The following is a 57671-nucleotide window of genomic DNA, read 5'->3' as shown; positions in this document are numbered from 1 at the left end:
CGTCACGGCGGTGAAGGCTGCGCTCGGCAACGACGCCGAACTCGACAACTGGGGCTTGCTGTTCGACCCCAAAAATCTGGCCAAGCTGAAGCATTGCGGGGTTTCGGTGCTCGACGAACCCACCGACGTGCTTCCCGAGGTGTTGCACTATCTTCACAAAGACCCTAGCAGCACGAATCCCGCAGACTATCAGGCCGCGTTCGAGGTACTCAAACAGATTCGCCCCTACATCACCCAATTCAACTCGTCCGGCTACATAAGCGACCTGGCCAACAACGACGTCTGCCTCGCGTTGGGCTACTCTGGCGATGTAAACATCGCCAAGCATCGCGCGCTCGAAGCACACAAGAGTTACGAGATTGGTTATGTCATTCCTAAGAGCGGGGCACCTGTAGGCTTTGACGTGATGGTCATACCCAAGGATGCGCCCAATCCAGAGGCCGCCCTAGCGTGGATCAATTTCATCGAGAAACCCGAGATCAATGCCGAGATCACCAACAAGGTTTTCTATCCAACCGCAAATCTCGCTGCGAGGAAATATGTGAAGCCGGAGCTTGCGAACGACCCGACCATCTATCCTCCCGAGTCGGTGATGAAAACCTTGTTCCCGCTCAAGCCATTGCCCGTTGAGATCATCCGTCTGGAACATCGTCTCTGGGCCAAGTTGAAGTCGGGCATATAGCCGCGCTCTGCTTCCCGGAAATTCTCCGGCAAAGGGCCTTTGGACCACAACTAGGCTCAGTTTTGAGCCTAGTCGCCGGATACGTTAACAGTCGCACATAAGCTGACCACGGAAGTGGGGAGCATGCGGCGAGCTTCGCGAGGTCCAAGGTTTGGACATGACTCGTCTCCGTACTCGGCCCGCCCCTCGCCGGCTCTGCGAGGGATAGTCGTTCTATCGGCCCTATCACGCCCCAACGGCGCGTCACATGGTCTTCCGAACCCATCGACTCCGCCAATCCGGCGCCTGGAAGGGATCCGAAAAATACTGGGTCTCGTGAACAACTTTGCCGTTGCAGAGCTCCATAATGCTTACCGTGTACGCTGCTCGCCCGTTATAGGTGATGGTGTATTCGGTGATCCAGAGATTACCTTCTCCCTGAATTCGCCTAACATCGAAACCTGATGGCTTATCTGGATGATGACTCCGCAGTGCCTGCAAATTTATTCGCCCGAGGATTCGTTCACCTGATTGGGGATAGTCACAGATGGCATCGTCATCGTAAATGTCGTGTTCTGCGTCGAGATCGCCGGCCGCCGACGCCTGCCAGTGCGCATTCAGAGCTTCAAGTATTTTTTCTTTCTGCATGGAGTGCCTCCGGATACCGTTCACATTTAGCAAAAGAATAACAGGGCGCTAGCGACGGGTCTCGGGAGCGCACAACAGCCCGTTGGTAAGTGGCGGAAGTCTGACTCGTCGTTGGCTGAATCGGCTAAGGCCACCATGCTTCGTTCCTTGGACGTTCGCTTCATGATGGTCATGGTAGAGTCGGGCATCTCTCTTTATAGCGTAGCCCTTATGTCGCCACGCATTGAATGTGGGGCCGTCGATCCGGCAGATCATCAACAGGGCATGGGAAGCGCCGCCGCGGCGCAAAGCGTGAACATGCAGATTCCAGCGATCGTTCCAGCGCAAACCGCTCTGGTGGTCATGCATTATCAGACTGACATACTGGGGTTATTTCCATCGGTCGCGCCCACTTTGCTCGCCAATACGCGCAAGCTGTGTGATGCTGCACGGGCCAAAAGTGTTAACGTCTATTTCGCCAAGATCCACTTTAGTCCGGGCTATCCGGAAGTCAATCCTTTGAACAGGAACGGGCAGGGAATCAAGCAACTTGGTCTCTTCGTCGACGACAAGATCGCGCCGGAGCTCGGCCAGCAGGCCACTGAACCGCTCATCATCGCGCATCGTGCTAGCGTGTTCTTTAGTACCGAGCTGCAGTCGCGGCTTTCCGCACAGGGTATCGATACGCTGCTCATGGTCGGCATAGCGTCGACCGGTGTCGTGCTGTCGTCGGTTGCGTACGCGAGCGATGCGGACTTCCGTTTATTCACGGTCAAGGATTGCTGCTACGACCCGGATCAGATCGTGCACGATCATCTTTTTTCAACCGCGTTCGATTCGCGCACGACGGTGCTCTCGCTCACTGATGCCTTGTTGTTGCTTGCCTAGCATGTGCTGGCATTTTGACAGCTCACACCAAAATCTCTGTCATGCCCACGCTGACCCTGCGCGGCTCGACGGCCCCCTATCGGGGGCGTTTGAGCGCGCATTCATTCAGGCGCCGCAGTGAATTTCATTTGCCCATGGCCAATGTATTGGCGCGGTTGCTATGGCAGTCCGCAAGCGCCTCGTGCGCCCGGACCGCGAAGCCATTTCTGCCAGTACTAACCTCGCTTCGCGGCCCACTTGTCCAGTTCGTCGCGCGCCACTCTTTCTGCGCGCAGGAAGAAATCCTCTGTTTCGGGCGGCGAATAGCACAGCTCCAGATTCATTCCGTTTGGATCACGCACATAGAGGGAATGGAATGCGCCGTGATCGACGAACGTGGACGGGTAGCCTTCCTTCTCGAGCCTCTGGCGGAAGTACTCGATCGATTCGTCGGAATCTACGTTGATGGCGATGTGGTGGTGATAGACGGTCGACACCTCGAATGGCGGCTTGCCGTCGAAGACGTCCGGATAGTCGAAGAACGCGATGCTGCTGCCATCGCCCATTTCGAAGAAAAAGTGGCAATACGGGGCGGCCCTGCCAGTGAACACCTCTTCCGGAATGCGTAGCGCGATGGTCATCGGCATTTCGAGAATGTCTTCGTAGAAATGGCGCGTCGTGGCCGCATCGGCGGAGTAATAGGCATGGTGATTAAGTCCGCGCACGCGGCTTCTGGCGCGGCGCTCGATCGCGCGCTGCTTTTGCTGGAGATCGACTGCGGAATCGCCTACCGCTGCGAAAACATTTTCATCATGATGGGACATACTCGGTCTCCTTCAATAAGGTTAGAAACGACCCTCGGGGTTAACTCAAATCGAACCGGCGGATCACGCGGGCGGTGATGCAGCGCCAATGCAACTTCGACGCTCTGCAACCTCGCGGCAGGAAGCGAACCATACGTCGTCGCGCGCCCTCAGCCTGCGCACGAACGCGGTGAAGATTTCCCACAGACTCTCATTCGCGCCGAAAACATAGGGGTGGAAGATCACGGTGAGATGCAGGCCGTCGCGCAGCGCCTCGTCGACGGCGCCGTTCACTACACTCGACCATTCGACCGCGTTCGCAGGGGCACTGGGGTCACCGTTTGACATTCGAAACGCTGCCAGATCGGGGTCGATCAGGTAAGCGTCGACGTGCCGCCAGGCAAACGGCAGGACGGTCAGGCCGTGCTCCGTGCGGACGCGGCGGTCGTCGGAGACCGGCGAGCAGTAGGTGAAGCCGCTCTCTCGCAGCAGTTCGAACGAGCCAGCATCCATCGCACCACCGGGCGGCCGAAAACCGGTGACCTCCACGCCAATCGACCGGAACGCCGCAACACTCTTCGCGAGATTCGAGCGCCGTTCGTCCATCGAGAGGCGCCCCCAGTTTTCATGACCCCAGCTATGCAGCGCGACTTCGTGATCGGCGTCGCGCAACGCTCGCAGTTGCTCGGGGTATCGGCAGACGTTTACCGCTTCGATGAAGTACGTGAACGGCACGCCATCGAGTTCGGTCAGCACGCGCGGCAACACCCGCGTAGCCGTGTAGTGTTGCCCGATGGGAGCGTTGACCGGCCAGCGGCCCATGTTGATGTCGCACGCCTCACCCAGGTTATCCAGAGTGACACACACCGAGACCCGCTTGCCTCGCGGCAACCACGCTTCACGTTCGGTTTCGTTCATTTGCCCTGCCGGTAACGTCGATTGGTTCTGCGCCAGTCCAGTCAACGACCGGACGGCTACTTTTGACATCTCCAGCTTAGGACATGAGGCACACGTGTGCAATTTAGGGTTTACCTCGTGTTACGCGCACATAGCCAATACAACATGCGATACAGCTGGTCGAAGCCATACAAAATCTGCCCCCAGGTTTACCCCGCGTTGAACACGTGTGCATAACTGACTATGCTGCCCTTGCACCTCGACCCGACGGAGGTGATCGCCCGCCAAGCTTGAAGCAATGCGTGCGGAACTCGATCGGTGGCAAGACCTTTCGCGGACCACCGACGTAACGTCAAGAATCACGTAGTAGCGTTCGCGGCGAAACTACAAGAGCGAAAACCGACAGACCGGTGGTAGTCAACAGCAACGATTTGCAATGAATTCATCACGATAATCAGGAGTCCATTATATTCGCGAGACTTCAATCCAGTTCCCAGACGCTGTGTTGCGGAACCATCACATTGGCGACGTCGCCTGAGGAGATACCAATGTTGCAAAGATCGAGGTGCGCATTGCACCTCGCCGGTTGCGCGGCAGGGCTGCTTATCTGTGGTTCGGCCCACGCGCAAAGCAATGTCACGCTGTTCGGCCTGATTGACGGTGGTCTGCTTTATACAAACAAAACGCTCAACGCCACCACGGGTGGCAACGCCGGAAAGCAGTTTTCGATGATCGACGGCGGTTCGTCGTATTCGCATTTTGGGATCCTGGGGACCGAAGATCTCGGCGGCGGACTGAAGGCGAAATTCAAGCTCGAAAGCGGCTTCAGCATCGCTAACGGGGAACTCGCTCACTGCAACGGCAATCTCTTCGGTTGTGAAGCGTGGGTTTCACTGGATAGTCAATACGGCGAAGTGAAGGCCGGCCTTCAGTTCTCGCCGTTCTTCCTCGCCCTATACGCGTCCGACCCGCGTCACATGTCCTTTTTCGGCAGCGGCGGCGTCAATCTCGTCGACAATTTTCTTGGCACGAGTATTTTTAGCGCGAGTTCGGTGTCTTACACGAGCCCAGAGCTATGGGGTCTGCAGGCCAGCCTTTTGTACTCGTTCGGCGGAAACCCCGGTAATTTTCAGGCGGGTCGCCAGTATTCCGCCAGCGTCAAATACGAATACGCCGGCCTGATGATCAATGCGGCAATCTTCGACGGCAACAGCGGCAGCGCAAACCCGACGCCAACCCCGTCCAACCTCTCAGCCGAAGGCCGCACGATTGGCGCCGCGCTCAAGTTCGGCTCGCTTACGGCAAAGGCATCGTTCGTCAACTACAGGGTCGCCGGCTCTTTCAACAACAACGTCTACGGCGGCGGCCTGGCCTGGTACGTGACGCCGACACTCGATCTCGACGGCGGCGTGTGGGTGACCAGCGACCGCAACAACACCGCCAATCATTCGCTTCTGGCCGCGCTGGGGGCGAGCTATTTCCTTTCGAAGAGGACCACGTTCTATGCGCAGGTCGCCTCCGCTAATAATCACGGCGGGATGAACACGGGCCTTTCCGTCAACGGCGCGCTATTCGGCACGCACGGCACGACGATGGGGGCCACAGTAGGCATCCGGCATTCGTTCTAGCTGTGCGCCTCCCATGGCAGCGCACCCAATATCGAAGGCCACCCGTCTGGCCGCACAATCGCCACTCTCAGGGAGATTCAAGTTGAAACCCGATCGGATGAACCCAGTGGGAAGAAGTAGCGACTCGCCAGGTTCGATATGCCGACGCACATGCTCATCGGACAGCGGTCAAGCCAGGCACCTGGGAAAACCCTGATTTGAATTGAAGTTATCAGTGTTAGCATTACTGCCATGAACTCGCATGGCACCCGCCACGAGCTGCTTTAGCGCAGAGGAGTCGCGGGGTGCGAAATCCAGATCGTTGACGGACGGAAAACCAACGCAGCCAAACGGGCATTCGTCCAACACCCCGATCATTCTCGCTTTTTCCGGGACGATAAGCCGTTTGTATTTCGCATTCCTATGTTTTTTGCTGTCTCGGTAAACAATTCATCCGGCAACTCGCCGGACTAACACGCAGGATAGGACATGAGCATCGTTCTCTTTGAAAAAGACGGCGCCGTCGGCGTCGTCACTTTGGCAAAGCCGCCGCACAACCTGATCGACGATATCTTTATGCAGGAACTGCTCGCCTCGTACGGCAGAGCCGTCGAGGAAGGGTGCCGGTCGATTCTCCTGCGTAGCGGCATGCGCCACTTCTGCGCGGGCGCGGATGTGACGGCTTTCGCATCGGGCGGCCGGCGCCGCGATCAGGCTAACCTCGAGGCGCTGCTTGATTCCCTCGAGAACGTCCGCATCCCTGTTGTAGCGGCCGTGCATGGCGGCGCGCTGGGTGGCGGCTTCGAACTGGCATTGACCTGCGACATGATCGTGGCGGCCGACACGGCTTTCTTCGGCATGGCAGAAGCATCTCTGGGCCTGTTGCCGCTACTCGGTGGTGTCCAGCGAGTCGTGCAGCGGGTGGGTGTGGCGCGCGCCAAGGAAATGGCGATGTTCGGCCGGCGCCACGATCCCGCAGCGCTCGAGCGATGGGGCGTCGTCAACCTCGTCACGGCTGAGGCCGAATTGCCGAACGTATCAATGTCATGGGCCCGCCAGCTTGCGGCCGGCCCCACGGTCGCCCTGGGCGGTATCAAGAAACTGGCGAATCTTTCGGCGCGCCGTGGCATCGAAGGCGCCGATGCACAGCAGACCGAGGTGAACAACACAATGTGGGCAAGCGCCGACCAGAAGCGCGGTCTGCAAGCCTTCGCGAAGACCGGTCCCGGCTCCGCAGTATTCGAGGGGAACTGACCATGAACTCGCCACTCAACGGGCTGAAAGTTATCGACTTCACACGCGTACTCGCGGGCCCGCTTTGTACCAAAACACTGCGCGATCTGGGCGCCGACGTGACAAAGATCGAACCGCCCGGCGGCGACTCGGGTCGCGGAGGCGTGCCTCACATAGACGGGATGTCGGTTTACTATGCGCAGCAGAATGCAGGTAAGCGCAACCTCAGTCTCGATCTGAACTGGCCTGAGGCACGCGAAATCGCGACTGACATGTGCCGCGACGCAGACGTCATCGTTGAGAATTTCCGCCCCGGCACGCTCACCCGCTTCGGCCTTGGCTACGAACAGGTTCGCGAGTTTAATCCGGGCGTCGTCTACGTTTCCATCAGCGGTTACGGACAGACCGGGCCCTGGCGCAACCGGCCCGCGTTTGCCCCGACGGTGCAGGCGGAAACCGGCCTTACCGACATTCTGCAGCAGCACTACGGCGACTCGCTCTCTGAACTCAAGAACGATGCCTGCAGCCATGCGGACGTCTACACCGGCCTGCATGCCGCAATTGCGGTGCTCGCCGCGATCCAGCATCGCAGCCGCACCGGAGAGGGACAGCACGTCGATGTCGCGATGGCCGCGACCATGCTCGCGGTCAATGAGCGCGCTGGCGCGCAGCTTTCGGGAATCGACACGCAGGGCGAGCCGCCGGCGCTGAGCGCACCTGAGTCCCATATCTTCAGGCTTCCTGACGGACGCCAGTTGACCATCGCCGCCAGTCCCATTTACTCGCCGATGTTCGTCCGCTTCTGCTCCATGATGCGTCGAACCGATCTGCTGCTCGACCCGCGCTTTGCGACGGCGCCTCTGCGCCGCCAGAACCTCGCCGCCCTGCTGAGCGAAGTCCGCGCGTGGATACTCACGTTCACCGACCTGGAAGAACTCCAGTGGCAGGTGAGCGAAGCGGGTCTCGCTGTCGGTGTGGTCCGCAGCACGAATGATCTCGCGGAATCTGAATGGGCACAGGACTGGGGAGCCATTGTCCACGTGGACGATCGTTCGGGAGGCACGATGCGCATGCCGGGTGTGCCATGGCGCTTCAGTAGCGCGACCTTGCCGCCGCCGGGCATCCCTGCTTTTCAGGGCGAACACAACGTCGAACTGCTCGCGGAGCGCAACGTCGATCCGGCTTTGATCGAGGAACTGCGCCAACGCCGTGTGCTGCTCAGCCGCCGGAGTCTGCGGGGTGAATTCGATGAACCTTGATCGCACGCACGATGCGGCTGTCAAAAGTTGGCTTGCATCCGCCAATCTGCCCCACGGTGACTTTCCGTTGCAGAACCTTCCCTACGCGATATTTCGCCGCAAGGGATATGCAGAGGAGTTTCGCGCAGGCATCGCGCTGGGAGACCAGGTCATCGACCTCGCCGCCCTGCTTCGCGAACGCTGCCTCAATGGTCTCGCCATGCAGGCGGCCATCGCGTGCACGCAACCTGCGCTCAACGAATTTTTCGCCATGGGCCCGGATGCATGGCGAATCCTGAGGCAAGCCATCTTCGCTCTTTTTGAAGCGCCGACGGGAAACGCTTCGACGATGCCCGATACCGACGTGCTGCGTCGGTGTCTCGTCCCGCAGGCTCTGGTCGAATACAGTTTGCCCGCCCGCATCGGCGATTACACCGATTTCTATACGTCGATCGACCATGCCCGCAACATCGTCAAGCTGCTGCGTCCCGACGCCGCACTGTCGCCAAACTTTCAGTGGATGCCGATCGCCTATCACGGACGTGTCTCGAGCATCGGGACATCGGGTCAGCAGGTCAGGCGGCCGCTTGGACAACGCCTTGCTGCGGGGCGCAGCATGCCCGATGTTTCTGCGTGCGCACGGTTGGACTATGAGCTCGAACTGGGCATCTTCATCGGCGTTGGCAACCCGCAAGGTGAGCCGATTCCCGTGACGCATGCCGAACAGCACGTGTTCGGCCTTTGCCTGCTGAACGACTGGTCCGCGCGCGACATACAGATGTGGGAATCGACGCCATTGGGGCCGTTTCTCGCGAAGAATTTCGCCACCACGATCTCTCCGTGGATCGTCACCATGGACGCTCTCGCGCCGTTCCGTCACGCATGGGAGCGGCCTGCCGACGAGCCTCAACCGTTGGCCTATCTCGACGCGCCTGCCAACCGGAGCGAAGGCAGCATCGACATCCATCTCGAGGTATGGCTGGAGTCCGAGCGGCAACGTACAAATGACGCCCCCGCTACGCGTCTGTCGCGCACGAGCTTCCGCCATCAGTACTGGACCGTTGCGCAGATGGTTGCGCATCACACCGTTGGCGGTTGCAACCTGAATAGCGGTGATTTGCTGGGCAGCGGCACGATCTCCGGACCAACGGCCGCTGAAGCCGGCGCATTGATCGAGCTTACCGCCGCGGGAAAGACACCCGTCGCACTGGGCAACGGCGAAGCGCGCAGCTTTCTGGAGGACGGCGATACGGTTCTCATGAAGGGCTGGTGCGAGCGACCTGGATTTACGCGCATCGGCTTCGGAGAGAACCGCGGAGAAGTCACGCCCGCGCGAGCGGTTTCGTAGATTCTATTGTTGCGCCGTCGCGGGAGCACGGGTGACACCGCCCGTCCCCGCCCTGAAACTGTCATGACACTGGGCGACCAGATCCGGGCATGTCACCAAGGAGACACTTCATGAACTCGCTCTATGACGCTGATACGAACGCCTTGAGCGACGCGTCCGAGATAACACTGCGACGTGCCTATTCGGCTTCGGAATGGAGAATCATTCCGATTCTTTTCCTGCTATGGCTGCTCGCGTGGGTCGATCGCGCCAATGTCGCATTTGCCAAGTTACAGATGCTGTCCGATCTGCACTTCAGCGAAACCGTTTACGGCTTCGGTGCGGGACTGTTCTTCCTCGGTTACGTCGTGTTCGGCATACCCAGCACGATGGTTCAGCAAAGAGTCGGCGCAAGGCGAACCATTTCCGTGATTGCCATCGGCTGGGGGCTCACCAGCGTCGCAATGATGTTCGTCCGTAGCGCACCTCTTTTCTACCTTCTGCGGTTCCTGCTAGGCGCGTTCGAAGCGGGATTCTATCCGGGTGTCATTCTGTATCTGAACCAATGGTTTCCAACGAAGCGGAGAACCCGCAACTTCAGCATTTTCCATTCCGCTGCCATCTGTTCGACCGTAGTCGTCGGCCTGACCGGCGGCTTGGTGCTGCAACATATGAGCGGCTTGTTGTCCCTCCCGGGATGGCGATGGATGTTTCTGGTGCAGGCGCTCCCCACGCTGCTGTTGGGCTGCCTCGTGCTGTTTGTCCTCTCCGATGGACCCGCGACGGCTTCCTGGCTGTCCCCTGAAGAACGGCGGCTCATCCAGGCCGACCTCGCTCGCGACCAGAAGCGCTCTTCTGTGGAAGTGAACCCTCAGCGGCCACTGCTTGCCAATCCCGTCGTCTGGGTGCTTCTCGCCGCCTATTTCTGCATCCTCACCGCCAATACGGCACTGAGCTTCTTCATTCCGACCATTCTGCGGGATGCGGGATTCGGTGGCTACACCGCGATCGGCAACGCTATCGCGGCAATCTGTATTCTTGGTGCTATCGGCAACATCGCATTCTGTACGTACGCAAGCCGTCATGGCGACGTCCGCTACCACTGTTCGATTGCCTCTGTCGTGAGCGTCGCAAGCCTGATTCTGCTAGTACTGGTCTGGCACAGTAGCCGCACCGCCACCTTTACGACACTCGCCTTCGCACTCGCAGGCACAGGTGCCGGCATCTCCCTGTTCTGGCAGATTCCCATGCGGTACCTCAAGGCCAACGCGGCAGCGGTCGGGGTAGCCTTCATCAGCTCAGTGGCGAACCTCGCAGGTTTTCTGACACCATGGCTCACCGGGTACGTGCGGCAAGCTACCGGCACCTATACCAGCGGCTTTGTCACTGCGGCGTGCGTGCAAGCATTGGCGGCGGTCATGCTTATCGTGGTCTTGCCACTTGCTTCCCGCAGAGATCCGCATCCCCTTTCTAGTGAGTACTGATGCCGCCGCCGCGCGGGAACTACCGGGTGGAGAACTGATCCTTGTGCGTGACTTTAGCCAACCTGACGTAGCCGTTTAAATCCAGGAGCCAGTTTCCGTTCCTGGAAGTTGGCGCTAACTACGAAACGCAATTTCGCTCAAATTAATAGTATTACTAAACGATAAAATTTCGACCAGTTATGGGTGCTCTCAATCATATTCGCGTATTGGATCTCACCCGCGTGCTCGCCGGCCCGTGGTGTGCACAGACGCTCGCCGACTTCGGCGCAGACGTCATCAAGATCGAACGCCCGGAGGTCGGCGACGACACGCGTCACTGGGGCCCTCCGTACCTGAAAACGCCGGACGGCGCAGATACGCGCGAGGCCGCCTACTACCTCGCGGCGAACCGCAACAAGCGCTCAGTCACCGTCGACATCGCGACAGCCGAGGGTCAGCAGATCATCCGCGAACTGGCGGCCCAAAGTGACGTGGTGCTGGAAAACTACAAGGTCGGCCAGTTGAAAAGATATGGCCTCGACTACGCGTCGCTAAAGGAAGTCAAGCACGACATTATCTATTGTTCGGTGACCGGCTTTGGCCAGACTGGACCCTATGCGCAGCGTGCGGGCTACGATTTCATTATCCAGGGTATCGGCGGCTTCATGAGCATTACCGGCGAGCACGACGGCTTGCCAGGCGGTGGACCGCAAAAGGCCGGGGTGGCGATTGCCGATCTGATGACCGGTATGTATTCAACCGTCGCCGTGCTGACAGCGCTCGCACATCGCGACCGTACCGGGCAAGGCCAGTACATCGACATGGCCCTGCTCGACGTGCAGGTCGCCATGCTCGCGAACGTGAACTCGAATTACCTGGCGAGCGGCGAACCGCCGGTGCGCTGGGGCAACGCGCACCCGAACATCGTGCCCTATCAGACGTTCCAGACGAGCGATGGCTGGATCATCGTCGCGGTCGGCAATGACGGGCAATTCCGCAAATTCGTGGAAGCCGGCAACCGGCCGGAACTGGCCGACGACGAGCGCTTCGCAACCAATCCGGCCCGCGTGCGCAATCGCGACACGCTGGCGCCGATTCTGGCAGAGATGGTCCGCGTGCGCGGCAAGCATGAATGGATCGCCGCGCTCGAGGCCGCCGGCGTCCCCTGCGGCCCGATCAACGATCTTGGCGAAGTATTCGAGAACGAGCAGGTGGTGGCGCGCGGTCTGCAGCTCGACCTGCCGCACCCGTCCGGCGGCACCGTGAAACTGGTGCGCAATCCGATCATTATGAGCGCGACTCCGCCGCAAGCGCTCACCCACCCGCCCCAGCTTGGCGAGCATACAACTGACGTTCTACGCCTCGTCCTGGGCTATGACTATGAACGAATCGCGGCGCTGCACCAACGCTCGGTGATCTGAAGATCCATTCAGCCACTGCGCCGGTTTGTGCGCGGTGTCAGGCCGTACATGGCTGGCACCGCAGATTGGTGGAATGAACCATTTCGCCGCCGAGGTCTTCACGAGATCGACGGCGCATTGCCTAGCTACTACATAGCTATAACGCTTCACGGGAGACATGCATGAAATTGAGTAAGGCGATCATTCTTGCGACTGGCGGACTGGCTAGCGCGTCAGTCTGCGCGCAAAGCAGCGTGACTCTCTACGGTCTGGTTGATGCCGGTATCAGTTATGTGAACAACCTGGCCAGTCAGCCGGGAGCCATCGGCGCCCGAAAAATACAGGAAACATCCGGCGTCGGTGCGCCGTCCCGATGGGGCATTCGGGGGGTCGAGGATCTGGGCGGCGGCAATTCCGCCATATTTGTGCTCGAGAACGGTTTTAGCGTCGCCACCGGCACGCAATTGCAAGGTTCACGTTTATTCGGCCGCCAGGCATTTGTTGGGCTGGCCAACAAAAATCTTGGGACGGCGACCTTCGGTCGACAGTACGACTCGGTCGTCGACTTCGTCGGCCCCTTTGTCTCGTCCAGACAATGGGCAACACAATATGGCGCGCACGTCGGCGACATTGACAACCTCTACACCACGTTCCGCATCAACAATTCCGTCAAGTACACCAGTCCAACCTATCGCGGGCTTGCCGTCGGAGGGTTGTACGCTTTCAGCAATCAGGCAGCCGGTTCAGCAGGCACTGGCTTCTCAAACAATAGCGCGTGGAGCGTTGGGGCGAGCTACGCCGCAGGAGCTGTAACGCTGGGGGCTGGCCACCTGCACCTCTCAAACCCTTCGGCCGGGAGTACGGGGGGGAGCAATACGGCTGGTGCCATCGTCGGCGACTACACGAGCGCCACGGATATCTTCTACACGCGCCCCGTCAGGACGCAGGACGTCACCGGTGCAGGCATAGCGTACCAATGGCATGCGACAACGCTGGGGTTCGCGTACACATTCGCCAAGTTGCAGTACGTCGATCGTTCGAGCTTTTCTCTTTCCAACTATGAAGCCAATGCGAGCTATCAGATTTCCCCGGCCGTTCTTGCTGGCGTCGCATTCATTTACAGCGACGGAAAGGTAAGCGGAGCCTCACGTATAGCGAACATTACTGATGGAACTCATCCTCGTTGGGCGCAGATAAACGCGGGGGCCGAATACCTGCTTAGCAAACGCAGCACGGCCTATGTAGCCGCTGTCTATCAGAAAGCCCTGGGCGATGCCCTCACGGCGTCGATTGACAACGTCGGCGGACCAACGGGTTCCAATTCGAGATATCAGCTAGCCGTTACCGCCGGCTTGCGCGTCAAGTTCTAGGTCAACCTTGGCGCGCCGCCGGAGCGAACACGAGCAACTTCGAGACCAATCGTTGCACGACCTCACCGGACTCGTTCAGCGTATCCGATGAAACCGTAACGACGCCCTGCCCGGATTTTGATGTAGACGGCTTTACATCGACCACCGTGGTGACGACGCGCAGCTGGTTCCCTGCCCGCACGGGCTTCGTCCACGTGATCTCGCAGCCCATGCCGATCACGCCGTCTGCAAGCGGCAATCCTCCGCCTGTCAACATGCGCATCGTCATAGCGGCCGTGTGCCAGCCGCTCGCTGCAAGCCCCCGAAAGATCGTCGCTTGCGCGGCAGCGTCATCGAGATGGAAGGGTTGAGGATCGAATTCGCTCGCGAAGCGTTTGATATCGGCCTCCGTGACGGCAAATGGCGACGACTCAAACTGCATACCAACCACCAGATCATCCAGATATAAGGCCTGCATGAGTTCCTCCCATCAAATCAGTTCGGGTCAATCGAAGCCGCTCCAACCGCAACACCGTCGCACGTCTTCGCTCAAATTTGCTGCACAGCAAGTGCCGGAATCCCGGTATGAGCAAGTGCTTTGATCAGTGGATTCCAGGCTGCTTGGCTATCAAGGAAGCCATGAACGAAGACCAGTGCGTCTAAGTCGATACTACTCGGTCGGACCTCCGGATTCGAGGTTTTGCTGGCATCAAGGACGCGCTTCACAGTCGGTCTCCTTCATCTCCACTTACGTCCGACGACGTCCGGCTGATCCCGGGAACGTCGATGCCGGCAGGCGCATTGCGTGCGGGGAAATCGCACGTCTATAATTGCTAACCTTCACAGACTGTTTCTGGCGATATCGTGAATTCGAAATCTTCTGCTACGCCGGCCGCGCCGTACCACCATGGAAACCTGCGTAATGCGTTGATCGCAGAGGGGCGCCGGGCGCTGGAAGAGATTGGCGTACGCGAATTGAGCCTTCGGTATCTCGCACGGGCGGTGGGTGTATCGGAGGCTGCTCCGTCCCGACATTTCGCGGGCAAGGAGGGGATGCTCGCTGCCATTGCCGCGGACGGGTTTCACGATCTCGCGACGCTGCGTAGCGAGATTCAGGCGTCCGACGACACGGCAATGGCCAAGGCATACAGCATGATGCGGGTCTACGTCGAATTTGCGCAGCGCCACAAGGGACTCTTCAACTTGATGATCGGGCCGCGCATCGTGACGCGTGACTCATTCCCGGAACTGAACGAGATCGGTGCGAAGTCGTTCCGGCTATTCGCGTCGTCGGTCGAGCAACTGGCGCTGGAACATGGCTGGCCCAAGTCGTCACTCACGCTCGTGACCCATGCTGCATGGAGCATGGAGCACGGTCTTGCCACATTGATCCTCTCGGATCGCGTGCCACGATCTGATCTACCTGTCGATCTGGAGCGCATGATTCACTTCTCGATCAGCATTTTTCTCAGCGCCGTCGCGGCAGGACCGGCGCACCTGGAAGAGGTCGTTCACCTGCTGCCGCGCAGCAACACTGCCGACCCGCAACGAGTGCGGACCAAATCGTCTCAGGGACTCACAGCTTAGATACGCAGCGAGTGTTTCGGTCGGCGCGGACCGGGACCCGTTGCCGACGTTCGAAGTGGTGTCCCGCCAACGGCAGATCACAAAGACAACCGGACATCCAGCCGCTCTGCTTCCCGAAACAGCGCGACATTGGTTAGCATACCTTGCAGTCCTATGCCACCACCCAGTCGTGGCCAGCGATCGGACCACCCGCTTGCTGCATGCGACCGCCCGAAATCAGACCGCCAAGATCCACTGGTGCGTAGCCAAAATCGTTGACGAGTCCGATCACCACCGCCTTTGCGTCCTTGTCGTCACCGGAGACGAAGATGACGCGCTTTCCGTCATGAAACTTCGGGCCCTTGTCGTAGTGCTCCATGCGGATAGCATTGAACGCCTTGACGACGCGAGCCTCTGGCGCGTGTGCCGCGACGATCTCGCTGGCGCCCGTGCCCCCCAAGTCCGCCAGAACGAGCTCAGGCTCGAGTTGCGTAAAAGGGTTGGTGGTATCCACCAAAATGCGACCTGCCCAATTGGGCAGCCCATCCAGCGCCGACGGGACTTGAAGCCATGGAACGGCGAGCATGACCAGCTCAAGCCGGGCCACCTCCTGGACCGTATCTGCCGACGCGTTCGGACCGAGTCCGGCCACGATATCGCCCAAAGCCTGCGGCCCACGACGAGCGCTCAAGACAACCTCATGTCCTGCTTGAATGGCACTCCTGGCGATGGACTGCGCTACAGCACCGGCTCCAATAAAACCAATCTTCATTTCGACACCTCAGCGGCAACGTAAGTCAACGAAGCCATGCTCGCGTAGGAGCAAGGCACTTGGGAGAACTGCCTGGTCAGTTGGATGAGCGCAGGTCGAGCAGCACCTTGCCGCCCTTGATTGCGTGAGCGATGGCCTTTTTGTAATCTGCAAGCGGATAGACGGCAACCACAGGCAGGTCAAGTTCGCCGCGCGCCATCAGTTCGGCAGACTCCTTGATTGCGTCTGCGATGTACGGCAGGTATTCGGGAAGGTCGATGTATATGCCGCGCACGACGATGCCTCGCAGATGCAGGTCCACGACCTTGACCGGCATGACCACCTCGCCGCTCGTGAACGCATAGCTCACCAGCGTACCGTTTTGCGACAGCGCGTCGATCAAGCGCACTGCAGCCGAACCGCTCAGGCCGTCGATGGCCAGACGGACGTTGCCCGGACCGACCGCGGCCTTGGCTTTGTCGATGGCGCCCGGCTCATCGACGAGAACGACGTCCCCACCCGCTTCTTCCAGTTCTTTGACCAGTTCCGGACGACGTACGAAGTTGATGGTCCGCAGGCCACGCTTCTTCGCCAACGCGATCACCGTGCGGCCGATGCCGGAGTTGGCCGCGTTTTGCACGATCCAGTCGCCTTCTTTGAGGTCAACGAAACGCCCGAGCAGAAGTACGGCCGTGGGAGGATTGATTTGCAGCATGGCCAGTTGACGTGGATCGACGTTGGCAGGCAGCGCAATCAGCCCCTTGGCCGGGATCACCAGGCGCTCGCGCCAGGTCAACGCATAAAGCGGGGGCAACACGCGGTCGCCGACCTTCACGTTGGAGACATTCGAGCCTACCTGCAGAACTCGCCCGACGCCTTCGTTGCCCACGATCGAGGGCAGTGGAGTCGAGTAGGCGAAGCGATTGGTGATGACGGCCAGGTCATTGCCGTTGATGGGGGCATACTCCATCGCGATCAGGACTTCATCCGGGCCGGGGTTGGCCGGCTCCGGAAGGTCAACGAGTTTCAGAGTCTCGACGGGGTCGCCGAAAGCGGTGTTCTGGATAGCACGCATGGATTACGTCCTTTCATAAGATGCTTAGCTGGAAAGCCGAGAGGCAATACTCCGGCACTCGGGGCTCATTTCGAAATCGTGCAAAAACCGGGGTGAACGCTACCAAGCCGCCCCTCATGACGAGGAGCGCCTCACATTTCGCAGGACGCGTAGCGCTAGAACGCGAGCAGCACCATGCCGGTCCTTCCCCTGCGGTACGTATGTTCGAGCGCTCCCAGGTAGTCGCTCGCCTGATATCGTTCCGCTACGGGGAAAAGGCTCGGGAAGTTGCGTGCGAGCTCGAGCGCCTTGGCCAGGTCCGCTTCGCGTACCGCCGCAGCTTCGAATTGCCAGCTGAACAACGACACCCCTTTTATGGTCAGCGCTCGAGGGGCGATGGAACGAATGTCCGTCGTAGCTCCCCCCAAGGAGCCGTAGCTAATGATCGCTCCGCCCCGAGCCAGGAAGCCCGCTACGTCGGGTAATAGCGCGCCGCCGACGCCATCGAACGCCACGTAGACGGGCTTGTTCGCAAGCGCATCGCGAAGCTCGTCCTTCCAGCCCTGGTTCTCCGTGACGATGACAGAAAGGTTGGGGCGAGCAGCTTTAAGCGCTTGCGCGCTCGCCGCGGAGCCGACGAGCAGGATCGGATTGACGCCCACTTCGACGAGCAGATGAGTGAGCAGCTTTCCGACGGCAGAATTGGCAGCCGTCTGAATAACCGTGACATCTTCGCGCTTGTCTTCAGGCAACGCGTTGTGACCAGCCCGCATCGCAAGGCGTGCAGTCAACGTGTTGACCAGCATCTGCGCTGCGACCTCATCGCTCACTTCATCGGGCACGGGTATCAGCGACTGGACAGGCGCGGCGATCCTGGAGCTCCAGGCGCCGTTAACGGGAAAGATGGCCACACGTGTGCCGACCTGAATCCGGTGTGAAGGGTCGATGTCAGCGGCCAGCGCTTCCACCACCCCTACACCTTCGACGCCGGGCACTCGACCTCCCCTCGGGATGAGGGGAGCCGCCCCGAAGGCGGGGGAAGCGGAGACACCCAGCAAGTCGCCCGGATGAACCGGTGCGGCGGACACACGCACAAGCGCCGCTCCGCTCACAAGAGAAGGGGCATCGGAAAATGCTTCCAGCGTGAGCACCTCGGCGGGCTCGCCATGGCTGGTGTGAACAATTCGCTGCATCACGGACTCCTTTCGCAAGGATTTGATTATTGGAGCGATCGCTCCGTTATGGCAGAATAGGGGCATCTCTACAGCATGTCAATAAATTTTGGAGCCATGACTACAAAAAACGATACGCAACCCCGGCGCAGCCGCGGCAGGCCCTCAACCTTTGATCGTACGGAAGCTCTGAACCGAGCCATGAAGCTCTTCTGGGAGCACGGATACGAAGGAGCCTCCTTCGACCAGTTGATCCAGGCCATGGGGATCAGCCCCTCGAGCTTCTATAACTCGTTCGGCAGCAAGGAGCAGCTCTACAGGGAAGCGACTGACGCATACCTGAGCATGTCCGAAGTCTGGTTCGCTGGCAGACTGTTCGGCACGGCCGACACGCGAGAAGCATTCAAGAAGTTTCTCGATGCTACCGTCGTCGAATTCACTCGAGACAGCCACCCATCGGGCTGCATGATCTCGCTGGCCGGCACTCACCTGCCCCCCGAACTCGCTTCTATTCGTGAGACGATGGCCGAGCACCGCGCAAACGCTGAAGAGATGATGGCGCAGCGGTTGCGCAAGGGGGTCGAAGACGGCGACTTACCGCCTGACACCGACGTGCCCGCACTTGCTGCCTTCTACAGCGCCGTGACCCGCGGAATGGCCGTCCAGGCACGAGACGGAGGCGGCCCGCAAAAGCTGAAGGCAATCGCAGATGTCGCCATGCAAGCATGGCCAGCTCAAAGCGGTCGGGTAAGATCTGCAAGGCCCCGGGGGACTCGCGTTGTCTGACCGGCCATGCTGCACGGAGTGGTCCAGCACCGGGCGGACGCAGACGACCGGTACGTGCGCAGTGCGTGCTCGCTCGACAAGCGCGCTTTGCGCGAGGCAGGTTTCAACTCGATTCGGTGGATTCATCCCAGCTTGTCTGAGACCGGGGCCAGCGTAGGCGACGAAGATTTCTGGCACAACTACCTCAACTGCCCCCATGCCTTGTTGATAGAGGCAAAGACCTAGTGCTTAGCTGCATACCTCAGGGCACCCGACTCGACTACCACACGAATGGTACAAGACGATGCCGGACTCGTTTCTGGTATCCGGTATAGCCGGACAGATTCCTCGCAAGGAAGCGTTCTTCGTCAATGAGCCGCCAAATCAGAAATGGCATCATCGCGGCGATTGACGTACACAGCATGATGAACTTCTGAGCGGGTGCTTCTCCGCCGTCGGACCGCCGCTCATCCGACGCGCAAGAAGCGCCGGATCCTTTCGCATGAGATAGAGCGTAATGAGGAGTGATGCGCCTGTGAAGATCAATAAGTACACCCATGCTTCCCAATACTGAACGGTCCCCGCGGGGACGAACAGTAGAAGGCCCATCACAACGGCGAGGACGGGAAGTGCGAGCCATGCCCTTGCGTTGAGATTTTTCATAGCACAATTTTCCCGTACTCGAGAATCATCACCATAGCGTCGACAATCTTCAGCTTTTCGTCCTCAGTGATTTTAGCGTTCGTACGCATTCCAAACTGGAAGCCGGAGGGAGGCAAAACGATATCTTGTAGATCCCATCTAACAGGATCAAGATTGTGCTGACCGAGGATGCTCACGCTTCGGTTCAGGATTCAGGCGTTTGACCGGTTCGACGTGAATAAATCAGGGAGAACCCCTATGAAAACTCCGGGTCATATCCGCGCCGTTAGTCGTCGCACGGTGCTCAAGGGGGCCGCTGCTGCAGCGGCGTTGCAGCTCGCCTCGCCCTTCATCATCAAGGCACGCGGCGAGACACCGTTGCGCATCGGCATGGTCGATCCATTGACCGGTGTTTATGCTGCAGTTGCACAGAATGAAGTGATGGGTGCGAGGCTCGCCGTGCAACAGATCAACGCCAACGGCGGCATTCTCGGGCGCCCCATCGAGCTGCTGGTGGAAGACTCGGCGAACGACGTCGGTACCGGCGTGCAGAAGGCGCGCAAGCTGATCGAACGTGATCAGGTCACGTTTCTGATCGGGGATGTGAATTCCGGCATCGCTCAGGCAATCGCCCAGGTCTCCAACGAGAAGAAGGTGTTGCACATCGTCTCGGGCGGCCACACCGACACAATCACGGGCAGCGATTGCAAGTGGAATGTATTTCGCGTCTGCAATACGACAAGCATGGAGGCCAACGCGGTCGCCGACCTCCTCTTCACCAAGTACGGCAAGAAGTGGCATTTCATTACGCCGGACTACGCCTTTGGCCATACGCTGCAGAAGGCCGCGCTGGCGGATTTGCAAAAGCTCGGCGGCACGATGACCGGCAACGAGCTCACGCCGCTCGGCACGACCGATTTCTCCGCGTACCTGATCAAGGCGCGCGCGGCCAACCCCGATGTTCTGCTGGTGCTGCCGCAGGGTTCCGACATGGTCAACTGCCTGAAGCAGATCGCGCAGTTCGGCATCGGCAAGCAGATCCACGTTGCCGGGCTTCAGCAGGAGCTCGAATCGCTCGAGGCGATGCCGCCGGAGGCGCGCGTCGGATTCTGGATGTTCGAGTGGTACTGGAAGCAGCCGGGTGTCCCGGGCGTCGAGAAGTTCGTCGCCGACATCCGCAAGATGAACGGCGGCAAAGTCCCCACTGCACGCCACTGGTTCGGCTACACGTCGGTTCATACGCTCGCCTCGGTCGCCAACAAGGAAAAGAGCCTCGACGCGAAAAAACTCGCCGAGGCGCTCGGCGGGTTTGAACTCGCGGACGACGTCAAGCTGCAGCCCAACAAGTGCTACTACCGCAAGGGAGACCACCAGCTGATGACCTCGGCGTTTGTCGGCGAAGCGCTGTCTCAGCCGGCGGGCGACCCGGAGGATCTGTTCCGTGTCGAACGCGTGGTCGCCGGCGACAAGACTGCGCCGCCCGACGCTGCGACCGGCTGCAATCTGCAGTGGCCGGCCTGATCCCGAAGACGATGTCCGCGCGGTAGTACCGGCAGCCGTTGCCATGAACCTGACACGCATGCGTGGCAACACAGCGACCCAGGCTGCCCGACGCGGCTCGTGCACGGGTTGCGTCTGGACATGAGCGGCCGATGACTCAACTACTCCTTTTCAACGTCACTAACGGGCTGATCATCGGTGCGTTTTACGTGCTGATGGCGCTTGGCCTGTCGCTCATTCTCAACTTGAGCAACGTGATCAACTTCGCCCATGGTGGCTTCCTCGTGATCGGCGGCTACATTGCCTATACGATCACGCCCTACGTAGGGTTCTGGGGTGCATTGCTGATTGCGCCGCTATGCACGGCCGCCATCGGTCTCGCCGTCGAGCGGGTGCTCATCCGGCGGGTCTACGGACGCGATCCGCTCTACAGCCTGCTGCTGACGTTCGGCCTCGCCTTCATGATCGAGGACGGCACCCGCTTCATCTGGGGTGCGCAGGGCAAGCCCGTGACCATTCCGCCCGCGCTGGCTCAGCCCTTGAGCAACGAACTCTTCTTTATTACCGGCTACCGCCTGTTCATGGTCGGCACTGTAACCATCGCGGTTGCACTGCTCTTCATGCTGTTGCGCTACAGCCGGCTCGGCATACGCATCCGCGCCGGCACGCTCGACCTTGAAACCGTCGCGGCGCTCGGCATCAACGTGGGCAGGCTGCGCGCGCTCAATTTCGCCGTCGGCATCTATCTCGCCGGTCTGAGCGGCGTGCTCGCCGCGGGCCAGCTCGGGCTGGAGCCGACGATGGGAACCGGCCTCCTGATGCCGAGCTTCATCGCCATCATCGTCGGCGGGGTTGGCAGCCTCACCGGTACGCTGCTCGGCGGCTTGCTGATCGGCGTCGCCTCGGGCATCACCGCGGTGTTCCTCCCTGCGGCGAGCGAGGCCATCATGTACGTGCTGATGGCTGTGGTTTTGCTGATCCGGCCGCGCGGCCTGCTCGGCGAAGAAGGCATGATGTCATGAGCGACTACCGCCACCCTCCCCGGCTGGTCGTCATCGCAACACTCTGGGCGGTGCTCTTGCTGGCGCCCTACTGGATGCCGCTGCTCGGCGGCTACACCGCGCTCGGCACGCGCGTGCTCGTGCTCGGACTGGCCGCCATGTCGGTGAACTTCCTGCTCGGCTTCACCGGTGTGCTCTCTTTCGGACACGCGGCCTATTTCGGGCTCGGCGCCTATGGCGCCGGCCTCGCGCTGAAGTTTCTCGCGCCGAGCACACCACTCGCGCTGCTGTGCGGCACGCTGCTCGGCGGCATTGCCGGCACACTGCTGGGCGCGCTCATCGCACGGCGACGCGGCGTCTACTTCGCGATGGTCACCATCGCGTTCGGGCAGGTCTTCTACTACATCGCCTTCCAATGGAGTTCCGTCACCGGCGGCGACGACGGCTTGCGCGGCTTTTCGCGCCAGCCGCTCGATCTCGGCTTCGCCCGGATCGACATCCTGTCGAACGCCAACGCGTTCTACTATTTCGTGCTGTTCTGCCTCGCGCTCGCGATCGGCGTGATGGGTTTCATCCTGCGCTCCCCGTTCGGGCGCACCATGATCGCGATCCGCGAAAATGAGCGGCGTGCTCGCTTTCTCGGCATTCCCGTCGATCGGCATATCTGGATCGCCTTCACGCTGTCCTGCTTCTTCATGGGGTTCGCCGGTGCGCTCTACGCTCTCCTGAACAACTTCGCCGATCCGCGCGGGCTGCACTACAGCCAGTCGGGCGATTTCGTGATGATGGCGGTCATGGGCGGCATGCGCAGCCTGTGGGGGCCGCTGCTCGGCGCCGCGGTATTCGTCGTGCTGCAGGACTATCTTTCGAGCATTACGGTCAACTGGATGTCGTTCGTCGGCCTGCTGTTCGTCGCGATCGTGCTGTTTTTCCCGCGCGGGCTGCTCGGCTTCATTCAGCGCAGGAGCGACTCATGAGCGCCGCCCGGCCGCCCGAAGGCGCTCGTCCCGCAGTGCGAAGCACGGAGGTTACCCAATGAGCGTGCTCGAAGTCAGGCGCATCAGCAAGCGCTTTGGCAGCCTGGCCGCGGTGCGCGACGTATCGCTCGCCGTCGAGAAGGGCGAGTTGCGCGCTGTCATTGGGCCGAACGGCGCAGGCAAGACCACCTTCTTCAATCTCATCAGCGGCTTTTTCCCGCCGAGCATGGGAACGATCGTGTTCGACGGAGTCGATATCACGGCGCTTCCTGCGTATCGGCGCGTTGCGGCCGGCATCGCCCGCACGTTCCAGATCACCGAGATTTTTCCCGAGCTGACGGTATTCGAGAACGTGCGCATCAGTGCGGAGGTGACGGAGGGTTTTCGCCTGCGCCCGTGGATCAGCAGCACCGAGCGGGCGCGAGTTCGTCGTCACGTCGAGGAGGCGCTCGAGCTCACGGGTCTTGCCGACAAATCGCACCGGCTGGTCGGAGAGCTGCCGCACGGTGACCAGCGGGTTGCCGAGATCGCGATGGCGCTAGCGCTGCAGCCGCGCTTGCTGCTGCTCGACGAGCCCACCGCCGGCATGGGCGACCAGGAGACTCACGAGATTACGCAGCTCGTGCGCCGCCTGCACAGCGAGGGCAACTTCACCATCGTGCTGATCGAGCATGACATGCGCGTGGTCTTTCATCTGGCCGATCGAATCACGGTGCTCGACCAGGGCAGCCTCCTCGCCGAAGGCTCGCCAGAGGAGATCGCGTCCAACGAGGCCGTACAGGCCGCCTATCTGGGTAACACAGCATGAGCGCCGCGCCGAACCGCTCCAAGCAAGCTCGCACTCCCTCGGGGGGCAGCGAGGACACGAAGTGCCGAGCGTGGGGGCTCAAATGAACGCCGCCCTCACCGCCGCAGGGCTGCATACCTACTATGGCAAGAGCCATATCCTGAATGGCGTGAGTCTGGAGGTTGCGGAAGGCCGGATCACGGCATTGCTCGGTCGCAATGGAGCCGGCAAGACCACGACCTTGCGTACCCTCGTGGGTTTGACGCCTGCGCGCCAGGGGCGCGTGACGATCTTCGGGGTGGATACCACGCGCTGGCCGACTTTCCAGATCGCCGCGAGCGGCGTCGGCTACGTGCCCGAGGGGCGAAGAATCTTCGCTAATCTCAGTGTCGAGGAAAATCTGAAGGTCCCGCTGGAGCGCGGCGGACCATGGACGATCGCGCGGATCTACGAGCTGTTTCCACGGCTCGCCGAGCGCAAATTCAGGCGCGGGCGCCTGCTATCCGGCGGCGAACAGGAGATGCTATCGATTGCCCGCGCACTCCTGCTCAATCCCCGGCTGCTCATTCTCGATGAGCCATCGCAAGGCTTGGCTCCGCTGATCGTTCGTGAGGTGTTTCGAGTCGTGTCGCAGATGCGCGATGAGGGGATTTCGGTACTGCTGGTCGAGCAGAACGCACGCATGAGTCTCGAGATCGCCGATTATGCTTACGTGCTGGACGATGGCAGCATCGTTTATTCGGGAGACGCGAGCGCGCTCGCCGCCGATGAAAGCCGGGTACGAGCGCTAACCGGTGCCAGCGTGGAGCAGTAAGCCCCTCATGGCGGGCTTGTCATTTTCGGCGGCAGCGTTTCAGGTGCCGGCGTTGACGAGCGCCTTCGGCACGGCGTGTTGCTGCAAACCCCACTTCGACAGAATCTTCTGATAAGTGCCGTCGGCGATCAGCTGGTTGAATGCGGTGGTCAGCGCCGTGTTGAGTGCCGCGTTGTCCTTCGATATGCCAAGCGCGGTGTACTGAGACAAGAACGGCTGGCCGATCGGCGCATACGCGTTCTGCTCGACCGAGTTCTGGTACGGCAAGGTTTCGCCGCCCTGCACCGCTGCATCGATCCGGTTCTGGTGCAACTGCATGCGCGCGTCCGACGAGCCATCCGTACCGACTACCTTGACGGGCGGCTTACCTGCCTTCACGCAATGCTCATTGCTCCAGTTCGCGATATCGTTCGGAAACGACGTACGACGGCTCGTTCCGACGGTCTTCCCGCACAACGCATCCATCGTCGCGAACTCTCCCGCGCGCGCCTTCACCGTGTAGAACTGCGGACCGGTCGTGATGTAGTCGAGGAAGTTCACCGCCCCGCGGCGCGAGGGCAGATCGGTCATGCCCGACAGGATCACGTCGACGCGCTTCGTGGTCAGTGCGCTCATCATCTGGTCGAAGCTGGTTTCCTGCCATTCGAGCTTGACGCCGAGCTTCGCGGCGAGCGCTTCGCCGAGATCGACATCGAAGCCCATCAGCTTGTCGGTGGCCGGGTCCTTGTATTCGAACGGCGGATAGTTCGGCACGATCGCCGCGACGAGCGTGCTCTTGCCGATGCCCGGGATGGACGGCGCGGCAGTTTGCGCATGAGAAAGCGGGGCATGCAGTGCAACAATGCCAACTACCAGGGTGAACCATTCACGCAAACGAAGGGACGCGTTCATAGAAACTCGCTTGTTAGAGGAATCTGGAAAGCGGGTCCCAAGGAACCCGCGGTTGTGATCAGGAAAGCACGGCCGAGATGAAATCCTGCGTACGTTTATGTTTTGGCTGCCCGAGCACCTGATCAGGCGTGCCGGTTTCCACCACCCGCCCCTGATCCATGAAGACCACCCGGTTGGCCACCTCGCGTGCAAAGCCCAGTTCATGCGTCACCACGATCATCGTCATGCCGCTTTGCGCCAGGTCGCGCATCACCGCCAGCACCTCGCCCACGAGTTCAGGATCCAACGCCGAGGTCGGTTCGTCGAACAGCATCAGTTGCGGATGCATCGCCAGTGCACGTGCAATCGCCACCCGTTGCTGCTGTCCACCCGACAGCTCCACCGGGAACGCATCGCACTTATGACCGAGTCCTACCCGCTTTAGCAACGAACGCGCCTCTTCTTCCGCCTCCGCGCGCCGCCGCTTGAGAACCTGCACCGGACCTTCGATCACGTTCTCCAGCGCCGTCTTGTGCGGGAACAGGTTGAATTTCTGAAACACCATGCTCGTCGCCAGACGCTGGCGCGCCACCTGCCGCTCCGAGAGCTCGTGCAGCCGGTTGCCCACCCGCCGGTAGCCTGCCAGTTCGCCGTTCACCCACAGCGCCCCGTCGTTGATCTTCTCCAGCTGGTTGATACACCGCAGGAACGTGCTCTTGCCCGAGCCCGACGGCCCGATCACGCACAGCACTTCGCCTTTGGCCACATCCAGCGTGATGCCCTGCAGCGCCTTGAACTCGCCATATGACTTGCGCACGTCGACCGCGCGAACGATTGAATTCATTTCGGCTCCTTGTCCTGTCGTCACCGGCGTCTTCATTGCCGGCCCGATGCACGTCCCGCACCGCGGGCGTAGTGCCGCTCCACCCGCGACTGCGCGAACGACAGCACCGTCACCACCACCAGGTACCAGACCCCGGCCACCATCAGCAGCTCGATCACCCGTGCATTCGCGTAGTAGATGTTCTCGGCGTTGTGCAGCATCTCCGCGTACTGGATCACGCTCGCGAGCGAGGTCAGCTTCACCATCCCCACCAGCTCGTTGCCGATCGGCGGCACGATCACCCGCATCGCCTGCGGCAGAATCACCCGGCGCAGCGCCTGCAGCCGTGGCATGCCGATCGACTTGGCCGCTTCATACTGGCCCGTGTCCACCGACAGCAGCCCCGCGCGCACCACTTCCGACGTGTACGCCCCCTGGTTGATCCCCAGACCCAGCAACGCCGCGAGGAACGGCGTCATGACGTCCACTGTGCGGAATTCGAACAGCCCCGGAATCCCCATCGACGGAAACACCAGCGCCAGGTTGAACCACAGCAGCAGTTGCAGGATCACCGGCGTGCCGCGAAACAGCCACACATAGCCTTGCGCGACCGCCTGCAACACCGGATTGGGCGACAGTCGCATGATCGCGGTGATCACGCCGAGCAGCACGCCCAGCGCCATCGCCAGCACCGTCATCACGATCGTGTTGACGAGGCCTGTCAGGATCGAACGCGCCGTCAGGAACCGCGCTACGTAACGCCATTCGATCTGGCCGTGCGCGAACGCCAGCACCACGTACCCGATCAACGCGATGATCGCCGCCGAGGCCACGTAACGGCCCCAGTAGCGGCGCCGCACATGCTCCAGATGCGAAATGTCGGTGACGTCCTCACTCATCTCTGTCATCTGCTTCTGAGCCTCCGCGGGCAGTGCCGCCCGATCGTTTGAAATGCTTACCATGATGGCCCCCTGTAGTCGGCCGCCCACGCGGTCTGCCGGTCGATCGCCGCACGCAGCCGGGTGATCTGCTCTTCCACGCGTGCCGGTGCCGTGCCGCCGTAGCCGCTGCGCGCGGCCACCGCCGCTTCGAGCGTCACGTGTTCCAGCACCGACGCCTCCAGCCGCGCATCCACCTGCGCCAACGTCGCCACCGACACCTCACCCAGCTCGATGCCCTGCTCTTCACACGCCCTCACCAGCGCGCCCGTGATCTCGTGCGCCTCGCTGAACGGAATACCGCGCAGCGCGAGCCAGTCGGCCACCTCCGTGGCGAGCGTGAAGCCCAGCGGCGCCTGGCGGCGCATCTCGCCCACGTCCACCTGCATCGTGCGGATCATGCCCGCCATCGCCGGCAACACCAGTTCCAGCGTGTCGATGCTGTCGAACGCGGCGATCTTGTCTTCCGCAAGATCGCGGTTGTACGCGAGCGGCAGCGACTTCAGCGTCGCCAGCAAGCCGCCGAGATTGCCGATCAGTCGCCCCGCCTTGCCGCGCGTGAGCTCCGCGATATCCGAGTTCTTCTTCTGCGGCATGATCGAGCTGCCCGTCGCGTAGCCATCGTCCAGCACTACCCAGCCGAACTGGCGCGTCGTCCACAGGATCACTTCCTCCGACAGTCGCGACAGATTCACCGACAGCATGCTCGCAATGAATACGAACTCCGCAACGTGATCGCGCGAGGCGACCGCGTCGATCGAGTTCTCGCACGGCGCGTCATAGCCCAACTCCACGGCCGACAGATCCGGGCGCACACAGATCGCCGAGCCTGCCAGCGCTGCTGCGCCCAGCGGCGAGCGCGCGCTGCGCCGGTCCCAGTCCACCAGGCGATCGACGTCGCGGTAAATCGACTGCGCGTGCGCCAGCAAATGATGCGCGAACACGACCGGTTGCGCCGGCTGCAGATGGGTAAAGCCCGCCGTCACGCTGCGGGTGTGCGCATCGGCCTGTTCGATCAGTGCGTTCTGCAAATCGATCACCGCGTGCGTCAGCGTGCGTGCCTTGTCGCGCAGGAACAGGCGCAGGTCGTTGGCCGCCTGGTCGTTGCGCGAGCGGCCCGCGCGCAGCTTGCCGCCGGTGGCGCCCAAACGTTGCGTCAATTCGCGTTCGAGGAACGTGTGCACGTCCTCGTCATCCTGCGACGGTCCGATCTCGCCTGCAAGGTACTGCGCTTGCAGCCTGTCCATTTCGCCCAGCAGTTGCTGCAATTCTTCTTCGGTCAGGATCTGCGCGCGGCGCAGTTCCTGCGCATGCGCGCGGGAACCGGCCAGATCGTAAGGCGCGAGCCGGAAGAAGCTCGGGTCCGAACGCGATAGCGCCTTGAGCGCCGCCGACGGCCCCGACTTGAAACGCCCGCCCCACAAACGCTCGATCGGTTCAGAAATATTCATCGCTGCTAGTCCCCTCCGTTAAGTTGACTCCACTGTACGTATCCAGTTTTTCTTCTTGTAGCGAGAATTAAATTCCGTTCAAATGAAATTTTTCTCAGCATCTCTTCCCGCCACATGAGAAACCGTCTGCCACCGCTCAATCCTCTCCGTGCGTTCGAGGCCGCCGCGCGGCGCTCGAGCGTGGCCGGCGCCGCGCAGGAGTTGCACGTGACCGCCAGCGCGGTCAGCCATCAGATCCGCATTCTCGAGGAGGCACTCGGCGTCACGCTGTTCGTCAGATCAAAGGCGCGCGTGAAACTGACGCGCGAAGGCGAGGCCTTGCTGCAGCCCGTCAAAAATGCGTTCGACATGATCGCCAACGCCGTGGTCAAACTGGACTCACCCGAGATGGCCGGCGATCTCGTCGTGTCCACGCCGCTGCTGTTCACGTCGCGCTGGATGGCCCGGCACATCGGCGAGTTTCTCGACCAGTACCCGGCGATTAATCTGAAAGTGATCCCCTCCAACGACGACCGCGAAGTGTATTCGCCCGACGTCGACGTATGCGTACGCTACGGAGAAGGCCGCTGGCGCGATCGTCACGTCACGCTGATTACGCATCCCGCGCTGTTTCCGGTTGTCAGTCCCGCTTTGATGAACGGGCCCAACGCGATCCGCAAGATCGAGGATCTCGCAGGCAAGGCGCTGTTTTGCGAGCACTCGGGATCGTGGATGCGATGGCTCGCGCATGCGTCGGCCGACAAGCTCGAAGGCATCAGGATTCTTGAAATCGGCAATGCGCATATTGGTATCGAAGCGGCGATTCACGGTCAGGGTGTGGCGCTCGGTGACAGTTTCTCGGTGCGGGACGACCTGATGGACGGCACGCTGGTTCGGCCGTTCAGCATCACCGTGCCGTCGAGACACGCGTATTACCTGGTGTCCCGGCAAGAGTTGTCCGATACGCCGCTCGTGTCGGCATTCGCCACGTGGCTGAGCGAGAACGTGGAGTGAGTCAGGTGCTTCAATGGTCTTTCGCCCCGTTCATCGTCACCTGCTGAACCGCGCTCGATTGCAGCCCCCACTTCGCGACGATCGCACTGTATGTGCCGTTGGCGATCAGCTTGTCGAGCGCGGCCCGCACCGCGTCGCGCAGTTTCGGGTTGGATTTTGCAAAGGCGATACCTTCAGGCGAAGCCGCAAACGGTTCGCCAATGGGTTTGTATGTGTTCGGTTCGAGCTTCATCGCGTACGGCAGGGTTTCGCTGCCCTGCACGCCCGCAACGATTCGCCCCTGCTTCAACTGCATACGCGCAGATGACGTGTCTTCCGTACCCACTACCGTGATCGGCGTCTTGCCGACGCAGTTCTTCGCACTCCATGCTGCCGTGTCCGCCGGGAACGACGTGCTGCGGCTCGTGCCGACCGACTTCCCGCACAGATCCGCCGACTGCCGGATCTCGCTGCCATGCGCGCCCGTCAGGATGTAGAACCGCGCGCCCGAATTCAGGTAATCGAGAAAGTCCGCCGTATCGCGGCGCCCAGGCACGTCGCTCAATCCGCTCAGCACCATGTCCACTCGCCCGGTAGCGAGCGAGGGCAGCAACTGTTCAAATGCCGACTCCTGCCAGTCCAGCTTGACGCCGAGTTGCTTCGCGATCGCATTGCCGAGGTCGATATCGAACCCGATCAGTTCGCCGCTCTCCGGGTCTTTGTATTCCATCGGGGGGTAGATCGAGTTGACCGCGACCTTGATGACCTTGGACTTGGCAATCGAATCGGGCAACGCTTGCGCATGGGCAGCAGCGCCGAAGAGAAATGTCGACAGACAGACTGCCATCAAACGGGACGCAGCGCGCAGCGGGTTCAGCTTGGACATGGAGGACATACCTTTAAAGAAAGAATTGAACGCTTGCCATCAAAACCATTGAGTTTGCGTCACGGCCTGTCGCGCTACCGCAGCGCGGGGTTAGCATCGGCGTCGCCGCCAAGCCACGATAGAAGCGTGCGCGCGTCGGCGAGATTGTCCAGATCGAGTACTGCATCGGCAAGCGCGCTCGCCGACGTGTCGTCGAGCGCCATGGTGGCCAGGGCGTGGTACTTCGACAGCAAGTCCGCATCCGATAACGGATTGCGCGGATCGCCGAGCGGCGTGAGCACCTGCCGCGAGCGCGGCATCTCATCGGCGATCGTGAGCGTGACGATGGGCTCATCCAGATCGGACATCGCCGGATCGACTTCGAGCGTGATGCGCGGCATCATCGCGGCGATACGCGGATCGGTTCGTGCAGCCTCGAGATAAGCGGCAATCCCCGCGTGGCCATATACCAGCACCGAAGCGACCGCATACGGCAAACTCATTTGCGACGAGGCCAGATTGCGCAAATCGCGACCACCGCACATGCCTTCGACAAATGCGCTCAATCTGACGTGCACGCTGGACAGCCTGTCCGGATCGTATTTGATGCCGTGAAGCAGATCGAGCGCGGCATCGACTGCTGCATGCGTACTGCGGCACGACGCGTGCGGCTTGATCGAGCAACGCATGATCTTCCACGTGCCGCCCAGTTCGTGCAGCAAGGCTTCGGGGTTCTGCGTGTCGGGGGCGAACGCGTTGAAGAAGCCGCCCCATACGTCCGCGAACACCTGCGTCGGGCCACTGACGTTTTCCCTCGCCAGCAATGCCGCCAGCAGTCCACCTTCAGCCGCGCGGCCGGTATGCATGCGTTTCGTTTGCGACGCGTCGTGAATGAAACCCCATAGGCCGCCGCTGAAGCTGCCCGCATGGCCGAACGCCGCGCCGGTTTGCACGGCATCGAGTCCGAGGAGGCGCGCGCTTGCTGCCGCCGCGCCGAACACACCGCAGGTCATCGTCGAATGCCAGCCGCGTGCGTTGTGCGGCGAATATCCACCGCACGCTTCGAGCACTCGTCTGCCGACGTCATAGCCGAGCACCACTGCCGCAAGAAACGCCCGCCCCGACACTGGCCGCGGCGAGCAGGCAAGCGCCGCGAATGCGGCGGGCAGCACGACGGCGCCGGAATGGTCGCAACCGCCCGAGTCGTCGAGTTCCAGCGCATGTGCGGCGACACCGTTGACGAAGGCCGCGCTGCGCGGGCCGAGCGACTGCCGCGTGCCCCACACCTGCGCAACGCCTGGCCCGTCCCCGGTCATGACCGCCCGCGCGCTGCGCGACTCCATGGCCGCGGCACCGGCCAGCGAGGCGCCGAGCGTGTCGAGGATATGCCGCTTGGCCTTATGGACGACGGCAGCAGGCAGCGCGTCGTTGGGTACGTCGGCGACGAATGCCGCCAGTTGCTCCGACAGCGACAGATCACGCGCGCTCATCGTGCAGCCTCCCGATGTCGTGCAAAAATGTCGACCGGATGACCGGGCTCGTTACCGTCGACGTTCTGGCGCCACCAGGCCGCCACTTCCGCGCCCGTCGCGAACCACACGTCGTCATGCGAACGCATCTCCGCGAGCAACTCGCGCAGCACGTCGATACGTCCCGCCGTACCGATGAGCTCCGGATGCAGCCTCAACACAAAGCACAAACCGAAGCGGCGGAACGCCGCGAAATCCTGCTTCCAGTTCGCCAGCACTTCCCGATACGAGGGAATCCGTGGCTGTCCGACCGGCACAGCCGGCGACAGGTTGTAGACGAAGTACGGTTCGTCTTCGAGCTCATAGTGAAGCGGCAGTTCGACCAGCGGCGGCGTGTCGCCAGCCACCACCGTCCCTGCGTTCGCGTCCGGCAGATGAAAATACGGCAGATCGTCGCCGCGCCATGAAGACGACCACGTGACCCCCTCGCCGCGCAGAAAATCCGCAAAGCCGGGTGCCCAATTGCCGTAGAAGGAACGAAACCCCTGCACACGCCGCCCGAGCGTATCGGCGAGCGCTTGCTGGCCTGCAAGGAAGGCTTGTCGTTGCTCATCGAACGTTAGAGTGTCGAAGTTCTCGCAGCGAAATCCGCTTGTGCCGATTTCGTGTTGCCGCGCGTCGATACGGCGCAGCAATTCCGTGTGGGTTTGCGCAACGCGTCCGGGCAAGAACCAGCTCGAGCGGACATTGAACTCATCGAACGCGTCGAGCACGCGATCCATGCCCCGTTTCGCACCATAGCGCCAGACTGAAAGCGATTTCTCGCGACCGGCGATACGGGGCTCCTGAGTCAGGATGCCGTATTCGTCGTTGAAGTCGACCGTGACGACCACCGCGCACCGCGCGTCGTGTGGCCAGCGAAGTGCATTCATGCGGTGAGCTCCTGCGAGTGCCCCGAAGTATTGTTATCGAGCCACCATTGCGCGACGTCGCGGCACGTGGCGAACCATACGTCGCCTTGTGCATGCATGTGATCGATCAGTCGTTCGAGCAGCGCAATACGGCCGGGTTTGCCGGACACCTTCGGATGAAACAGCGTGGTCAGGCACAGTCCGTCGCGATGCGAGCCGTCGAATTCACGACGCCAGTTGTCGAGTGTCGTGTCATAACTTGCAATACGATCGAGGCTCGCCGGAAAATCCGGGTTGCGGTGATAGGCCAGCGACGCATAATCGTCGAGCTCCCAGCGGCCTGGAATTTCGACCATTGGCTCGACCATACCCTCCGCGTGCAGCAGATAAGGTCGATCGTCGCCACGCATCGAACTCGAATAGCGCACGCCGGCTTCCATCAGCACGCGAATCGTGTCCGGCCCCCAGTCGCCCGATGGCGTGCGAAAGCCGACCGGCCGAACGCCGAGATATTTAGCGAAGACTTCGGCGGAGCGTTCCATCACTGCGCGTTGGCCGTCGCGATCCAGGGTCCAGAAAGCTTCGTGCCGGTAGCCGTGGTAAGCGATCTCGTGGCCGCCCGCGATGATCGCCGCACATTGATCCGGCCAATTTTCGACCACCCAGGCCGGCACGAAAAAAGTCGCCGGCACGCACCGCTCGCTGAGCATATCAAGCAGACGGCCAAGCGCGCGCCACGGGCCGTAACTGCCCAGTGTGAAATACGATGGGTTGATCCAGATCGAACCGTTGAGCATCGCATCGCCGGTCGGGCCATCGAGATCGAACGCCAGCGCGACGCAAGAACGACGTCCTTCCGGCCAGCGCTGTGCGAGTGACCCGGTCTGATTGGACTGGCGCTTGACATCTTCCAGGCGAGAAACGCTTCCCAACTCCTTCGGCGTACTTGCACTGTGTGCATGGCTCTGCGACGCGGTCGGGCTCTGTGGGCCGGCCAGCGTAACGGTATCTTGGGCCATACGAAAACTCCCTTGCACCCATTGTTCAAAACGTCGGCGATCCAGCGTTACTTCCCGCCGTGTAAGGCAAACCCGGCGCTCGGCATGCACCACACGCAGCCTTTGGCGAGGCGCTTCGCGTATCGAAATCCGGACTTAATGAGGGATTTAAGAACGCCAATTTTCCGGCCACAAACGGTAAAATCTCATGGTTACCATGCAAGTTGCGCATAAATGAAGATCGAACGCTATCCTCCGTTCAACGTGCTGCAAACCCTGCTGGTTGTTGCCCGCTGCGGCAACTTCACGGCTGCATCTCAGCAACTGTTTCTCAGCCAAAGCGCGGTGAGCCGGCACATTCAGCAGATCGAGGAGTATTTCGGTTGCGCGCTGTTCGTCAGGCACACCCGCACGGTCGTGCAGACTGCGGAGTGCCAACGGTTGGTGCCGATCGTCGAAGAGTTGCTGGCAACCGCCCGCCGCTCGATGCACATCACGAACTCCGGCGGCAAGACTATTACCTTGCGCGTCACACCCACGCTGGCCGCGCGCTGGCTGCTGCCGCGCCTGACGGACTTCTACGCTGAAGTGCCTGGCACGCAGTTGAATATCGACACCGCATGGTTCCTGCCGACAAACTTCGGCGAAGGCACGCTCGACGCGGCGATCCTGTTCGGAACCGGGAATTGGGAAGGCCTGGAAGCCACCTGTCTAATGCGCGAGAGATTGACGCCGGTCTGTTCGCCGCAGATCGCCAGCGGCACGCCGCCATTGATAGAACCCGAAGATCTGAAACAACATACGCTGCTGCATTCCAGCTTCGGCCGGCGGGGCTGGATTCTGTGGCTGCAGCAGGAAGGCAACCTTGCCGCGCATACGTATCGGGAGCAGGTGTTCGACACGCTGGACCTCGCATTCAGTGCTGCGGCACGCGGCTTGGGTGTGGCGTTGGGGGATCTGAACCTGGTCGGAGAGAATCTTGCAAGCGGCTCACTGGTGACACCCTTCAAGCGGGTGGTGGAGACCGGGGCTGGATACTATCTGGTGCACCCGCCGCGCAATGAATATCGCGAGAAATTGAAGCCGCTTCTCCGGTGGTTACAAGCGAGCGTTGCAGAGTAAGTTGTTGTTTTCGTTTCCACGTCGCTTTCATGGGGCAGTCAATGCATCGTGTAATGTCGCGCGAAGCCAGGGCCGGCTCGGCGGCCTCGCCGGCATCGACGACTTCCTCGAGTACAAGCAGATCCTCCAGGTCTTCCGCCACGCGTGACAGAAACCGGCGGCGCAAAGACCGCCGAGGTTTGCTGCTTCAACGAAGAGCCGGATATCGGCGAGGCTTTCCACGATATTTCCATATTTATTGAAAATCCTTCAAAGGACAGGCCAATTATCAAAATAGATTCGCTCGTACACAATGGGCGCACTTCTTCAATCCGCGACACCCATGAAGCTCGACCACGCTTCCGGAGATTTCCACCATGACGTCCACCGCTTCGCCACTCTTCACGCGGACCGTTGTTTCACGGCTCCAGCTCCCGCACCGCGTTGTCATGGCTCCGATGACACGCTCGCGCAGCACGCAGCCGGGCGACGTGCCCAATGCGATGATGGCGCGCTACTATGCGCAGCGCGCATCGGCGGCACTGATCGTCACCGAGGCCACGCAGATTTCTCCGCAGGGTAAGGGCTATTCGTTCACGCCAGGTATTTACAGCGCCGCGCAGGTCGCGGGATGGCGTCTCGTCACCGATGCCGTCCACGCCGCCGGCAGCCGGATATTCCTGCAACTGTGGCATGTCGGGCGTATGTCGCATCCGGACTTCCACGACGGCGAACTGCCTGTCGCGCCGTCCGCCATTCCCTTCGACGGCCAGATCTGGAAAGTGGACCCGGCAACGGGCGTAGGCGCTATGGTCGCGTGTCCGACGCCGCGCGCGTTGTCCATCGAGGAAATCCGGGATGTTGTGGCCGACTTCCGCCGCGCGGCACGCAACGCGATAGATGCGGGCTTTGACGGCGTGGAAATTCACGGCGCGAACGGTTATCTCGTCGACCAGTTCCTGCGCACGACCTCCAACGTACGCACCGACGAATACGGCGGCTCGCGCGAAAACCGGCTGCGCTTTCTGAAGGACGTGGTCAACGCTGTGGCCGAGGAAGTCGGCGCGGAACGCACCGCCATCCGTCTCGCGCCGTTCCTGACCGCCCGCGGCATGGACTGCCCCGACATCCTGCCGACGATTCTCGAAGCGACCGAGTTTCTGCAGGCGCGCGGCATTGCCTATCTGCATCTCGTCGAAGCCGACTGGGACGACGCTCCCCAGTTTACCGAAACATTCCGCAAGGCCATCCGCGAACGCTTCACGCGCCCAGTCATCGTTGCCGGCAAGTACGACTTGACGCGCGCCGAGTGGGTCCTGTCGCACGGTTATGCGGACCTGGTCGCCTTCGGCCGCCCGTTCGTCGCGAACCCCGACTTTCCTCGCCGCGTGGCCGAGGGCCTGCCGCTTGCCAGCTTCGACGGCAGTACGCTGTTTGGAGGCACCGAACGCGGATACGGCGATTATCCGAGCTGGAGCGGCGCCGCCACGACGGCGAAAGAAAGTGCACTTGCGTCGTAAACGACGACGCGATTGAATCGACCTTTGCGGTAACCCGCATCAAGCTGAAAATTGGAAACTCATCATGAACAAACTCGCATCAACGAAGGTACTCGTCGTCGGCGGCAGTTCTGGAATCGGTCTCGCCACGGCCAAGGCATTTGCCGAACTCGGCGCAGATGTCCTGATCGCGTCGCGCAGCGCGGACAAGCTCGCGCAGGCGGCCGGAAAGATCGGCGGTACAGTCCGCACGGCCGTTCTCGATACGACCGACGAGTTAGCCGTAGAAACGTTCTTCAGTCATACTGATCAATTCGACCACGTCGTCGTCTCTGCCGCGCAAACGCCTGGCGGGCCGGTTCGAAAGCTGCCGCTGCAGGATGCCTACGCCGCGATGAACAGCAAGTTCTGGGGCGCATACCGGGTCGCGCGGGCCGTGAACATTGCCGCAGGCGGCTCGCTCACCTTCGTGTCCGGCTTCCTTAGCGTACGGCCGAGTCAAAGTTCGGTGCTTCAGGGAGCGATCAATGCATCGCTGGAGGCGCTCGCGCGTGGCCTTGCGCTCGAACTGTCGCCCGTACGCGTGAACACGGTCTCGCCCGGTCTTGTAGCGACGCCACTATGGGACAAGCTCGGCGCCGACGCCCGGCAAGGCATGTATGACGGCGCGGCCGCCCGGCTGCCGGCCCGGCGAGTCGGGCAACCGGAGGACATCGCCAATGCGGTGATCTATCTCGCGACGACGCCGTTTGCGACCGGATCGACGGTCCTTGTAGATGGCGGTGGAGCGATCGCCTGAGTACAAAGAACATCTGACCTGCCCCACCTGCTGATCCGGTCCGGTGGCGCCGATGCCGATGTTCACGACATAGCGAATCCGCTTGCCCGAATAGCCGGTCCACTCGCCGCTGCGGACCTTGTCGGCGAACGCGGCCATCCTGGCAAGCTCAAGCGGCCGCTGCCTCATCGTGGTATCGCAGCAGACGCTCCACTTCCAGCCTTGACCCGAGGATGACGGGAACGCGCTGATGAACATGGTCCGGCTGGACTTCCATGATCGGCATCTCGCCCGTCGTGCTCATCCCGCCGGCCTGTTCGACGATGAACGACATCGGATTGGCCTCATAGGTCAAACGCAACCGCCCAGCAAGCTGGGGATTCTTGTTGTCGCGGGGATAGAGGAATACGCCCCCACGCATCAGGATTCGATGGACCTCCGCGACCATGGATGCTATCCATCGCATGTTGAAATTCGTCTGTCGCGGCCCCGACGCACCTGCCACACACTCACGGACATAGCGGCGCACAGGTTCTTCCCAATAGCGCTCGTTGGACATGTTGATCGCGAATTCGCGGGTATTTTCCGGGATCTGAAGCTGTGGATGGGTCAGCACGAATGATGCCGACTCCCCATCGAACGTGAAACCGTCAACGCCATACCCCGTGGTCAGCACGAACATCGTCGTCGCACCGTAGATCGCATACCCCGCGCAGACCTGCTTCACGCCTGGCTGCAGAAAATGGCTCTCGTCGAGTACAGCGTCAGTCGCTGGAGCAGCCAGCACGGAAAAGATACTTCCGACAATGCCGCTAATCTCAAGATTGGAGGACCCATCGAGCGGATCGAAAAGGAGCAAATAGTCGGGGGTATCCGCGGAATGCTCATGCCCGGTCATCTGAACCGATTCAAGCTCTTCCGACGCGAGTCCGCGGAGACAGCTAACCGACTCGACCGCACCCATCATGATGTCGTTTGAAACGACGTCGAGCTTCTTTTGCGCCTCCCCATGAATGTTCTCGGAATGTGCATTTCCGGATGCGCCGTCGAAGACGCCGCGCTCGACAGCCGTTGCGATGGATGAGCACGCGTCGGCAACAGATTCGATGAGCTTGATCAGTCCCGCCGGGATTCGTTCGTCACGTGCTGCGTTCGCGAGAAATGAGGACAGCGCAATGTACTTAGTGGTAGCTATGTGGGTCATGTTCGGTCCGCGTGGCAGGAACTGTCTGGCGATCGGTTGGAATCAACGGGTTGGGAGAGGCTCCGTCGACATGCATGCAGCAGTGATGGACGCTCACGCGTCGCATGGCGCGACGCTACCGTGCCCGAGCAGCGCGAGGGCCGCATCGGGACCCGCGCCTCCCGCGACATAGGGCTCGGGAGGATCCTGCTCACGCCAGGCGTCGATCACAGGATCGACCCATTGCCATGCGGCGTCGAGTTCGTCGCCTCGCATGAACAGTGTGAGCCTGCCCCGCATCACGTCGAGCAGAAGCCGTTCGTAGGCATCCCTTCGTCTCGTCGAGAATGCCGAAGAAAATTCGAGGTTCAGACTCACCGGCCTCACCGTCATCTCATCACCCGGCGCCTTGGTCATCAGGTAGAGTTTCAGGCTCTCGTCCGGCTGCAACCGGATGACGAGGCGGTTACCCCGACTGTCCGTCGCGGGAGAGCCGAAAACCGAGTGCGGTACATCCCTGAAATTGACGACGATCTCCGCGACTCGACTCTGCAGGCGCTTGCCGGTGTACAGGTAAAAGGGCACGCCTGCCCAGCGCCAGTTATTCAGCTCGACTTTCAGCGCGACGAATGTCTCCGTGCGGCTATCGGCACGGATGTCAGGCTCGTCCAGATAGCCGGCAACCGGCTCACCATGCATCTCGCCGGCCGTGTACTGGCCACGCACGGTCTGCCGTGCCACATCGGCCGCGCTGAGCGGCTTGAGCGAGCGAAGGACCTTGAGCTTCTCGTCGCGTACGGCATCCGCTTCGAGACTCAGCGGTGGCTCCATGGCGAGTATGCACAGCAACTGCAGCAGATGATTCTGGACCATGTCCCGCATTGCGCCGGTTCGCTCGTAAAACGCACCGCGCCCCTCGACGCCTACCTGCTCGGCGATCGTGATCTGGACATCACGAATCCCGTCGCGATTCCAGAGACGTTCGAACATGCCATTGCCAAACCGCAGTGCAAACAGGTTTTGAACGGTCTCCTTACCGAGGTAGTGATCAATCCGGTAGATCTGGTGCTCGCGAAATATCGCACCGACCTCGCGATTGATCCGTTGAGCGGAGGGCAAATCATGGCCTAGCGGCTTTTCGAGAACAACCTTCGATGTGGCAGAAACCAGCTCTGCCCGGTTCAGTTCGGTGCATATCGGAATAAACAGTTCCGACGGAGTCGCAAGGTAAAAGATGTACCCGCGGCTGTCCTGCCATCGCAACGTTGCAGCGAGCCGTGCATAGTCCGCAGACACCAGCGCGTCCAGCTGAACGAATTCGAGGCGGGATGAGAAGGTGGTCCACTGTGCGTCGTCGAAGTCAGTGGCGAGCAGGAACTGACGCAAGGCATCGCGTACCTTATCGAGGTAGTCGTTCCGCTCAAGCCCCTCCCGGCCGACGCCAACGATGCGCATGCCGTCCGGAAGCGCTCCCTCCCGGCGGTTCTGATACAGCGCGGGCAGAAGCTTGCGCATGGCAAGATCTCCCGTGCCTCCAAAAATAACTAATATCTGTACATTCATCGATCTGATTCCGACAGGATTCCTGGGGCCATTAGACGTATCGCGCGTTCATGCCAGCGCAATCCATTACCCGCGATGCACGTGGTCATAGCGCCCTGCCATCGCCGACAGCGCAACCGGCTTGATCTTGTGTGCCTGTCCGGCACTGCCGAATGCCTCGAAGCGGGAGCGGCACAGATCCCGGGCCGCGCCAAGTGCGTCCGTGAGGAATCGACGCACGTCGAACTCGGAAGGACGCTGCGCGAGTGAGCGCCGTATTGCACCGGTCATCGCGAGGCGGATGTCCGTATCAATGTTGACCTTGCGTACACCATGGCGAATGCCCTCGCAGATCTCTTCCACCGGAACACCGTACGTTTCCCGGATTTCACCGCCGAACTCGCGGATGATCTCAAGCCATTCCTGCGGCACGGAACTCGATCCGTGCATGACCAGGTGAGTATTGGGCAGGCGGCGATGAATTTCCCTGATCCTGTTGATCGCGAGAATGTCGCCCGACGGTTTGCGGGAAAATTTATAGGCGCCGTGCGACGTACCAATGGCGATTGCCAACGCGTCTACCCCGGTACGATGCACGAAGTCGGCGGCCTGCTCGGGGTCGGTCAGCAGCATGTCGTGGGTCAGTACGCCTTCGGCACCGGAGCCGTCCTCCTCCCCAGCCATTCCCGATTCGAGCGAACCCAGACATCCGAGTTCACCCTCGACTGACACCCCGACGGCATGCGCCATATCCACCACAGTCCGCGTCACCTCGACGTTGTAGTCGTAGGTCGCAACGGTTTTCATATCCGGCATGAGTGAACCGTCCATCATCACGCTGCTGAATCCGCTGTGGATTGCGGCCTGACAAACAGCCGGCGACGCCCCATGGTCCTGATGCATCACGACCGGAATGTCGGGATAAGTCTCAATCGCCGCTTCAACGAGGTGCCGCAGAAACGCTTCGCCGGCGTATTTCCGCGCACCGGCGGAGGCCTGCATGATGACCGGACTATCGCAGTCGGCGGCCGCCTGCATGATCGCCTGAACCTGCTCCAGGTTATTGACGTTGAATGCCGGCACGCCATACGCGTGCTCCGCCGCATGGTCCAGCAACTGTCGCAATGAAATCAGCGCCATGTCATTTCCAGGAAGTAATGTCGCCGTGCGGCGAGCGTCGTTAAATTGATATCGAGAATGGTCACGACATCGCGCTGGCGTCGGCCGTTCTGGCACTTTCGGGCACGACGCGGCAACGCAACTAGTCAACCACCCCTTGTTCCACTTCGAGCGTGCGGCTCACCGCGTCCACGATCGCGTCCACCGTGATGCCGAACTCTTCGTACAACGTCTCGGCTGGCGCCGACTCGCCAAAGTGCGATAGCCCGATCACGGCGCCGCTCAAGCCGACATACTTCCGCCAGAAATCGCCAGCGGCCGCTTCAATTGCCACGCGCCGGATCTTTGGCGGCAAAACGGAAAGCTGGTACGCAAGCGGCTGGCTGTCGAAGGTCGTGGTCGATGGCATCGACACGACCCTTGCGGCGATGCCTTGATCGGCGAGCGCAGACTGCGCCTTGAGCGCGAGTTCCACTTCGGAACCCGTCGCAATCAGAATGATGTCTGGTGTTCCGCCTACGGCCTCCGAGAGCACGTAACCGCCTTGCCTGATTTGTGCCTTCGTCTGCGCGGTACGAGGAAGTGGCGGCAGATTCTGGCGCGAGAGGAGTAGCGCAGTCGGCGCGTCAGTTGTTTCCAATGCTGCCGCCCACGCAAATGCCGTTTCGACCGCGTCCGCCGGACGCCATACGCTCATCCCCGGAATCTGACGCAGCATTGCCGCGTGCTCGACCGGCTGATGGGTCGGCCCGTCCTCGCCGAGACCAATCGAATCGTGGGTGAAGACGTAGATACATTGCAGGTGCATGAGCGCCGCCATGCGAAGCGCATTCTTCGCGTAGTCGGAAAACACCAGGAAGGTCCCGCCATACGGAAGGAAACCACCATGGAGCGCAACGCCATTCATGATCGCTGTCATGCCGAACTCGCGAACGCCGTAGTGGATATAGTTTCCAGGCCCGTTCGCGCTGCTGGGTATGAGCGCACGCGAAGCCGGCACCATGGTGAGATTCGACGGCGCCAGATCTGCCGAGCCACCCAGAAGCTCAGGCAATCGCCCAACCAGCAGATCAAGGCACTTCTGCGACGCCTTGCGGGTCGCCATCTTCTGCTCGAACCAGTCACGGCCCTCCAGCAGGCTTTCGATCACGTCGGCGGATCGCTCGCGGCGACTGCCGTGCATGCGGGATTCGAAGTAGTCGGCCTTTTCCGGAAAGTGAGTACAATAGGCTTCGAACAGCGTGCGCCATGCCATGTTGCGCTCACGGCCCGCTGCTCGCGCATCCCATGCGCTGCGAATCGGCTCGGGAATAACAAACGGCGCGTGATTCCAGCCAAGATGGTCTCGCGTGGCCGCTATTTCAGCGGCGCCAAGCGGAGCGCCGTGCACGTCGTGGGTGCCGGCCCGATTGGGTGAGCCATGTCCGATCACCGTCTTGCAGCAGATCAACGTCGGCCGGTCACGTTCCGCTCGCCCTGCCTCGATCGCGCGCTCGATCGACAGAGGATCATGTCCGTCGACTCCCTCGACGACATGCCAGCCATACGCACGGAAGCGCATCGGAGTCTGGTCGGTGAACCAGCCCTCGACATGGCCATCGATCGAAATGCCGTTGTCGTCATAAAACGCGATCAGTTTGCCGAGATGCCATGTGCCGGCGAGCGAGCAGGCTTCATGCGAGACGCCCTCCATGAGGCAGCCGTCACCGACAAACACATACGTGTGGTGATCGACGATATCGCATCCCGGTTCGTTGAATTCTGCGGCCAACAACCGTTCAGCCAGCGCCATGCCGACGGCATTGGCGAGACCCTGCCCTAACGGGCCGGTAGTCGTCTCGACCCCAGGCGTCAGACCGCGTTCCGGGTGCCCGGGCGTAACCGACTGCCACTTCCGGAATCCCTTCAGATCGTCTATCGACAGACCGTAGCCGCTCAGATGCAGCACGGCATAGAGCAGCATCGAACCGTGACCGTTCGACAGCACAAAGCGATCCCGGTTGACCCAATCCGGAACTGCCGGATCATGCTTCAGGTACTTGCGCCACAGTACTTCGGCGATATCAGCCATCCCCATCGGCATGCCGGGATGTCCAGAATTCGCGGCCTGGACGGCGTCGATAGCCAGAAACCGCACTGCATTGGCCAGTTCTGTCCGGGTCGGATTAGCATGATCCATGATTCACCACTATTTCGTATACCTAAATTAATATATTAGAGCCTCGCACGTTTTTCTCGACGAGGCTCCGGCATCCAGTCTTCGGGTACTGTTACGGCCTCAGGCGGCGGGCACCGCCGTACTATCCAGCAGATGCGTGATCGATTCGCCCATGCTGCGCAGGATCAGGAAGCAGGAACATGCACCGGCGTCCAGGACGCCAATCGAACGGTCGCCTAACCGGGCTGCCCGTCCGATACGGGCGCGCAGGTCTCGAGTCGAATTCATCCCGGCTTCCGCGGCAACCACCATCGCATCGATACACTCCCGGAAGCTCTTGCCCTCTTCCAACGCTGCCCCATACGCCATCCGCGCGGGAACAAGTGTGTCGATCAGCGTCTTGTCGCCGACCTTCGCATCACCGATCTCCTGTACAGAATCGATACCGGCAACGAGCGCCTGATAGAAAAGGGATTTGTCGAGTTCGGCGTGGTCCGCGAACGTGTCGCTCATACTGAGAAAGAAAGTTCCGTAGAGCGGCCCCATTGAACCCCCGATCCCTTCCATGAGTGCCGAGGACAGATCGCCCAATGCCACTGGGAGCGACGGTAACGCTCCGCGTGCCGCAAGATGCTCCCCGCATTGGGTGAAGCCCTTGCTCATGTTGATGCCATGATCGCCGTCGCCAATCGCGCCGTCGACTTCGCTCAGATACTGGCGATTCGCATTGATGGTGCGAACCAGATCGACGACGACTCCGCCGGCGTCGGCCAATTTAACGGTTTCAGTCATCGTGCGTCTCCCACATTGAGTCCGATGCTTTGACATGGATGCGCGAGGCACGCGCTCAGTTCGTCGTCGAGTTTCGTCAACGTCAGCGTGACCCCCATCATTTCCAGGGACGTAAAAAGATTGCCGACGAACGAGAACTGGATATCGATTCCTGCTTCACGCAGATACTCGGCAACCTCGCCATACAGGATGTATTGCTCCATCACCGGCGTCGCGCCGAGACCGGACAGCAGCACCGACACCTTGTCGCCTCTGGCAAAAGGTAAATCCGGCAACAGCCTGTCGAGCATCAGCCTCGCCATGTCTCTCGCGGGAACGGTGGGCTGGACCAGGATGCCGGGCTCGCCATGATGGCCGATGCCGACCTCCATTTCGCCGTCCTTGATGACGAAGTTGGCCTTGCCAACCGCGGGGATCGTACAGGCGGACAGGCCGACGCCGATCGAGCGCGTCGAGTCCACCGCTTTGCGCGCACTGGCGATCACTTCATCGAGCGTGGCGCCCTGTGCGGCCCGCGCACCTCCCACCTTCCACATCACGATTTCACCGGCAACGCCGCGCCGCTTTTCGATCTCGTCTTTCGGCGCCGATGCGGCATCGTCGTTTGCGACGACTGTGCGCACGCGAATGCCTTCACGCTCGGCCAGCTTGATTGCCATCTTCACGTTCATATTGTCGCCAGCGTAATTGCCGTAAAGGCACGCTACGCCTGCGCCGCTATCGGCCGCCTTGAAGGCCTCGAAGAATGATTTGGCAGTCGGCGACGAGAAGATTTCGCCGATGGCCACGGCGTCGACGAGATTGCGCCCGACATAGCCGATGAAAGCTGGTTCGTGCCCTGATCCCCCTCCGGTCACAATACCCACACGATCCTTCTGGCGAGCATGTGCATGCGATACAACGCGAGGATTCTCCGGTGCGGCGTGCAACTCCGGGTGTGCCGCGAGGATGCCGCGGAGCATGTCCTCGACAACGAGATCAGGATTGTTAATGACGCGATTCATACCGTTCCTTTACATCTTGAGTATTGTTACTGGGCGGTGTAGCCGCCATCAATCACGATATTCTCGCCGTTGACCATGGCAGCCGCGTCGCTGACCAGATACAGAATCAACGTGGCGATTTCGTCGGGACGTGCGAATCGCCCTGCGGGAATTTTAGCCTTCATCGCTTCGCCCACCGCGCCCGCCCAAGCTTTCCTGCCCAGTTCGGTATCCACGACCGTGGGTGAAACGGCGTTGACCGTAATACCGTGCTTTGCCCATTCGAGCGCGAGTACCTTTGTCATGCCGACGATTGCCGCCTTACTCGCGCAGTACGCCACATGACGCTCCAGTGCGACGACACTCGCCTGAGAAGCCAGATTCACTATCCGGCCGCCACCACCGCGGTTCAGCATCTGCTTGCCGACGGCCTGCGCAAGGAGGAACGGGGCCTTGAGATTGATCGTCATCGTCCGGTCCCAGGCTTCCTCGGACAGTGCTTCCGCGTTCTCGAGCAGAGCGACGCCGGCATTGTTGACCAGGATGTCGACGGGACCTAACGTTTCGGTCACGCGCCGCACCAGGGCATCCGATATCCCAGCTGTGGTGATATCCGCTGCGATACCCACGTGCCGCTCGAGGCCGCCAGGAAGCGTCCGGGCCACGGCCTCGACGGCCGGGTTGATATCGAGCAGCGCGACGCGCGCACCCGCGGCAGCAAGGCATTCGGCAACGGCAAACCCGATACCGCTTGCCGCACCGGTCACGACCGCGACGCGGTCCGTGATATCAAAAGGGGTCGTTGAATTGACCGACATCGCTCCACTCCTTGATTAATTACTCTTGGGAATCTTGTTGAGAATCTCCTGGGCATTGACCGGCGTGACCTGCGTCCAAGGCACCGCGTAGGACTTCGCAGTACCGTCGTCCCAAGGCATCTTCGCACCGTATCCCGCCCAGACGTCCGAGCGCGGCTTGTAAGACGAACCGACGACCGTACGCAGCGCGACGTCCAGTGCGCCCTGCGCCTGCGCCTGCGAGTCCTGGAAGAAGGTTGTCATTTCGCCGCGCTTGACTGCCGCGATACCGTCGACGATTCCGTCAATGCCGGCAACCGGAACCTTCTTCGGATCGATGCCCTTCGATTTCAGAGCCTGGATTGCACCAAGCGCCATGTCATCGTTCTCCGCAATGATGCCGCTGATCTGCCCCGGATGTGCGGTCAGCCAGTTCTCGACCAGCGCCAGCGATTCGGCACGCGACCAGTTCGCCGTCTTGTGCTCGAGAACCTTGACGGCCGGCGTCTTCGACAGCACGTCCTGGATGCCTTTCGAACGATCGATCTGCGCCGACTGGCCGATCGGACCCTCGAGGATCACCACATTGCCCTTGCCGCCGATTGCCTTGACGATCGCCTCCGCTTCCATTTGTCCCGCGACCACGTCGTTGCTACCAACATAGGACGTGAGCTTGTCGCCGGACACCAGGGTATTCGATCCAATGACCGGAATGTGCGCCGCGGCGGCTTTCGCCACGGCGGCCGCGCCCGCCGCCTTGTCGATCGGCACGAAAATGATCGCGTCGTATTTCTGCGTGATCATCGTGTCGAACTGGTTGCTCTGGGTGAGCGCGTCATAGTTACCGTCGAATACTGTGAGCTGCACCGTGCCGTCCTTGACTGCGGGCTGTGCCTTAAGCGCGTTGGTCCACATCTGCATGAACTCGCCCTTGAGACCATACACCGCCGCGCCAATACGGATGGGTTTAGCCTGCGCGACCGTGCAGGTGAGGCCCATCACTGCGCAGGCCAGCAAAGTTTTTTTCCACGAAATCATCGAAGTCTCCTAAATTTTTCCGGATTGTTTCTTTTGAGGTTGACGTTATTGCTTCTTGCGCGAAGCATCGAGCAGGACGGCGCCGACGATAATGACGCCCTTTACAACTTGCTGGTAATACGACGACACGCCCAGCAGATTCAGTCCGTTATTGATGACGCCGATCAGCAGCGCGCCGACGACCGTCCCTCCGAGCGAACCCGTGCCGCCCGAAAGACTTGTGCCGCCGATCACCACGGCCGCAATAGCATCGAGTTCATAGGACATGCCGGCCTGCGGCAAAGCCGATGTCGTGCGCGCGGCGAGGATAATCCCGGCAAGACCGGCCAGCAGTCCGCCGATCACGTAGACGGAAAAGAGGATCTTCCCTGTCGAGATACCGCTTGTTTTAGCGCTCTTTGCGTTGCCGCCCACGGCATAAACGTAGCGGCCGTAGGTCGTATAGCGCAGGACAAACCAGAACAGCACAACGACGAGAGCGAAAACGATGATCGGCACCGGTATCCCGGCAATCGCGCCCGTGCCGATGGTCAGGTATCCGTCCGGCAGATCGGTTACCGGCATGCCATCGTTGTAGATATAGGTCAGCCCCCGCGCCGCGCTCAGCATGCCGAGCGTCGCAACAAAAGGAGGAATGGAGAGCCGGGCAACGAGCAAACCGTTGATCGCACCCACGGCAGCGCCTACGGCAAGCCCTGCTGCCAGTCCAAATGCCGCGCTGTGCGGATGCGGACCGGTCACGAGACTGGCGCTGATGATGCCGGCGAGAGCGAGCGTGGAGCCGACCGACAGGTCGATGCCCGCCGTGAGCACGACATAAGTCATCCCGACAGCCAGAATGCCGTTGATCGAAGTTTGTCGCAGGATGTCCGCGATGTTGCCAAGCGTCAGAAAGTACTGATTTGCAAAAGACAACGCGATGCACAGGACGATGAGCACGGCGACGATGCCGTAGCGCCGGTAAATGTCGCGCATATGTGCGGAACGGCTTCGACTCGCCGGGACTTTCAGGGAAGTGGTATGAGTATTCATGATGCGAGGTGCAGAAGATCTTCCTGAGTGGTGGTATGGCCGTCGATCACGGTGACCAACTGCCCCGACTTGAAAATGGCGATGCGGTCGCTGACATCCAGAATTTCCTGTGCCTCGGAAGACACCACCATGGCGGCGCCCCCTTTCGATACGAAGTCGTCGAGCAGCTTGTAGACGTCGCGCTTGGCACCCTCATCGATACCCCGAGTCGGTTCGTCGCACAGCAGGCACGTGGGCTCGGTTGAAAGACAACGCGCGAGTACCACCTTCTGCTGGTTCCCCCCGCTCATCGACGAGACTGGAAGCGACACCGAACTTGTCTTGATCCGCATGCGATCGACCATCGTATCGACAAGGGCCTTCACCTTTCGGCGGTTGATCAACGACAGGCGCGACAGGCGGTTGTAGGCGGAAAACGAGATGTTGTCGCGCACGGACGCCGACAGTACGAGCCCCGTCTCCTTGCGGTCCTCCGTCACAAGCGACAGGCCGGCCTGGATGGCCTTGGCGGGGCGGCCAACCGGCAATGCGCGGCCCTTGAGCCTGACTTGACCGCTATCGGGACGGGTCAGCCCATACATGCAGTTGAGGTATTCACTGCGGCCCGCGCCCATGAGCCCATAGATGCCAAGGATTTCTCCCTGGTGAACAGTGAGCGAGATATCGTTGAATTCCGACTCCCGGGAAAGACCTGTCGACTCCAGTACGGGCGCGCCCACGGCCCTGCGAACCTTCTCGGCGGAATGCAGCTTGCGGCCGACGATCGTGCTCACCAGATAGGAGCGGTCGATGTCGGCGATACGTCCACTGTCGACATACCGTCCGTCGCGAAAGACCGTGTAGTCGTCCGCGATCTGGAATATTTCCGAGAGCCGGTGGCTGACGTAGATGATTCCGGTCCCCTGCGCGGTCAGGTTACGGATCGCGTTGAACAGCACTTCGGTTTCGCGCTCGCCGATCGCTGAAGTCGGCTCGTCCATGATCATCACGTCGCAGTCGCGGCTGAATGCCTTGGCGATCTCGACCAACTGGATCTGCGCGAGACTCAGTGATGACATGCGTGCGCGCGCATCGACCGGGAAAGCAAGCCGGTCCAGGAGTTCCTGCGCCTGTCTCGCGAGCGCCCCAAATCTGACCAGCACACCGGCCGTGCGGGGTTCGCGGCCGAGATACAGGTTCTCGGCAACGGTCATGCCGGGAATCGGCGAAAGCTCCTGCGTAATGATCGCGATGCGATTGTCGAGTGCTTCGGCCGGCGTCTGAAAATTGACGCTTTGTCCCTTAAACAGGATTTCTCCGGCATCGCGCTGGGTGATACCCATGACGATGCCAAGGAAGGTCGATTTTCCGGCACCGTTCCCGCCGCATAGCGCATGGACACTTCCGCGCCGCAGCTTCAACCGGCCGTCCTCTAGCGCCCTGACACCATTGAATGCCTTTTGTACACCGCTGGCATCCACAAGAAGGTCGTCCACTTTGTCTCCTAACATTTGCTCGTCGTTGAACATTTGAGCATCTGGATCACATCGTAGATTCGCGTCCCTCACCTGTCAATTACCGGAACCATGTGGTTTACCCCTAACGCCACCTCACTGGCCGATCGACTGCAATTCGGCAGCGAAAGTCAATTGCACAAGGACTTACCGGCACAAGCCAGCATAAAAAACTCATACTTGCGGCCTTGACTTTCATGCGCGTACGAATGAGAATTTGATCAACGATGGACATTTGATCACTCGTACATTGAGCAATCCCAGATAACTGGAGCTAAATATGAAGCTGGCAATCGGATGCGATGAAGCCGCATTTGACCTGAAGGAACTGATCAAGCAACATTTGACTGGCAAGGGACTGGACGTCACCGACTTCGGAACATACGAGGCGGAACCTGTCCACTACCCGAACATCGCGTTCGCAGTGGCCGAGAAGGTCGCGCAAGGCGAGTTTGATCGTGCCGTGCTGCTGTGCGGGACTGGCATCGGCATGGCGATCGCCGCCAACAAGGTGCATGGCATTCGCGCTGCGCAATGTCACGACACCTACTCGGCGGAGCGGGCGAGCAAGAGCAACGACGCGCAAATCATTACAATTGGCGCTCGCGTGGTCGGCCCCGAACTCGCGAAAGCGATTGTTGACACATGGCTTGGTGCGAGCTTCGACGGCGGACGCTCCGTCCCGAAGGTGAACCGCATCAAGGAATACGAAGATGACCACCAGTTACCCCGCAACAACAAGCCTGCATGAACTGGCTGCCCCGGTCATCAGTCGATTGCCCACCGGCTCCGCGGCAGGCCACGTTATATCCAGCCGAATGGGAAAGAGACAAATCATATGACCACCGACGAACTGACTCGTCTGGCAACGCTTTACTACGTCGACGGACTCACGCAGGAAGATCTGTCAAAGCAGTTTTCGCTTTCCCGAGCCAAGATAGGCCGTCTTCTGAAGCGTGCGCAGGAAGAAGGCATCGTTGAAATTCGCGTAAGGCACCATCCACGTGATACGCGGGACCTTGAACGCGAGCTGATCGATCGGTTCGGGATCGAAAAGGCAATCGTGTCCGTCAATCACAAGGACCAGGACAAGCAGCGCGAACTGCTCGCCGGCCTCGTCGCCAGCCATCTGGATCGCATTCTCACCAATGACATGATCGTTGCCGTGGGTATCGGCCGCAATATCAACGCGATCTCGGAGCATGCGATCTCGTCGACGCAGCGTTCTCCGACCTTCGTCTGTGCCATCGGCGGGTTCTACCGGGGCGGCGAGGTCATGAATGCGGACCACATCAGCCGCCGGCTTGCCGCCCGCTTCGGGGGTGGCAGCGAAACGCTTTACGCGCCGGCCCTGGTGGGCGACCCTGCCGTCCGCGAGGGTCTGCTTCACAACGATGCGGTCAAACCCACGCTTGACAAGGCACGTAGAGCACACATCGCGCTGATTGGGGTCGGCGACATCAATGAAGACAGCATCATGGTTCGCAACGGCTGGTTCTCGCCAGACGAGATCGCCGAACTCCGCAAGTGCGGGGCAGTTGGAGATTTGATGGGCTACCACTTCATCGATATTGCCGGCCGTCCCGTTGTCACTCCCGTTCGCGACCGGGTCATTGGTCTTAGCATGGATGACCTGAAACGCATTCCAAACGTTATTGCGGTCGCCAGCGAAAATACCAAGACAACCGCCGTCCTGGGCGCGTTGCGCGCAGGGGCAATCACCACGCTCGCAACGACGGAAGCCATTGCTCAATCGATTGTCAGCCTGGAAGACGCCACTCGCAACCAGCTTTCTCCACAACAGTCGGAGATGGCGACCCGGTAAAAGGCGGGCCGTCTGCATAGTACGCATGCGCGTGGCGTGCAAACTTGAGCGGCGTCTGCACACGGTCCAGACGGCCTACTTCCCGACCCGCTCGAGAACCGCGACGTTGCCACCCCGTACTCCGACGATCTGCATCACGACGTGGGAATGATTGTGCTCATCCATCGCAAAGGTGCCGCCAAGCATAGACGGCATCTGTGTCGATCGCAGCGCCTGCTGTATCGCAACAGGATCGTCCGAGTTCGCGCGACGAATGGCGGTTCGGCAAGGACGGGGACAAGCGCGTGGCCGTCAAGGGAACCATGCGAGCCAATAACGGCGATGCACTCATCGCAGCGGCCGTTGCCGGTCTCGGCGTTCTTTACGAGCCCGAGTTCATCGTTGCCGATGCGATCCGGCAAGGCGCACTGGAGCAGATTACGCTCGAAGTCCGCACCGCGGACCTCGGCGGCATACATCTGGTTCGCGCGCCGGATCGGGCTCCCCCGGCGAAGGTGCGGGTCATGACTGATTTCCTTCTCGCTGCATTCAATCCGCGTCCACCGTGGGCCATTCAATGAGGCATCGGCAATCTCGCAGAACGACTGCACGTGCAGCCCAGATTTCCAGCTCAAAACACGCTACGAATCCCCACCCGCCCAACCGCCTGCTTCTGATTCCCAGACGGATTAAACCCGGCAATCTGAGCGACCTGCGCATCGCCCTCCGCTTTCTGAAACACCCCCAACACATACACAGAAGTCCGCTTTGAAAGCGCATATTCAGCGGTCAAATTGAACTGGTTGTATTTGGGCTGCGCACCCGTCGCATGATCCCGACCGGTGGTGTACGTATAACCCGCACCGATCGTCACAGCTGGCGTCGGATTAAACAGCCCCGACACCTCATAATTCTGGAACGTCGCGTCATGTCCCGAACTACCCTGCTGGAAATTCGTGTTCGTAAAATCCGCGAGCACACGCAGGGAGTCCAACACCTGATTGGCCACCCCCACGCCGAACACCTTCTGCGCTCTCGCGGCAGCCAGGAAGTCACCATAAACCGCATTCGTGAAACCCGGATAATTCTGATAACCCTGCGTCGACACACCCGGATCGTTGATGCGCAAATAACCGACGCCCGCGCTGACCGGCCCCATCGCATAGGTCGCCCCGGCGCTGTACGTCGCGTTGTCGGAAAACTTCCCGGCAATACCGCCTGGCGCATAGAGTCCACCGAAGGTGAGCCCGCCGATGGTCGGGCTGCGATACTTGATCGCGTTCGAGATGGGGAAACCATTATCGGTGTTATCCATATCGTTCGGATGCGCGAAGTAATAACCGCCGATGTTGCCGTTCAGCGTATAAGGCTCGACGAAATCCACGATCGAATCCCACTGGCGTCCGAACGTTACCGTACCTAGCTGCTGGCTTTGCAGCCCCACATAGGCATTACGCGAAAACGCGAGCCCGCTGCCAAGGCGTCCCGAGTTCAGATCAAAGCCGCTCTCGAGCCGGAAAATAGTCGAAAGCCCCCCGCCCAGATCTTCAGTGCCACGCACGCCCCAGCGGCTGCCCGCCGTCACGCCCGAAGCAAGCTGGACCAGATGACTGCCTTGTACGTTGCTGACCACATCGACGCCGTCTTCCACGATCCCATATAACGCGACCGAACTCTGCGCATGCGCTGGCAACGCGGCGACCATGATCGGGATAATCGCTGCAAGTTTTTCCATCATATAAACGCCCGGTTTAGAAGGTTGAGGATGGATCGGTTTTTAGAAAATTCACTGGATACGGCAATGGTCAACAAGCCGACGCTCTGGTCGCATAATTTCGTCCGCTCGATACTTTAAGCGTGGCCTGTCGTGTTCTCTTATTTTTATTTCGGATAACTATATTTACAGAATTCAGATAGCTTCTTATTTACGCTTCGAGCGATCAGGCGTGGTTCAGCACCACTCTGGCCACCAGTCCGAACGCGATAAACCCGGCAAGTTCTGCTCGGCCACGAAGCGGATGATGCGATCCGCGGACCGGGTCGAGATGCGGCCGGACTGCGGTTCATAGTCGAGCACCGCGTCGATGATCGCGCAGGGGGAACCCACGGCTTCGTACACCACGTAGGTCACGGTCGACGTCTGCAGATCATGGAACGCTTCAACGAATGGCTTCATGGTCGGCTCCGAAATGGGCGATCGATCGTCTGTCCGCACGTCAGCCGGGATAAGCATGCAGCAACGCGGCAGCTGCGCGGAAATCCGGCGTGAGCGGCCGGTCGCGATCGAGGAACGCGACCTTGCCACGCAGCGCGGTGTACAGCCCCGCGGTAGCCGGCGAGAGCGTGAAGTCCGGCTGCTGTTGCTTGCGCAGATCGACGGCCTGGCCGGCATGGATCAACTCGATACCCAGCAGCGTGAAGCTGTTGTCGATCTGTTGTTGCACGCGCTCGACCACTCGCGGCGCATTGGTTGCGATGTCCTCGATGTCGCCGGCGACAGGCAGGTAGTCCATCGAAACGGGCATCGCGAGTTCCTTGTTCGCCTCGGCCAGCGCCACCGGCGGCTTTTCCATCGCGCCGAACGCATGCACGGTCTGCTCCGTGCCGAGGAAGCGCGACAGGCCACTGCGTTGCGGATCGTTCAGCTTCATGATGCGCTGAGCCGACGCCAACGAGTTATGTCCGAGCACAAGCCCAAGCTCTTCGAACGACAGCACCCACGGCAGAGGCTCGAAGTTGGCGCTCGGCAGCACGGCGCCGGTCACACCGTTCGCATCCACATAGCCGCGGCGGTCCTGCCAGCGTGCGGAGTGTGCCTTGACGCCCACGGCGACACCGGGGTTGTCGTCGGACGAGTTGAGCTGGACGTTCAGCAACGCCTGCGCCCCGGCGTAAGCGCGCTCTTCTTCACCCAGCAGATACACGCCGTCCCGGTAACTCAACGGATCCTGCAGCGCACGCTTGTCGTCACGATTCCAGATGCTGCTGCCGGCCAGCAGCGTGCGCAGTTCTTCGCCGGCACGCACGGTATAAGCGAACGGGCGCAGCGCGAGTGTGTCCTGCAGGAACGGCGATACATTGCCGTTGAACGCTTGCAAACTCAGTGCGTAGACCAGCTTCGATACCTTGAGCAGATGGCCCATGTCGTCGAGCGCCAGCGCGGCCATGCCAGCGGAATACGCGTTCGAGCTCAGAATGGCGAGGGCGTCCTTGCCGTAGGGCTTGATCGGCTTGATACCGGCGGCATCGAGCGCCTCAGCCGCGGGGATCTTGCGGCCCTGATAGTACACATCGCCTTCACCGAGCATCGCCAGGCCGACGTGGCTGAGGATGGTGATATCGGCTTCGCCCAACGAGCCACCCGACGGCATGGCCGGCGTCACGCCGCGATTCAGGAACTGCACATACGTATCCACAATACTGGCCTGCACTCCGGCGCCACCGTTAAGCATTGCGTTCAGGCGGGCGGCCATCGCCGCGCGTGCGGTGCGTACGTCCATGTCGGGACCGACGCTGCCCGAATGCGCGTGAATCAGGCCGACGTTGAAGCGCCCCGACGCGTCGATGATCTCCTGCGTCAGCTTGCCCTTCGCGTCGACCATCGAACGGTCCTTGTTCTCCCCGACGCCGGTGGTCAACCCATAGATCTGCTGGCCGGCCTGCGCGGATTCGAGCAGCACGGTGTGCGCGGCTTCAACGCGCTTCATCGCAACCGGCGCGATACTGATAGCTTCGCCATCGGCAATACTGGCGATGATTTCCGGCGTGGCGGAATGGCCGTCGAGCACGACATCGGCGAATGAGAACGGCGCGTGAACCAGGGTGGCCGCGATAATCGCGCAGCGGATGGGTCGCAACATGATTCGATATCCTTGTTTATTTAAAGTTAGGCTTGACGGGGCAGGCAGACAATGGAAATCAACGCGACGACGCTTGCGCCCATGACGTACCAGGCGGGCGCAAACGCATTGCCCGTGCTCTCGGTCAACCACGTCAGGATGGCGGGAGCGAAGCCGCCGAAAATCGTGACCGCCGCGTTATACGAAAGCGACATGCCGGTGGAACGCACGCGGGTGGGAAACAACTCAGAAAGTGCTGACGGCGCGACACCAGTGAACAACGCGACCATCACGCAGAACACCACTTGAACCACGATCAGCGCGCTCAACGTATGCGCGGCCTGCAGCCACGCAAGCAGCGGATAAACGCCGACCAGCATCAGCGTGGCGCCCCATGTCAGCACCGCGCGCCGGCCGAAACGGTCGGACAGCGCGCCGGCATAGACGCACGCGACCGCCATGAAACAGTTGCCGATCAGTGCCGCGAGGAACGCTTGCTGCCCCGGGAAATGCAGGGTTCGCTGCACGTAGATCGGCATGAAAATGATGAGCACATATACGCACACCGCCCATAACACCGAGAAACCAAAGCCGGTCGCCAGCGCTTTCGGATAGTCGCGAACGACTTGCAGCAGCGGCGTTTTAGCCGCCTGATGCGCACGATGCTGACGATCCATTTCTGCCTCGAACTGCGGCGTTTCGTGAAGTGTTTTGCGCAGCCACAAACCGACTGGTGCAATCGCGAGCCCGAGGATAAACGGCAGGCGCCAACCCCATTCGCCAACCTGCTCGCGAGTCAACAGCAGCGTGACCGCCGTCGCAACCAACGCCCCGAGAATGTTCGAGATCGCCATGCTCGCTTGCAGCCACGAAGCGTACTTGCCCTTCTTGTTCGGCGGCGCGTGTTCAATCAGGAACGCCGCGGCACCGCCCACTTCGCCGCCGGCGGAGAACCCTTGCAACATGCGTCCGCAGACGATCAGCAGCGGCGCGCCGAAACCTATCGCCGTGTAGGGCGGGGCGAACGCGATGATCGCGGTGCCCAGCGCCATGACCAGAATGGTGACGGTCAGCGCGGCTTTGCGGCCTGCACGGTCGCCATAGACGCCCAGCACGAGCGCGCCCAGCGGACGCACCACGAAGCCAAGGCCGAAAGCCAGAAACGCCTCCAACAGTTCGGCGCCGGCATCGCTATGGCTAAAGAAGTTCTGCGCGATATACACCGCGAAGAACGCGTAGACCGAAAAGTCGTACCACTCCAGCGCATTGCCGATGGAGGCGGCCAGCACCGCGCGGCGCCCCGTCTTCAGCGTGCTGGGCGTGGGCGGCACCTCGGCGGCGGCGTTCGTTGCCGCGACGTGGCTCGTATTGGACATGGGATCAGATCCGGATGTAGGGCAAGGACTTGCGTTCGGCTTCGTCGAGCGCTTCGGGGTAGCCCGCATCGGCGTAACGCATGACGCCCATCGACGTATCGTTGGTCATCGACAGTTGCAGGCGTTCGTCGGCTTGCGCGGTGCCGTCCGCGACGACGGTCACGCCCGCGCTCGTCATGTAGCCGCTGTAGCCGCCGCCGCCGGAATGGATCGCGACGAGATCCGCCATCGACGAGCAGTTGACCATGGCGTTGAGCAGCGGCCAGTCGGCGATCGCGTCGGACCCGTCGCGCAGGTTCTCCGTCATGATGTTCGGATGCGCCATCGCACCGGCGTCCAAGTGGTCGCGTGTGAAGGCCACCGGTCCGCTGAGCACACCGTCGCGCACCATGCGGTTGACCGCGAGCGCCAGCTCCGTTCGTTCGCCATGACCGAGCCATGCGATGCGCGCCGGCAAACCTTCGAATGGTACGTATTGGCGCGCGAGCCTGATCCAGTTGACGACGATCGCGTTGTCCGCGAAATGCTCGAGCAGGTAGTCGTCGATCTTGCGGATATCGTCGGCGTCGTTCGACAACGCGATCCAGCGGAACGGCCCGATCGCGCGGCAGAACAACGGGCGCAGAAACGCTTCGGTGAAGATCGGAATCTCGAACGCGCGCTCGACGCCGCCTTCCTTCGCATGCGTGCGAATCAGGTTGCCGTTGTCGAAAACAATCGCGCCGCGGTCCTTGAAACCGAGCATCGCGCTCACGTGACGCACGATCGACGCACGGCTCGCGTTCATCAGCGCGGGGATGTCGGTGGCACGCAGCGAGCGGACCTGTTCGAGCGTATGCCCGACCGGCACATAACCGTAGACGAGGTCGTGCGCGGCGGTCTGGTCGGTCACGATGTCCGGTATCACGCCTCGCGCGAGGATCTCGGGATAGATCTCGGCCGCATTGCCGAGCAAGCCGACCGACAACGGCTCGCGCTTCGCTTGCGCGTCGCGGATCATCGCGAGCGCTTCGTCGATATCGCGCGCCTGCCTCTCCAGAAAGCCGATCTTCATCCGCTTGTCGATACGCTCCTGATCGACCTCGACCGTCAGGATCGCCGCGCCCGCCATGCGGCCCGCGAGCGGCTGCGCGCCGCCCATGCCGCCCATGCCTGCGGTCAGGATGAAACGCCCGCGCAGATCGTTGTCGAAGTGCCGCTCGGCAATCCGCGAGAAGATTTCATACGTGCCCTGAATCACGCCCTGCGAGCCGATGTATTGCCAGTCGCCCGCCGTGAGACCGCCCCAACAGATCAGGTTCTTCTGTTCGAGATCGTAGAAGTTCTCGGCCTTTGCCCA

At 60.9% G+C, this 57671-nt stretch carries 54 protein-coding genes and 1 pseudogene (1 of these 55 running past the window's edge); 23 read left to right on the top strand and 32 right to left on the bottom strand.

Annotated features, from left to right (window positions below):
- Positions 1-682 carry the 3' portion of a polyamine ABC transporter substrate-binding protein gene (locus tag GNZ13_RS03170; RefSeq protein ID WP_236001783.1) on the top strand. 353 nt of this gene lie to the left of the window's left edge, so only the last 682 of its 1035 coding nucleotides appear in the window; its start codon lies off the left edge, out of view; its stop codon occupies positions 680-682.
- Positions 683-925: 243 nt separating this feature from the next.
- Here the strand turns inward: GNZ13_RS03170 and GNZ13_RS03165 are convergent, their stop codons facing one another.
- The gene (locus tag GNZ13_RS03165; protein WP_172160419.1) at positions 926-1309 is read right to left on the bottom strand and encodes a nuclear transport factor 2 family protein; all 384 of its coding nucleotides are present in this window, start codon (positions 1307-1309) and stop codon (positions 926-928) included.
- Between the two features lie 264 nt (positions 1310-1573).
- Between GNZ13_RS03165 and GNZ13_RS03160 the strand changes: the two genes are divergently transcribed.
- Complete coding sequence (locus tag GNZ13_RS03160; protein WP_172160562.1) at positions 1574-2176, top strand: isochorismatase family cysteine hydrolase; 603 nt, start codon at positions 1574-1576, stop codon at positions 2174-2176.
- A 215-nt stretch (positions 2177-2391) separates the two neighbouring features.
- Here the strand turns inward: GNZ13_RS03160 and GNZ13_RS03155 are convergent, their stop codons facing one another.
- Both GNZ13_RS03155 and GNZ13_RS03150 read right to left on the bottom strand, forming a co-directional pair.
- Positions 2392-2979, bottom strand: coding sequence for a VOC family protein (locus tag GNZ13_RS03155; protein WP_172160418.1), 588 nt, complete (start codon positions 2977-2979; stop codon positions 2392-2394).
- A 63-nt stretch (positions 2980-3042) separates the two neighbouring features.
- Positions 3043-3876 (bottom strand): polysaccharide deacetylase family protein, encoded by an 834-nt coding sequence (locus GNZ13_RS03150; RefSeq protein WP_172160416.1) that lies wholly within the window; start codon positions 3874-3876, stop codon positions 3043-3045.
- Positions 3877-4403: 527 nt separating this feature from the next.
- Between GNZ13_RS03150 and GNZ13_RS03145 the strand changes: the two genes are divergently transcribed.
- From GNZ13_RS03145 to GNZ13_RS03115, 7 genes are all read left to right on the top strand, one after another.
- Complete coding sequence (locus tag GNZ13_RS03145) at positions 4404-5483, top strand: porin (protein ID WP_172160415.1); 1080 nt, start codon at positions 4404-4406, stop codon at positions 5481-5483.
- A 468-nt stretch (positions 5484-5951) separates the two neighbouring features.
- The gene (locus tag GNZ13_RS03140; protein WP_172160413.1) at positions 5952-6716 is read left to right on the top strand and encodes an enoyl-CoA hydratase/isomerase family protein; all 765 of its coding nucleotides are present in this window, start codon (positions 5952-5954) and stop codon (positions 6714-6716) included.
- A gap of 2 nt (positions 6717-6718) precedes the next feature.
- Positions 6719-7954, top strand: a complete 1236-nt coding sequence (locus tag GNZ13_RS03135) for a CaiB/BaiF CoA transferase family protein (RefSeq protein ID WP_172160411.1) — start codon at positions 6719-6721, stop codon at positions 7952-7954.
- The gene (gene fahA, locus GNZ13_RS03130) at positions 7944-9281 is read left to right on the top strand and encodes a fumarylacetoacetase (RefSeq protein ID WP_172160560.1); all 1338 of its coding nucleotides are present in this window, start codon (positions 7944-7946) and stop codon (positions 9279-9281) included. Before GNZ13_RS03135 ends, fahA begins: the two co-directional genes overlap by 11 nt.
- Positions 9282-9391: 110 nt before the next feature.
- Positions 9392-10744: an MFS transporter gene (locus GNZ13_RS03125; RefSeq protein WP_172160409.1), complete on the top strand. Its 1353-nt coding sequence runs from the start codon at positions 9392-9394 to the stop codon at positions 10742-10744.
- 179 nt (positions 10745-10923) lie between these two features.
- Positions 10924-12144, top strand: a complete 1221-nt coding sequence (locus GNZ13_RS03120; RefSeq protein ID WP_172160407.1) for a CaiB/BaiF CoA transferase family protein — start codon at positions 10924-10926, stop codon at positions 12142-12144.
- Between the two features lie 161 nt (positions 12145-12305).
- Positions 12306-13493 (top strand): porin, encoded by a 1188-nt coding sequence (locus GNZ13_RS03115; RefSeq protein WP_172160405.1) that lies wholly within the window; start codon positions 12306-12308, stop codon positions 13491-13493.
- Between the two features lies 1 nt (position 13494).
- Here GNZ13_RS03115 and GNZ13_RS03110 read toward each other — a convergent pair whose 3' ends face one another.
- Positions 13495-13950 (bottom strand): MaoC family dehydratase, encoded by a 456-nt coding sequence (locus GNZ13_RS03110; RefSeq protein WP_172160403.1) that lies wholly within the window; start codon positions 13948-13950, stop codon positions 13495-13497.
- 71 nt (positions 13951-14021) lie between these two features.
- A complete protein-coding gene (locus tag GNZ13_RS03105) occupies positions 14022-14198 on the bottom strand; it encodes a lipase family protein (protein WP_172160401.1) in 177 nt (58 codons plus the stop codon).
- 138 nt (positions 14199-14336) lie between these two features.
- On the opposite strand from GNZ13_RS03105, the gene GNZ13_RS03100 reads away from it, so the two are divergent.
- Positions 14337-15059 (top strand): TetR/AcrR family transcriptional regulator, encoded by a 723-nt coding sequence (locus GNZ13_RS03100; protein WP_172160399.1) that lies wholly within the window; start codon positions 14337-14339, stop codon positions 15057-15059.
- Positions 15060-15210: 151 nt separating this feature from the next.
- Here the strand turns inward: GNZ13_RS03100 and GNZ13_RS03095 are convergent, their stop codons facing one another.
- The 3 genes from GNZ13_RS03095 to GNZ13_RS03085 form a co-directional block, all read right to left on the bottom strand.
- Positions 15211-15810, bottom strand: coding sequence for an NADPH-dependent F420 reductase (locus GNZ13_RS03095; protein WP_172160397.1), 600 nt, complete (start codon positions 15808-15810; stop codon positions 15211-15213).
- Positions 15811-15886: 76 nt separating this feature from the next.
- Positions 15887-16864, bottom strand: coding sequence for a zinc-dependent alcohol dehydrogenase family protein (locus GNZ13_RS03090; protein WP_172160395.1), 978 nt, complete (start codon positions 16862-16864; stop codon positions 15887-15889).
- Between the two features lie 155 nt (positions 16865-17019).
- Positions 17020-18036 carry an alcohol dehydrogenase catalytic domain-containing protein gene (locus tag GNZ13_RS03085; protein WP_172160393.1) on the bottom strand — a complete coding sequence of 339 codons (1017 nt, stop codon included), beginning with the start codon at positions 18034-18036 and terminating at the stop codon, positions 17020-17022.
- Positions 18037-18216: 180 nt separating this feature from the next.
- Between GNZ13_RS03085 and GNZ13_RS03080 the strand changes: the two genes are divergently transcribed.
- The 6 genes from GNZ13_RS03080 (at position 18217) to GNZ13_RS03055 (ending at position 24501) form a co-directional block, all read left to right on the top strand.
- Positions 18217-18801, top strand: a complete 585-nt coding sequence (locus GNZ13_RS03080) for a TetR/AcrR family transcriptional regulator (RefSeq protein WP_172160391.1) — start codon at positions 18217-18219, stop codon at positions 18799-18801.
- 879 nt (positions 18802-19680) lie between these two features.
- Positions 19681-20943 carry an ABC transporter substrate-binding protein gene (locus tag GNZ13_RS03075; protein ID WP_172160389.1) on the top strand — a complete coding sequence of 421 codons (1263 nt, stop codon included), beginning with the start codon at positions 19681-19683 and terminating at the stop codon, positions 20941-20943.
- A gap of 131 nt (positions 20944-21074) precedes the next feature.
- A complete protein-coding gene (locus tag GNZ13_RS03070) occupies positions 21075-21944 on the top strand; it encodes a branched-chain amino acid ABC transporter permease (RefSeq protein ID WP_172160387.1) in 870 nt (289 codons plus the stop codon).
- A complete protein-coding gene (locus GNZ13_RS03065; RefSeq protein WP_172160385.1) occupies positions 21941-22900 on the top strand; it encodes a branched-chain amino acid ABC transporter permease in 960 nt (319 codons plus the stop codon). Before GNZ13_RS03070 ends, GNZ13_RS03065 begins: the two co-directional genes overlap by 4 nt.
- Before the next feature lie 58 nt (positions 22901-22958).
- Positions 22959-23708, top strand: coding sequence for an ABC transporter ATP-binding protein (locus GNZ13_RS03060; protein ID WP_172160383.1), 750 nt, complete (start codon positions 22959-22961; stop codon positions 23706-23708).
- An 82-nt stretch (positions 23709-23790) separates the two neighbouring features.
- Positions 23791-24501 carry an ABC transporter ATP-binding protein gene (locus tag GNZ13_RS03055; protein WP_172160380.1) on the top strand — a complete coding sequence of 237 codons (711 nt, stop codon included), beginning with the start codon at positions 23791-23793 and terminating at the stop codon, positions 24499-24501.
- Positions 24502-24540: 39 nt separating this feature from the next.
- On the opposite strand, the gene GNZ13_RS03050 is transcribed toward GNZ13_RS03055, so the two are convergent.
- Genes GNZ13_RS03050 through argH form a run of 4 tightly spaced genes read right to left on the bottom strand, consistent with a single transcriptional unit; the run spans position 24541 to position 28583 of the window.
- Positions 24541-25392 (bottom strand): ABC transporter substrate-binding protein, encoded by an 852-nt coding sequence (locus GNZ13_RS03050; RefSeq protein WP_172160378.1) that lies wholly within the window; start codon positions 25390-25392, stop codon positions 24541-24543.
- Positions 25393-25450: 58 nt separating this feature from the next.
- Positions 25451-26215, bottom strand: coding sequence for an amino acid ABC transporter ATP-binding protein (locus GNZ13_RS03045; RefSeq protein WP_172160376.1), 765 nt, complete (start codon positions 26213-26215; stop codon positions 25451-25453).
- Between the two features lie 32 nt (positions 26216-26247).
- On the bottom strand, positions 26248-27102 hold the full coding sequence (locus GNZ13_RS03040) for an amino acid ABC transporter permease (RefSeq protein WP_172160558.1): 855 nt from the start codon (positions 27100-27102) through the stop codon (positions 26248-26250).
- A 47-nt stretch (positions 27103-27149) separates the two neighbouring features.
- Positions 27150-28583 (bottom strand): argininosuccinate lyase, encoded by a 1434-nt coding sequence (gene argH / locus GNZ13_RS03035; protein WP_216674692.1) that lies wholly within the window; start codon positions 28581-28583, stop codon positions 27150-27152.
- Positions 28584-28697: 114 nt separating this feature from the next.
- Here argH and GNZ13_RS03030 point away from each other — a divergent pair, with 114 nt between their 5' ends.
- On the top strand, positions 28698-29576 hold the full coding sequence (locus GNZ13_RS03030) for a LysR substrate-binding domain-containing protein (protein ID WP_172160374.1): 879 nt from the start codon (positions 28698-28700) through the stop codon (positions 29574-29576).
- A gap of 10 nt (positions 29577-29586) precedes the next feature.
- Here GNZ13_RS03030 and GNZ13_RS03025 read toward each other — a convergent pair whose 3' ends face one another.
- The 4 genes from GNZ13_RS03025 to GNZ13_RS03010 form a co-directional block, all read right to left on the bottom strand.
- Positions 29587-30441 carry an ABC transporter substrate-binding protein gene (locus GNZ13_RS03025; protein WP_236001774.1) on the bottom strand — a complete coding sequence of 285 codons (855 nt, stop codon included), beginning with the start codon at positions 30439-30441 and terminating at the stop codon, positions 29587-29589.
- Positions 30442-30515: 74 nt separating this feature from the next.
- Entirely contained in the window at positions 30516-31910 is a 1395-nt protein-coding gene (locus tag GNZ13_RS03020) for an MmgE/PrpD family protein (RefSeq protein ID WP_172160372.1), read from the bottom strand.
- Positions 31907-32821 (bottom strand): polysaccharide deacetylase family protein, encoded by a 915-nt coding sequence (locus GNZ13_RS03015; protein WP_172160370.1) that lies wholly within the window; start codon positions 32819-32821, stop codon positions 31907-31909. The genes GNZ13_RS03020 and GNZ13_RS03015 overlap by 4 nt, the downstream gene beginning before the upstream one ends.
- Complete coding sequence (locus GNZ13_RS03010; protein WP_172160368.1) at positions 32818-33819, bottom strand: polysaccharide deacetylase family protein; 1002 nt, start codon at positions 33817-33819, stop codon at positions 32818-32820. Before GNZ13_RS03010 ends, GNZ13_RS03015 begins: the two co-directional genes overlap by 4 nt.
- Before the next feature lie 213 nt (positions 33820-34032).
- Between GNZ13_RS03010 and GNZ13_RS03005 the strand changes: the two genes are divergently transcribed.
- From GNZ13_RS03005 to GNZ13_RS02995, 3 genes are all read left to right on the top strand, one after another.
- Positions 34033-34920 (top strand): LysR substrate-binding domain-containing protein, encoded by an 888-nt coding sequence (locus GNZ13_RS03005; protein WP_172160366.1) that lies wholly within the window; start codon positions 34033-34035, stop codon positions 34918-34920.
- Between the two features lie 356 nt (positions 34921-35276).
- Entirely contained in the window at positions 35277-36419 is a 1143-nt protein-coding gene (locus GNZ13_RS03000; protein WP_172160364.1) for an alkene reductase, read from the top strand.
- A gap of 64 nt (positions 36420-36483) precedes the next feature.
- A complete protein-coding gene (locus tag GNZ13_RS02995) occupies positions 36484-37197 on the top strand; it encodes an SDR family oxidoreductase (protein WP_172160362.1) in 714 nt (237 codons plus the stop codon).
- A 24-nt stretch (positions 37198-37221) separates the two neighbouring features.
- Here GNZ13_RS02995 and GNZ13_RS02990 read toward each other — a convergent pair.
- From GNZ13_RS02990 to GNZ13_RS02940, 11 genes and pseudogenes are all read right to left on the bottom strand, one after another.
- Positions 37222-37347, bottom strand: a pseudogene (locus tag GNZ13_RS02990) (hypothetical protein); the annotation flags it as partial.
- On the bottom strand, positions 37346-38371 hold the full coding sequence (locus GNZ13_RS02985) for a class 1 fructose-bisphosphatase (RefSeq protein ID WP_407945600.1): 1026 nt from the start codon (positions 38369-38371) through the stop codon (positions 37346-37348). The gene GNZ13_RS02985 and the pseudogene GNZ13_RS02990, both read right to left, overlap by 2 nt.
- Before the next feature lie 102 nt (positions 38372-38473).
- Positions 38474-39922: a glucose-6-phosphate dehydrogenase gene (zwf, locus tag GNZ13_RS02980; RefSeq protein WP_172160358.1), complete on the bottom strand. Its 1449-nt coding sequence runs from the start codon at positions 39920-39922 to the stop codon at positions 38474-38476.
- 66 nt (positions 39923-39988) lie between these two features.
- Entirely contained in the window at positions 39989-41041 is a 1053-nt protein-coding gene (fba, locus tag GNZ13_RS02975) for a class II fructose-bisphosphate aldolase (protein ID WP_172160356.1), read from the bottom strand.
- Positions 41042-41162: 121 nt separating this feature from the next.
- A complete protein-coding gene (gene tkt, locus GNZ13_RS02970; protein WP_172160354.1) occupies positions 41163-43199 on the bottom strand; it encodes a transketolase in 2037 nt (678 codons plus the stop codon).
- Positions 43200-43298: 99 nt separating this feature from the next.
- Positions 43299-43970, bottom strand: a complete 672-nt coding sequence (dhaL, locus tag GNZ13_RS02965) for a dihydroxyacetone kinase subunit DhaL (RefSeq protein ID WP_172160352.1) — start codon at positions 43968-43970, stop codon at positions 43299-43301.
- Entirely contained in the window at positions 43967-44974 is a 1008-nt protein-coding gene (locus GNZ13_RS02960; RefSeq protein ID WP_172160350.1) for a dihydroxyacetone kinase subunit DhaK, read from the bottom strand. Before GNZ13_RS02960 ends, dhaL begins: the two co-directional genes overlap by 4 nt.
- A 26-nt stretch (positions 44975-45000) precedes the next feature.
- Positions 45001-45771 carry a GolD/DthD family dehydrogenase gene (locus GNZ13_RS02955; RefSeq protein WP_172160348.1) on the bottom strand — a complete coding sequence of 257 codons (771 nt, stop codon included), beginning with the start codon at positions 45769-45771 and terminating at the stop codon, positions 45001-45003.
- A gap of 15 nt (positions 45772-45786) precedes the next feature.
- Positions 45787-46788, bottom strand: coding sequence for a substrate-binding domain-containing protein (locus GNZ13_RS02950; RefSeq protein ID WP_172160346.1), 1002 nt, complete (start codon positions 46786-46788; stop codon positions 45787-45789).
- 45 nt (positions 46789-46833) lie between these two features.
- On the bottom strand, positions 46834-47820 hold the full coding sequence (locus GNZ13_RS02945; protein ID WP_172160344.1) for an ABC transporter permease: 987 nt from the start codon (positions 47818-47820) through the stop codon (positions 46834-46836).
- Entirely contained in the window at positions 47817-49295 is a 1479-nt protein-coding gene (locus tag GNZ13_RS02940) for a sugar ABC transporter ATP-binding protein (RefSeq protein ID WP_328807164.1), read from the bottom strand. The genes GNZ13_RS02945 and GNZ13_RS02940 overlap by 4 nt, the downstream gene beginning before the upstream one ends.
- 298 nt (positions 49296-49593) lie before the next feature.
- Between GNZ13_RS02940 and rpiB the strand changes: the two genes are divergently transcribed.
- From rpiB to GNZ13_RS02925, 3 genes are all read left to right on the top strand, one after another.
- Positions 49594-50064 (top strand): ribose 5-phosphate isomerase B, encoded by a 471-nt coding sequence (gene rpiB / locus GNZ13_RS02935; RefSeq protein ID WP_054042378.1) that lies wholly within the window; start codon positions 49594-49596, stop codon positions 50062-50064.
- An 87-nt stretch (positions 50065-50151) separates the two neighbouring features.
- The gene (locus tag GNZ13_RS02930; protein WP_172160340.1) at positions 50152-51138 is read left to right on the top strand and encodes a sugar-binding transcriptional regulator; all 987 of its coding nucleotides are present in this window, start codon (positions 50152-50154) and stop codon (positions 51136-51138) included.
- Positions 51139-51335: 197 nt separating this feature from the next.
- Positions 51336-51698 (top strand): LysR substrate-binding domain-containing protein, encoded by a 363-nt coding sequence (locus GNZ13_RS02925; RefSeq protein WP_216674691.1) that lies wholly within the window; start codon positions 51336-51338, stop codon positions 51696-51698.
- 50 nt (positions 51699-51748) lie between these two features.
- On the opposite strand, the gene GNZ13_RS02920 is transcribed toward GNZ13_RS02925, so the two are convergent.
- From GNZ13_RS02920 to GNZ13_RS02900, 5 genes are all read right to left on the bottom strand, one after another.
- On the bottom strand, positions 51749-52852 hold the full coding sequence (locus GNZ13_RS02920) for a porin (protein ID WP_172160550.1): 1104 nt from the start codon (positions 52850-52852) through the stop codon (positions 51749-51751).
- A gap of 216 nt (positions 52853-53068) precedes the next feature.
- Positions 53069-53293: an MBL fold metallo-hydrolase gene (locus tag GNZ13_RS02915; protein ID WP_172160338.1), complete on the bottom strand. Its 225-nt coding sequence runs from the start codon at positions 53291-53293 to the stop codon at positions 53069-53071.
- A gap of 40 nt (positions 53294-53333) precedes the next feature.
- Positions 53334-54977, bottom strand: coding sequence for an HAL/PAL/TAL family ammonia-lyase (locus tag GNZ13_RS02910; protein WP_172160336.1), 1644 nt, complete (start codon positions 54975-54977; stop codon positions 53334-53336).
- A gap of 26 nt (positions 54978-55003) precedes the next feature.
- Positions 55004-56332 carry an MFS transporter gene (locus GNZ13_RS02905; RefSeq protein WP_172160334.1) on the bottom strand — a complete coding sequence of 443 codons (1329 nt, stop codon included), beginning with the start codon at positions 56330-56332 and terminating at the stop codon, positions 55004-55006.
- A gap of 4 nt (positions 56333-56336) precedes the next feature.
- Positions 56337-57671 (bottom strand): urocanate hydratase (locus GNZ13_RS02900; protein WP_172160332.1); only part of this gene is annotated, 1335 nt, incomplete at its 5' end.

This window comes from Paraburkholderia elongata (genome assembly GCF_013177735.1).
In the GTDB taxonomy this organism is placed as follows: Bacteria; Pseudomonadota; Gammaproteobacteria; order Burkholderiales; family Burkholderiaceae; genus Paraburkholderia; species Paraburkholderia elongata.
This window is presented reverse-complemented; position numbering and strand designations above follow the sequence as displayed.

Excerpts from the sequence above, each read along its gene's own strand:
- GNZ13_RS03145 (WP_172160415.1), top strand. The coding sequence starts at position 4,404 with ATGTTGCAAAGATCGAGGTGCGCATTGCACCTCGCCGGTTGCGCGGCA.
- GNZ13_RS02910 (WP_172160336.1), bottom strand. The coding sequence starts at position 54,977 with ATGTTGCGACCCATCCGCTGCGCGATTATCGCGGCCACCCTGGTTCAC.
- tkt (WP_172160354.1), bottom strand. The coding sequence starts at position 43,199 with ATGGATCATGCTAATCCGACCCGGACAGAACTGGCCAATGCAGTGCGG.
- GNZ13_RS03000 (WP_172160364.1), top strand. The coding sequence starts at position 35,277 with ATGACGTCCACCGCTTCGCCACTCTTCACGCGGACCGTTGTTTCACGG.
- GNZ13_RS02930 (WP_172160340.1), top strand. The coding sequence starts at position 50,152 with ATGACCACCGACGAACTGACTCGTCTGGCAACGCTTTACTACGTCGAC.
- GNZ13_RS03110 (WP_172160403.1), bottom strand. The coding sequence starts at position 13,950 with ATGCAGGCCTTATATCTGGATGATCTGGTGGTTGGTATGCAGTTTGAG.
- GNZ13_RS03155 (WP_172160418.1), bottom strand. The coding sequence starts at position 2,979 with ATGTCCCATCATGATGAAAATGTTTTCGCAGCGGTAGGCGATTCCGCA.
- GNZ13_RS02955 (WP_172160348.1), bottom strand. The coding sequence starts at position 45,771 with ATGTCGGTCAATTCAACGACCCCTTTTGATATCACGGACCGCGTCGCG.
- GNZ13_RS03050 (WP_172160378.1), bottom strand. The coding sequence starts at position 25,392 with ATGAACGCGTCCCTTCGTTTGCGTGAATGGTTCACCCTGGTAGTTGGC.
- dhaL (WP_172160352.1), bottom strand. The coding sequence starts at position 43,970 with ATGACTGAAACCGTTAAATTGGCCGACGCCGGCGGAGTCGTCGTCGAT.
- GNZ13_RS03030 (WP_172160374.1), top strand. The coding sequence starts at position 28,698 with ATGAGAAACCGTCTGCCACCGCTCAATCCTCTCCGTGCGTTCGAGGCC.
- GNZ13_RS03080 (WP_172160391.1), top strand. The coding sequence starts at position 18,217 with ATGAAGCTCTTCTGGGAGCACGGATACGAAGGAGCCTCCTTCGACCAG.
- GNZ13_RS02960 (WP_172160350.1), bottom strand. The coding sequence starts at position 44,974 with ATGAATCGCGTCATTAACAATCCTGATCTCGTTGTCGAGGACATGCTC.
- GNZ13_RS03090 (WP_172160395.1), bottom strand. The coding sequence starts at position 16,864 with ATGCGTGCTATCCAGAACACCGCTTTCGGCGACCCCGTCGAGACTCTG.
- GNZ13_RS02920 (WP_172160550.1), bottom strand. The coding sequence starts at position 52,852 with ATGGAAAAACTTGCAGCGATTATCCCGATCATGGTCGCCGCGTTGCCA.
- GNZ13_RS03140 (WP_172160413.1), top strand. The coding sequence starts at position 5,952 with ATGAGCATCGTTCTCTTTGAAAAAGACGGCGCCGTCGGCGTCGTCACT.
- GNZ13_RS03025 (WP_236001774.1), bottom strand. The coding sequence starts at position 30,441 with ATGTCCAAGCTGAACCCGCTGCGCGCTGCGTCCCGTTTGATGGCAGTC.
- GNZ13_RS02905 (WP_172160334.1), bottom strand. The coding sequence starts at position 56,332 with ATGTCCAATACGAGCCACGTCGCGGCAACGAACGCCGCCGCCGAGGTG.
- GNZ13_RS03055 (WP_172160380.1), top strand. The coding sequence starts at position 23,791 with ATGAACGCCGCCCTCACCGCCGCAGGGCTGCATACCTACTATGGCAAG.
- GNZ13_RS03015 (WP_172160370.1), bottom strand. The coding sequence starts at position 32,821 with ATGAATGCACTTCGCTGGCCACACGACGCGCGGTGCGCGGTGGTCGTC.
- GNZ13_RS03075 (WP_172160389.1), top strand. The coding sequence starts at position 19,681 with ATGAAAACTCCGGGTCATATCCGCGCCGTTAGTCGTCGCACGGTGCTC.
- GNZ13_RS03135 (WP_172160411.1), top strand. The coding sequence starts at position 6,719 with ATGAACTCGCCACTCAACGGGCTGAAAGTTATCGACTTCACACGCGTA.
- GNZ13_RS03120 (WP_172160407.1), top strand. The coding sequence starts at position 10,924 with ATGGGTGCTCTCAATCATATTCGCGTATTGGATCTCACCCGCGTGCTC.
- GNZ13_RS03150 (WP_172160416.1), bottom strand. The coding sequence starts at position 3,876 with ATGAACGAAACCGAACGTGAAGCGTGGTTGCCGCGAGGCAAGCGGGTC.
- fba (WP_172160356.1), bottom strand. The coding sequence starts at position 41,041 with ATGGCGCTGATTTCATTGCGACAGTTGCTGGACCATGCGGCGGAGCAC.
- GNZ13_RS03060 (WP_172160383.1), top strand. The coding sequence starts at position 22,959 with ATGAGCGTGCTCGAAGTCAGGCGCATCAGCAAGCGCTTTGGCAGCCTG.
- rpiB (WP_054042378.1), top strand. The coding sequence starts at position 49,594 with ATGAAGCTGGCAATCGGATGCGATGAAGCCGCATTTGACCTGAAGGAA.
- GNZ13_RS02945 (WP_172160344.1), bottom strand. The coding sequence starts at position 47,820 with ATGAATACTCATACCACTTCCCTGAAAGTCCCGGCGAGTCGAAGCCGT.
- GNZ13_RS03160 (WP_172160562.1), top strand. The coding sequence starts at position 1,574 with ATGGGAAGCGCCGCCGCGGCGCAAAGCGTGAACATGCAGATTCCAGCG.
- GNZ13_RS03070 (WP_172160387.1), top strand. The coding sequence starts at position 21,075 with ATGACTCAACTACTCCTTTTCAACGTCACTAACGGGCTGATCATCGGT.
- GNZ13_RS03125 (WP_172160409.1), top strand. The coding sequence starts at position 9,392 with ATGAACTCGCTCTATGACGCTGATACGAACGCCTTGAGCGACGCGTCC.
- fahA (WP_172160560.1), top strand. The coding sequence starts at position 7,944 with ATGAACCTTGATCGCACGCACGATGCGGCTGTCAAAAGTTGGCTTGCA.
- GNZ13_RS03085 (WP_172160393.1), bottom strand. The coding sequence starts at position 18,036 with ATGCAGCGAATTGTTCACACCAGCCATGGCGAGCCCGCCGAGGTGCTC.
- GNZ13_RS03045 (WP_172160376.1), bottom strand. The coding sequence starts at position 26,215 with ATGAATTCAATCGTTCGCGCGGTCGACGTGCGCAAGTCATATGGCGAG.
- zwf (WP_172160358.1), bottom strand. The coding sequence starts at position 39,922 with ATGAATGTACAGATATTAGTTATTTTTGGAGGCACGGGAGATCTTGCC.
- GNZ13_RS03165 (WP_172160419.1), bottom strand. The coding sequence starts at position 1,309 with ATGCAGAAAGAAAAAATACTTGAAGCTCTGAATGCGCACTGGCAGGCG.
- argH (WP_216674692.1), bottom strand. The coding sequence starts at position 28,583 with ATGAATATTTCTGAACCGATCGAGCGTTTGTGGGGCGGGCGTTTCAAG.
- GNZ13_RS03065 (WP_172160385.1), top strand. The coding sequence starts at position 21,941 with ATGAGCGACTACCGCCACCCTCCCCGGCTGGTCGTCATCGCAACACTC.
- GNZ13_RS03040 (WP_172160558.1), bottom strand. The coding sequence starts at position 27,102 with ATGACAGAGATGAGTGAGGACGTCACCGACATTTCGCATCTGGAGCAT.
- GNZ13_RS03010 (WP_172160368.1), bottom strand. The coding sequence starts at position 33,819 with ATGGCCCAAGATACCGTTACGCTGGCCGGCCCACAGAGCCCGACCGCG.
- GNZ13_RS02915 (WP_172160338.1), bottom strand. The coding sequence starts at position 53,293 with ATGAAGCCATTCGTTGAAGCGTTCCATGATCTGCAGACGTCGACCGTG.
- GNZ13_RS02995 (WP_172160362.1), top strand. The coding sequence starts at position 36,484 with ATGAACAAACTCGCATCAACGAAGGTACTCGTCGTCGGCGGCAGTTCT.
- GNZ13_RS03115 (WP_172160405.1), top strand. The coding sequence starts at position 12,306 with ATGAAATTGAGTAAGGCGATCATTCTTGCGACTGGCGGACTGGCTAGC.
- GNZ13_RS03095 (WP_172160397.1), bottom strand. The coding sequence starts at position 15,810 with ATGAAGATTGGTTTTATTGGAGCCGGTGCTGTAGCGCAGTCCATCGCC.
- GNZ13_RS02950 (WP_172160346.1), bottom strand. The coding sequence starts at position 46,788 with ATGATTTCGTGGAAAAAAACTTTGCTGGCCTGCGCAGTGATGGGCCTC.
- GNZ13_RS03020 (WP_172160372.1), bottom strand. The coding sequence starts at position 31,910 with ATGAGCGCGCGTGATCTGTCGCTGTCGGAGCAACTGGCGGCATTCGTC.
- GNZ13_RS03005 (WP_172160366.1), top strand. The coding sequence starts at position 34,033 with ATGAAGATCGAACGCTATCCTCCGTTCAACGTGCTGCAAACCCTGCTG.